The sequence below is a fragment of the Ligilactobacillus sp. ESL1201 genome, assembly GCF_058503265.1.
In genome coordinates this window covers 115,343-171,794 of record NZ_CP196362.1, presented here as the reverse complement: position 1 = coordinate 171,794, position 56,452 = coordinate 115,343, and the positions used below count along the sequence as shown (strand labels likewise).

Annotated in this window: 65 protein-coding genes (2 of these 65 cut by a window edge); 24 read left to right on the top strand and 41 right to left on the bottom strand. The window is 45.6% G+C overall.

Going from position 1 to position 56,452, the window contains the following annotated elements:
- Positions 1-1,197, top strand: the 3' portion of a protein-coding gene (locus ACSYSK_RS00925) for a mucin-binding protein (protein WP_491715094.1). The gene continues 780 nt to the left of window position 1, outside the view; 1,197 of the gene's 1,977 nt are visible here — the last part of the coding sequence; its start codon lies off the left edge, out of view; its stop codon occupies positions 1,195-1,197.
- Positions 1,198-1,622: 425 nt separating this feature from the next.
- Here the strand turns inward: ACSYSK_RS00925 and ACSYSK_RS00920 are convergent, their stop codons facing one another.
- The 9 genes from ACSYSK_RS00920 to ahpC form a co-directional block, all read right to left on the bottom strand.
- Entirely contained in the window at positions 1,623-1,892 is a 270-nt protein-coding gene (locus ACSYSK_RS00920) for a hypothetical protein (protein ID WP_491715093.1), read from the bottom strand.
- On the bottom strand, positions 1,868-2,053 hold the full coding sequence (locus ACSYSK_RS00915; RefSeq protein ID WP_491715092.1) for a type II toxin-antitoxin system HicB family antitoxin: 186 nt from the start codon (positions 2,051-2,053) through the stop codon (positions 1,868-1,870). The genes ACSYSK_RS00920 and ACSYSK_RS00915 overlap by 25 nt, the downstream gene beginning before the upstream one ends.
- A 126-nt stretch (positions 2,054-2,179) precedes the next feature.
- Positions 2,180-2,605 (bottom strand): DUF2335 domain-containing protein, encoded by a 426-nt coding sequence (locus ACSYSK_RS00910; protein WP_491715091.1) that lies wholly within the window; start codon positions 2,603-2,605, stop codon positions 2,180-2,182.
- Positions 2,598-2,810, bottom strand: coding sequence for a hypothetical protein (locus ACSYSK_RS00905; RefSeq protein WP_491715090.1), 213 nt, complete (start codon positions 2,808-2,810; stop codon positions 2,598-2,600). Before ACSYSK_RS00905 ends, ACSYSK_RS00910 begins: the two co-directional genes overlap by 8 nt.
- Positions 2,811-2,956: 146 nt before the next feature.
- Positions 2,957-3,226 (bottom strand): type II toxin-antitoxin system RelE family toxin, encoded by a 270-nt coding sequence (locus tag ACSYSK_RS00900; RefSeq protein ID WP_491715089.1) that lies wholly within the window; start codon positions 3,224-3,226, stop codon positions 2,957-2,959.
- The gene (locus ACSYSK_RS00895; RefSeq protein ID WP_491715088.1) at positions 3,226-3,438 is read right to left on the bottom strand and encodes a DUF6290 family protein; all 213 of its coding nucleotides are present in this window, start codon (positions 3,436-3,438) and stop codon (positions 3,226-3,228) included. Before ACSYSK_RS00895 ends, ACSYSK_RS00900 begins: the two co-directional genes overlap by 1 nt.
- Positions 3,439-3,552: 114 nt before the next feature.
- Positions 3,553-4,758 carry a recombinase RecA gene (gene recA / locus ACSYSK_RS00890; protein WP_491715087.1) on the bottom strand — a complete coding sequence of 402 codons (1,206 nt, stop codon included), beginning with the start codon at positions 4,756-4,758 and terminating at the stop codon, positions 3,553-3,555.
- Positions 4,759-5,062: 304 nt separating this feature from the next.
- The gene (gene ahpF / locus ACSYSK_RS00885; RefSeq protein WP_491715086.1) at positions 5,063-6,607 is read right to left on the bottom strand and encodes an alkyl hydroperoxide reductase subunit F; all 1,545 of its coding nucleotides are present in this window, start codon (positions 6,605-6,607) and stop codon (positions 5,063-5,065) included.
- A complete protein-coding gene (gene ahpC / locus ACSYSK_RS00880) occupies positions 6,607-7,170 on the bottom strand; it encodes an alkyl hydroperoxide reductase subunit C (protein ID WP_491715085.1) in 564 nt (187 codons plus the stop codon). The genes ahpF and ahpC overlap by 1 nt, the downstream gene beginning before the upstream one ends.
- Before the next feature lie 343 nt (positions 7,171-7,513).
- Here ahpC and ACSYSK_RS00875 point away from each other — a divergent pair, with 343 nt between their 5' ends.
- Entirely contained in the window at positions 7,514-8,491 is a 978-nt protein-coding gene (locus tag ACSYSK_RS00875) for a GMP reductase (RefSeq protein ID WP_491715084.1), read from the top strand.
- A 499-nt stretch (positions 8,492-8,990) separates the two neighbouring features.
- Here ACSYSK_RS00875 and ACSYSK_RS00870 read toward each other — a convergent pair whose 3' ends face one another.
- From ACSYSK_RS00870 to ACSYSK_RS00860, 3 genes are all read right to left on the bottom strand, one after another.
- Entirely contained in the window at positions 8,991-9,131 is a 141-nt protein-coding gene (locus tag ACSYSK_RS00870) for a hypothetical protein (RefSeq protein ID WP_491715083.1), read from the bottom strand.
- The gene (locus ACSYSK_RS00865; protein ID WP_491715082.1) at positions 9,128-9,430 is read right to left on the bottom strand and encodes a hypothetical protein; all 303 of its coding nucleotides are present in this window, start codon (positions 9,428-9,430) and stop codon (positions 9,128-9,130) included. The genes ACSYSK_RS00870 and ACSYSK_RS00865 overlap by 4 nt, the downstream gene beginning before the upstream one ends.
- A gap of 180 nt (positions 9,431-9,610) precedes the next feature.
- Positions 9,611-10,360 carry a pyrroline-5-carboxylate reductase family protein gene (locus ACSYSK_RS00860; RefSeq protein WP_491715081.1) on the bottom strand — a complete coding sequence of 250 codons (750 nt, stop codon included), beginning with the start codon at positions 10,358-10,360 and terminating at the stop codon, positions 9,611-9,613.
- Positions 10,361-10,670: 310 nt separating this feature from the next.
- Between ACSYSK_RS00860 and ACSYSK_RS00855 the strand changes: the two genes are divergently transcribed.
- Positions 10,671-11,549, top strand: a complete 879-nt coding sequence (locus ACSYSK_RS00855; RefSeq protein ID WP_491715080.1) for an RluA family pseudouridine synthase — start codon at positions 10,671-10,673, stop codon at positions 11,547-11,549.
- Positions 11,550-11,621: 72 nt separating this feature from the next.
- Complete coding sequence (locus tag ACSYSK_RS00850; RefSeq protein WP_491715079.1) at positions 11,622-12,800, top strand: MFS transporter; 1,179 nt, start codon at positions 11,622-11,624, stop codon at positions 12,798-12,800.
- Positions 12,801-12,964: 164 nt separating this feature from the next.
- On the opposite strand, the gene ACSYSK_RS00845 is transcribed toward ACSYSK_RS00850, so the two are convergent.
- The 12 genes from ACSYSK_RS00845 to ACSYSK_RS00790 form a co-directional block, all read right to left on the bottom strand.
- The gene (locus tag ACSYSK_RS00845; RefSeq protein WP_491715078.1) at positions 12,965-13,663 is read right to left on the bottom strand and encodes a hypothetical protein; all 699 of its coding nucleotides are present in this window, start codon (positions 13,661-13,663) and stop codon (positions 12,965-12,967) included.
- Positions 13,664-13,678: 15 nt separating this feature from the next.
- Complete coding sequence (locus ACSYSK_RS00840) at positions 13,679-14,194, bottom strand: hypothetical protein (RefSeq protein WP_491715077.1); 516 nt, start codon at positions 14,192-14,194, stop codon at positions 13,679-13,681.
- 128 nt (positions 14,195-14,322) lie between these two features.
- Complete coding sequence (locus tag ACSYSK_RS00835; RefSeq protein ID WP_491715076.1) at positions 14,323-15,030, bottom strand: hypothetical protein; 708 nt, start codon at positions 15,028-15,030, stop codon at positions 14,323-14,325.
- A gap of 12 nt (positions 15,031-15,042) precedes the next feature.
- Entirely contained in the window at positions 15,043-15,558 is a 516-nt protein-coding gene (locus tag ACSYSK_RS00830) for a hypothetical protein (RefSeq protein WP_491715075.1), read from the bottom strand.
- 135 nt (positions 15,559-15,693) lie between these two features.
- Positions 15,694-16,380 (bottom strand): 2,3-diphosphoglycerate-dependent phosphoglycerate mutase, encoded by a 687-nt coding sequence (locus ACSYSK_RS00825; protein WP_491715074.1) that lies wholly within the window; start codon positions 16,378-16,380, stop codon positions 15,694-15,696.
- A gap of 300 nt (positions 16,381-16,680) precedes the next feature.
- Positions 16,681-17,349 carry a PAS domain-containing protein gene (locus ACSYSK_RS00820; protein WP_491715073.1) on the bottom strand — a complete coding sequence of 223 codons (669 nt, stop codon included), beginning with the start codon at positions 17,347-17,349 and terminating at the stop codon, positions 16,681-16,683.
- Between the two features lie 96 nt (positions 17,350-17,445).
- Positions 17,446-17,862, bottom strand: coding sequence for a hypothetical protein (locus ACSYSK_RS00815; protein ID WP_491715072.1), 417 nt, complete (start codon positions 17,860-17,862; stop codon positions 17,446-17,448).
- Positions 17,863-17,868: 6 nt separating this feature from the next.
- Positions 17,869-18,801, bottom strand: a complete 933-nt coding sequence (locus tag ACSYSK_RS00810) for a hypothetical protein (protein WP_491715071.1) — start codon at positions 18,799-18,801, stop codon at positions 17,869-17,871.
- Positions 18,802-18,809: 8 nt separating this feature from the next.
- Positions 18,810-19,493 carry a respiratory nitrate reductase subunit gamma gene (gene narI, locus ACSYSK_RS00805; protein WP_491715070.1) on the bottom strand — a complete coding sequence of 228 codons (684 nt, stop codon included), beginning with the start codon at positions 19,491-19,493 and terminating at the stop codon, positions 18,810-18,812.
- Complete coding sequence (gene narJ / locus ACSYSK_RS00800; protein ID WP_491715069.1) at positions 19,486-20,055, bottom strand: nitrate reductase molybdenum cofactor assembly chaperone; 570 nt, start codon at positions 20,053-20,055, stop codon at positions 19,486-19,488. The genes narI and narJ overlap by 8 nt, the downstream gene beginning before the upstream one ends.
- Positions 20,048-21,607: a nitrate reductase subunit beta gene (gene narH, locus ACSYSK_RS00795; protein ID WP_491715068.1), complete on the bottom strand. Its 1,560-nt coding sequence runs from the start codon at positions 21,605-21,607 to the stop codon at positions 20,048-20,050. Before narH ends, narJ begins: the two co-directional genes overlap by 8 nt.
- Positions 21,597-25,271 (bottom strand): nitrate reductase subunit alpha, encoded by a 3,675-nt coding sequence (locus ACSYSK_RS00790; RefSeq protein WP_491715067.1) that lies wholly within the window; start codon positions 25,269-25,271, stop codon positions 21,597-21,599. Before ACSYSK_RS00790 ends, narH begins: the two co-directional genes overlap by 11 nt.
- 120 nt (positions 25,272-25,391) lie before the next feature.
- Between ACSYSK_RS00790 and ACSYSK_RS00785 the strand changes: the two genes are divergently transcribed.
- The 13 genes from ACSYSK_RS00785 (at position 25,392) to ACSYSK_RS00725 (ending at position 33,806) form a co-directional block, all read left to right on the top strand.
- Positions 25,392-26,381, top strand: a complete 990-nt coding sequence (locus tag ACSYSK_RS00785) for a HesA/MoeB/ThiF family protein (RefSeq protein WP_491715066.1) — start codon at positions 25,392-25,394, stop codon at positions 26,379-26,381.
- 10 nt (positions 26,382-26,391) lie between these two features.
- Positions 26,392-26,877 carry a MogA/MoaB family molybdenum cofactor biosynthesis protein gene (locus ACSYSK_RS00780; RefSeq protein ID WP_491715065.1) on the top strand — a complete coding sequence of 162 codons (486 nt, stop codon included), beginning with the start codon at positions 26,392-26,394 and terminating at the stop codon, positions 26,875-26,877.
- A complete protein-coding gene (locus tag ACSYSK_RS00775) occupies positions 26,867-28,081 on the top strand; it encodes a molybdopterin molybdotransferase MoeA (RefSeq protein WP_491715064.1) in 1,215 nt (404 codons plus the stop codon). The genes ACSYSK_RS00780 and ACSYSK_RS00775 overlap by 11 nt, the downstream gene beginning before the upstream one ends.
- Positions 28,060-28,542, top strand: a complete 483-nt coding sequence (mobB, locus tag ACSYSK_RS00770; protein WP_491715063.1) for a molybdopterin-guanine dinucleotide biosynthesis protein B — start codon at positions 28,060-28,062, stop codon at positions 28,540-28,542. Before ACSYSK_RS00775 ends, mobB begins: the two co-directional genes overlap by 22 nt.
- Positions 28,539-29,039, top strand: a complete 501-nt coding sequence (moaC, locus tag ACSYSK_RS00765; RefSeq protein WP_491715062.1) for a cyclic pyranopterin monophosphate synthase MoaC — start codon at positions 28,539-28,541, stop codon at positions 29,037-29,039. The genes mobB and moaC overlap by 4 nt, the downstream gene beginning before the upstream one ends.
- Positions 29,040-29,041: 2 nt before the next feature.
- Entirely contained in the window at positions 29,042-29,608 is a 567-nt protein-coding gene (locus ACSYSK_RS00760; RefSeq protein ID WP_491715061.1) for a molybdenum cofactor guanylyltransferase, read from the top strand.
- A 190-nt stretch (positions 29,609-29,798) separates the two neighbouring features.
- Complete coding sequence (locus ACSYSK_RS00755) at positions 29,799-30,038, top strand: hypothetical protein (protein WP_491715060.1); 240 nt, start codon at positions 29,799-29,801, stop codon at positions 30,036-30,038.
- Positions 30,039-30,209: 171 nt separating this feature from the next.
- On the top strand, positions 30,210-31,238 hold the full coding sequence (locus ACSYSK_RS00750; RefSeq protein WP_491715059.1) for a sensor histidine kinase: 1,029 nt from the start codon (positions 30,210-30,212) through the stop codon (positions 31,236-31,238).
- Between the two features lie 4 nt (positions 31,239-31,242).
- Positions 31,243-31,887 carry a response regulator gene (locus tag ACSYSK_RS00745; protein ID WP_491715058.1) on the top strand — a complete coding sequence of 215 codons (645 nt, stop codon included), beginning with the start codon at positions 31,243-31,245 and terminating at the stop codon, positions 31,885-31,887.
- 20 nt (positions 31,888-31,907) lie between these two features.
- Positions 31,908-32,174, top strand: coding sequence for a hypothetical protein (locus ACSYSK_RS00740; RefSeq protein ID WP_491715057.1), 267 nt, complete (start codon positions 31,908-31,910; stop codon positions 32,172-32,174).
- Positions 32,175-32,178: 4 nt separating this feature from the next.
- Positions 32,179-33,117, top strand: a complete 939-nt coding sequence (locus ACSYSK_RS00735) for a hypothetical protein (RefSeq protein WP_491715056.1) — start codon at positions 32,179-32,181, stop codon at positions 33,115-33,117.
- An 89-nt stretch (positions 33,118-33,206) separates the two neighbouring features.
- Complete coding sequence (locus ACSYSK_RS00730; protein ID WP_491715055.1) at positions 33,207-33,470, top strand: AbrB/MazE/SpoVT family DNA-binding domain-containing protein; 264 nt, start codon at positions 33,207-33,209, stop codon at positions 33,468-33,470.
- Positions 33,471-33,806, top strand: coding sequence for a type II toxin-antitoxin system PemK/MazF family toxin (locus ACSYSK_RS00725; protein ID WP_491715054.1), 336 nt, complete (start codon positions 33,471-33,473; stop codon positions 33,804-33,806).
- Between the two features lie 142 nt (positions 33,807-33,948).
- Here ACSYSK_RS00725 and ACSYSK_RS00720 read toward each other — a convergent pair whose 3' ends face one another.
- The 5 genes from ACSYSK_RS00720 to ACSYSK_RS00700 form a co-directional block, all read right to left on the bottom strand.
- The gene (locus ACSYSK_RS00720) at positions 33,949-34,230 is read right to left on the bottom strand and encodes a metal-sulfur cluster assembly factor (RefSeq protein WP_491715828.1); all 282 of its coding nucleotides are present in this window, start codon (positions 34,228-34,230) and stop codon (positions 33,949-33,951) included.
- Between the two features lie 69 nt (positions 34,231-34,299).
- Positions 34,300-35,475 carry a nitrate/nitrite transporter gene (locus ACSYSK_RS00715; RefSeq protein ID WP_491715053.1) on the bottom strand — a complete coding sequence of 392 codons (1,176 nt, stop codon included), beginning with the start codon at positions 35,473-35,475 and terminating at the stop codon, positions 34,300-34,302.
- Positions 35,476-35,479: 4 nt separating this feature from the next.
- Complete coding sequence (gene moaA / locus ACSYSK_RS00710; protein ID WP_491715052.1) at positions 35,480-36,478, bottom strand: GTP 3',8-cyclase MoaA; 999 nt, start codon at positions 36,476-36,478, stop codon at positions 35,480-35,482.
- A 2-nt stretch (positions 36,479-36,480) separates the two neighbouring features.
- The gene (locus ACSYSK_RS00705; RefSeq protein WP_491715051.1) at positions 36,481-36,726 is read right to left on the bottom strand and encodes a MoaD/ThiS family protein; all 246 of its coding nucleotides are present in this window, start codon (positions 36,724-36,726) and stop codon (positions 36,481-36,483) included.
- A complete protein-coding gene (locus tag ACSYSK_RS00700; RefSeq protein ID WP_491715050.1) occupies positions 36,710-37,123 on the bottom strand; it encodes a molybdenum cofactor biosynthesis protein MoaE in 414 nt (137 codons plus the stop codon). The genes ACSYSK_RS00705 and ACSYSK_RS00700 overlap by 17 nt, the downstream gene beginning before the upstream one ends.
- Positions 37,124-37,250: 127 nt before the next feature.
- Between ACSYSK_RS00700 and ACSYSK_RS00695 the strand changes: the two genes are divergently transcribed.
- Positions 37,251-38,249, top strand: coding sequence for a FecCD family ABC transporter permease (locus ACSYSK_RS00695; protein WP_491715049.1), 999 nt, complete (start codon positions 37,251-37,253; stop codon positions 38,247-38,249).
- Positions 38,242-39,018 carry an ABC transporter ATP-binding protein gene (locus ACSYSK_RS00690; RefSeq protein ID WP_491715048.1) on the top strand — a complete coding sequence of 259 codons (777 nt, stop codon included), beginning with the start codon at positions 38,242-38,244 and terminating at the stop codon, positions 39,016-39,018. The genes ACSYSK_RS00695 and ACSYSK_RS00690 overlap by 8 nt, the downstream gene beginning before the upstream one ends.
- On the opposite strand, the gene ACSYSK_RS00685 is transcribed toward ACSYSK_RS00690, so the two are convergent.
- Both ACSYSK_RS00685 and ACSYSK_RS00680 read right to left on the bottom strand, forming a co-directional pair.
- Complete coding sequence (locus ACSYSK_RS00685; protein WP_491715047.1) at positions 39,015-40,043, bottom strand: ABC transporter substrate-binding protein; 1,029 nt, start codon at positions 40,041-40,043, stop codon at positions 39,015-39,017. The two genes, ACSYSK_RS00690 and ACSYSK_RS00685, sit on opposite strands and share 4 nt — an antisense overlap.
- Complete coding sequence (locus ACSYSK_RS00680; RefSeq protein ID WP_491715046.1) at positions 40,040-41,062, bottom strand: SufD family Fe-S cluster assembly protein; 1,023 nt, start codon at positions 41,060-41,062, stop codon at positions 40,040-40,042. Before ACSYSK_RS00680 ends, ACSYSK_RS00685 begins: the two co-directional genes overlap by 4 nt.
- Before the next feature lie 149 nt (positions 41,063-41,211).
- Between ACSYSK_RS00680 and ACSYSK_RS00675 the strand changes: the two genes are divergently transcribed.
- The 4 genes from ACSYSK_RS00675 (at position 41,212) to ACSYSK_RS00660 (ending at position 46,277) form a co-directional block, all read left to right on the top strand.
- Positions 41,212-42,126: a helix-turn-helix domain-containing protein gene (locus ACSYSK_RS00675; RefSeq protein WP_491715827.1), complete on the top strand. Its 915-nt coding sequence runs from the start codon at positions 41,212-41,214 to the stop codon at positions 42,124-42,126.
- Between the two features lie 85 nt (positions 42,127-42,211).
- Positions 42,212-43,831: an APC family permease gene (locus ACSYSK_RS00670; protein WP_491715045.1), complete on the top strand. Its 1,620-nt coding sequence runs from the start codon at positions 42,212-42,214 to the stop codon at positions 43,829-43,831.
- 90 nt (positions 43,832-43,921) lie between these two features.
- Positions 43,922-45,403, top strand: a complete 1,482-nt coding sequence (locus tag ACSYSK_RS00665; protein ID WP_491715044.1) for an MDR family MFS transporter — start codon at positions 43,922-43,924, stop codon at positions 45,401-45,403.
- Between the two features lie 10 nt (positions 45,404-45,413).
- Positions 45,414-46,277, top strand: a complete 864-nt coding sequence (locus tag ACSYSK_RS00660; RefSeq protein ID WP_491715043.1) for a DNA/RNA non-specific endonuclease — start codon at positions 45,414-45,416, stop codon at positions 46,275-46,277.
- 529 nt (positions 46,278-46,806) lie between these two features.
- Here the strand turns inward: ACSYSK_RS00660 and ACSYSK_RS00655 are convergent.
- From ACSYSK_RS00655 to ACSYSK_RS00635, 5 genes are all read right to left on the bottom strand, one after another.
- On the bottom strand, positions 46,807-47,709 hold the full coding sequence (locus tag ACSYSK_RS00655; protein ID WP_491715042.1) for a glycine betaine ABC transporter substrate-binding protein: 903 nt from the start codon (positions 47,707-47,709) through the stop codon (positions 46,807-46,809).
- Between the two features lie 13 nt (positions 47,710-47,722).
- The gene (locus tag ACSYSK_RS00650; RefSeq protein ID WP_491715041.1) at positions 47,723-48,559 is read right to left on the bottom strand and encodes an ABC transporter permease; all 837 of its coding nucleotides are present in this window, start codon (positions 48,557-48,559) and stop codon (positions 47,723-47,725) included.
- Positions 48,559-49,758, bottom strand: coding sequence for a quaternary amine ABC transporter ATP-binding protein (locus ACSYSK_RS00645; RefSeq protein WP_491715040.1), 1,200 nt, complete (start codon positions 49,756-49,758; stop codon positions 48,559-48,561). The genes ACSYSK_RS00650 and ACSYSK_RS00645 overlap by 1 nt, the downstream gene beginning before the upstream one ends.
- Before the next feature lie 134 nt (positions 49,759-49,892).
- Positions 49,893-50,834, bottom strand: a complete 942-nt coding sequence (locus ACSYSK_RS00640) for an alpha/beta hydrolase (RefSeq protein WP_491715039.1) — start codon at positions 50,832-50,834, stop codon at positions 49,893-49,895.
- Complete coding sequence (locus ACSYSK_RS00635; RefSeq protein WP_491715038.1) at positions 50,834-51,478, bottom strand: HAD hydrolase-like protein; 645 nt, start codon at positions 51,476-51,478, stop codon at positions 50,834-50,836. The genes ACSYSK_RS00640 and ACSYSK_RS00635 overlap by 1 nt, the downstream gene beginning before the upstream one ends.
- Positions 51,479-51,792: 314 nt before the next feature.
- Between ACSYSK_RS00635 and ACSYSK_RS00630 the strand changes: the two genes are divergently transcribed.
- A complete protein-coding gene (locus tag ACSYSK_RS00630) occupies positions 51,793-53,220 on the top strand; it encodes an MFS transporter (protein ID WP_491715037.1) in 1,428 nt (475 codons plus the stop codon).
- A 71-nt stretch (positions 53,221-53,291) separates the two neighbouring features.
- Here ACSYSK_RS00630 and ACSYSK_RS00625 read toward each other — a convergent pair whose 3' ends face one another.
- The 5 genes from ACSYSK_RS00625 to cobS all read right to left on the bottom strand — a co-directional run.
- Positions 53,292-53,831 carry an ECF transporter S component gene (locus ACSYSK_RS00625; protein ID WP_491715036.1) on the bottom strand — a complete coding sequence of 180 codons (540 nt, stop codon included), beginning with the start codon at positions 53,829-53,831 and terminating at the stop codon, positions 53,292-53,294.
- A 22-nt stretch (positions 53,832-53,853) separates the two neighbouring features.
- A complete protein-coding gene (locus ACSYSK_RS00620) occupies positions 53,854-54,339 on the bottom strand; it encodes a hypothetical protein (protein WP_491715035.1) in 486 nt (161 codons plus the stop codon).
- Between the two features lie 261 nt (positions 54,340-54,600).
- Complete coding sequence (locus ACSYSK_RS00615; RefSeq protein ID WP_491715034.1) at positions 54,601-55,092, bottom strand: ECF transporter S component; 492 nt, start codon at positions 55,090-55,092, stop codon at positions 54,601-54,603.
- A 33-nt stretch (positions 55,093-55,125) separates the two neighbouring features.
- Positions 55,126-55,695, bottom strand: a complete 570-nt coding sequence (locus ACSYSK_RS00610; RefSeq protein WP_491715033.1) for a histidine phosphatase family protein — start codon at positions 55,693-55,695, stop codon at positions 55,126-55,128.
- A protein-coding gene (gene cobS / locus ACSYSK_RS00605) for an adenosylcobinamide-GDP ribazoletransferase (RefSeq protein ID WP_491715032.1) crosses the window boundary here: on the bottom strand, positions 55,695-56,452 show its 3' portion. Its footprint extends 7 nt past the window's final position; 758 of the gene's 765 nt are visible here — the last part of the coding sequence; the start codon falls outside the window, past its right edge; the stop codon is at positions 55,695-55,697. Before cobS ends, ACSYSK_RS00610 begins: the two co-directional genes overlap by 1 nt.

Below are 56,452 nucleotides of genomic sequence, written 5' to 3'. Positions count from 1 at the left end.
TTCGCTTCATCTCAAAATTTAAAAGAATTGGATTTAAGTAGCTTTGATTTCTCTAATATTAATACTGGCAGCAATGTCGGAGGAATGTCACTGATGTTTGCGGAATGTTTTTCTTTGACCACCGTAAATTTAAGTAGCTTTGACACCACTCATATTAATTATATAGATACTGATATGTTCCATTATACCGGAAATATCCGTAAGATTATTCTAGGATCTCATACCCTATTTAATTCAATTCCATCCGGCTATGTGGATGGCTTCTTTTATATACCATCTACCGGCACTAAAATTCCTGGTACCGATCGAATGGTAGCCTCAGAACATTGGGTTGCAATGGACGGTGTCAATAAGGGTAAAAAGTATACTCCTGAAGAATTAATGGCTATGACTAGTCGTCCCGAAACTACCACCTACGAGTGGGACAGCACGCCGATCGTCACCAACACGGTTCAGCGTAAATCCGTGACCCGTTCCATCAACGTTTATCTGCCGGACGGCCAGGTCAAAACCGAATTACAGACCGCCACGATCCAACGTGATGTTACCAATAATGACAATGGCACCGTGACTTACGGCGAATGGTCACCAGCCAACTGGGATGCTTATGACGTTCCGGAATTTGCCGGCTATCAAGCTAGCCAAAGTTCCGTCCCTGCTCAAGCAATCACGGCGGACACGCAGGATCAAACAGTTGACATTTTCTATACGCCCGTTGAACAAATGGTCACGATCCAATACATGGATGGCGATCAGGTTGTCGGCACGCAACAAGTGAACGGCTACGTCGGCGACGTTTTACACCTTAATTACCACGCACCTGCCGGCTACGAAGCCATCGATCAGCCCGATCCGACGGTGACCATTGACGGCTCCGGTAACCAAGTTGTACAAGTCGCAGTCGGTCATCAAGTCCGTACCAGTTTTGAGACTAAGTCGATCACCCGGACGATCAACTTTCATTATCCGAGCGGCAAGATCAAGAGCCAAGACCAAGTCGCACTCCTGCAACGCACGGTTTATTGGGACTTAGCCACCGGTGCTAAGGTTTTCGGCACGTGGCACACCGATACTTGGGACGCAGTCATGGTACCGCAGCTAAGCGGGTACACCGCCAGCCAAGACATGGTCGCAGAACAAACTGTCACTATTAACGACGACGATCAGGTTGTCGATGTCTTTTACCAACAAAATTAACCCTAGCAATATCAGATATAACTTTATACACAAAACCCTGAAGCTCGAATTCTAAGCTTCAGGGGTTTTTATTACCGTCATTTCTTAAGATAAAACTTCAACTTCTTCTATTTAGTTCGTTATGATCTACCACTTCAACAAATATGATCGTGGTATTCTGGAGGCAAAACACCATCATAAGCTAAGATCATAATAGATTCCCTGATCTCAGTAATAATTTCACCATACTCATCATTCGTATATTTATCTTTTAGCAGCTGCGGACTTTTCCAAAACTTGGTTGAAAATGAAATTTTATACTTCATGCATTAACCTAGTTTTTCATCCAGTGCTTGTCGTAACTTGTTTTCATCCGTATAAATTGTCGCATCATCAGGTAAAATTCCCAAAAATTTAAGTTCCTCTTCCTGTAAATCCACTTTAAGCTATCGATTAGTTTCATTTAAAATAGCTCTCGTCAGCAGCGCGGAAAAATTTAATTTCTGTTTCTTAGCTTTTTCATCTGCCCACTGTGGAATGAACAAAGTCTTTTTTACTAGAAGATCATTTTTTAAATACTTGGCTACATCAGTCTTTACCAAGGTCACAAACGCTCCATCCGTACATTTCACTTTATTCAACGGAGTCGGAGCTGAAAACTGATCGTTATTTTCAATGTAATCAGCCAAAACTACCCCCAATACTTCTTCAGCCATCTCAATTCCGTAGGCAACATCATCGTTATTAATACCAGTATAAGCCCTTGAATATCCAGTATAAGCCCTTGAATATCTGGAAAATCAATTAAATAGCCGCCATTTCCTTCTGGAGTAAAAACTGCGGGGTATGCTAGTAATATTTTTTGTTGCGTTGCCATTAACTATTCCTCCTTTAAATAAAAAAGGCCAATTCCCGCTATATCTTGATTTTTATCCAAAAAACAAGCGTCAATTTATCATCAACACTTGTTCGTATAGAAGCATTTTTCATTATTTATATCAACTTATTTTTTCCTAGACGAGCCCAAAAATAATCCTACTAAACTAACAATAGGACCACCAGCAAAAATACTACCAGCCAGATAATGATTTTTATATATTAACCAAAATCCCCCTATGATAGCAATGATCCCAATAATAAACGCCATCCAATCCCGCCGTTTATTCTGAGCAATGGCACCATCTAAATTTTTATGATTAAATTTTCGTCTGCTATTAGACTCTTCCAAACCGCTATCAATTATTTTTTCAGCCGATCCTGGGACCACTTTGTCATACTCCTTTAACTCACTAGAGCTAGGAAGTGGGCCACTAAATATTTCCGTTCTTTTAATTTCCATTAAAATTTTTTCCTTTTCGGTTTCGGAAACATTTAGGTTAGTCAATTGTTTGTTGATTTCTGCTAAATCATCATCAGAATTTTTATCCATCAATAAAATCCCGCGCGGAAGCCTGAATATCCTTGCCAATTAACCGAAAATCATTGTTAATATTACGGTAATCTGTGGAATAATCTTGGTAATCAACGTAACTATTAAAATCTGCAACCGATGTAATTTTACCGTGTAAAATATTATTCCAACTGTAAACAATGTTGATCAATGGTCGAATTAAAGCCGTAAAAATAATATTCATATAGCACCTCCATCCCTTCCAATTTATTTTATCAATAAAAATCATTATTAACAATCTTTTGTATCCGAATTCATATTCAAAAACAAGCGTCAATTTATCATCAACACTTGTTCGTATAGAATTTTAAAATCAGGAAAAAACTTTCTTTACTTTTGCTGATAAACATCGTTACGTTTGGCGGCTTTAATGATTAAAACGACGAATTCGTTATCAATAATATCGACGATTAGGCGAAAGGCCCCAACGCGATAACGCCACAAAGTTTTCTTGTCTCCTACCAATGCTTTACCCCATTTACGGGGATTTTGTGTTCCTTCGATGTGTTCATCTAACCATTTAACTAGCCTTTTTTGAACAGTTTTGTCAAGCTTTTTAAATCTTTTAAATGCCTTATCATCGAACTTCCAAGTATACACTAGTCAAAGACCTCTCGTAAAACGTCCTCCCTAGAAATGCGCTTGTTGTGTTCCCGCAATACCTGGATGCCTTCATGGTAGTCTTTAGCATCTGCAACTCGTTCCAGAATTGTTTTACTCATAAAATCAGAAACACTGAGCCCTTCGAGGGCCGCCAAAGACTGAACTTCTTGATACTGTTCTTCTGGTATATGAATTGTGGTAGTTGTCACACTATCGTCCCCTTTTAATTGTTATCAATACTGCAACATCAACGGAAATGGGCTACTAAATATTTCCGTCTGTCTATTTTTATCAACACTTGTTATTACCACAACTGAATCATTTTACAGTAGTCGCTGAGTCCCGTACTCTTCTTTAGGTTCCTCATCTTGCGGCTTAGTATCTAAGTCCAGCTGCTCTTCTTTGGTTTCTTTTTTACCCTTTTTCTTACTCGAATCTGCCTTTTGGTCTTTATCTTGCTTAGCATCCTTGTCTTCTTTTTGCGGCTCTTCCGTACGCGGTGGCATGCCGGCCTCTTCGCGCACCTGATTTTCGATCTTCAACGACAAGTCCGGGTGTTCATCCAGGTATTTTTCGGCGTTGCTGACACCTTGCCCCAGCCTTTCACCCTGGTAAGAATACCACGAGCCACTCTTTTTGATCACATCGTCAAAAATCGCGTCCTTCTCGGTCGTCATCGCGATCAAATCGGCATTTTTACGAATTCCATGGCCAAAACTCATCACCGTGTGCGCGAATTTAAATGGCGGCGCCACCTTATTTTTAGTGACCTTGATATTGACTTCACTGCCGATGATCTCCGAGCCATCCTTGACTTTTCCTTTACGCCGCACGTCTAAACGCACCGACGCGTAAAATTTCAAGGCACGCCCGCCCGGCGTCGTTTCGGGACTGCCGAACATCACGCCGACTTTTTCACGCAGCTGATTAATAAAGATCAGTAGCGTGTTATTTTTATGCGCAGCTCCGGCCAATTTACGCAGCGCCTGCGACATCAACCGTGCCTGCAAGCCAACGGTACTATCGCCGATCTCGCCGTCAATTTCTTTTTGCGGAACCAAAGCGGCCACCGAGTCGATCACGATCACTTCGACCGCACTACTATTGACCAGCGTGTCCACGATCTGTAACCCTTGTTCACCGGTGTCAGGCTGCGATAAAAATAATTCGTTAGTATCCACGCCTAAAGCCTGAGCGTAAACGGGATCCATCGCGTTTTCGGCATCGATATAAGCGGCGGTGCCCCCGCGTTTTTGCACCTGAGCGACCACTTGCATCGCGATCGTTGACTTACCGGAACTTTCAGGGCCATAGATCTCAACGATCCGGCCACGTGGTAGTCCACCGATACCTAAAGCGACGTCGAGTGAGATGATCCCGGTAGAATAGGAATCGATGTCAAGGTTGGGCTTGTCACCCATTTTCATGATCGCACCGGAACCGAAATCTTTATTAATTTTTTTCAAGGCTTTTTCTAAGGACTCTTCGCGACTTAGATTTTCATTTTTTTTGGTTACTTTTTTAGCCATTTTAAATCCCCCTACATGAGCCATTATTTACTATTATTAGCAGTCTATAACATTATACACTATCAAAAGACAAGCTGTGAAACAAGAAAGCTGCGGAAAGCGGCGCTTAACAGTCGAGGACTAGCCTAGGTCAGCAATAAGTCGGTTTGAGACTTGTTGTTGACCGTAGCTAGACACAGACTGTTGCCGCTTGGAGCGCAATTAAACAAGCTGCCCAGCCGCAATTATGAACCCTTCTTTAATACATACGAAAAACACCAGCCCTTTTATCGCCGGACTGGTGTTTTAAAACGAATTTACTAAATTAAACTCGGCGCGCCAACTCACCAAAGGCACTCAACGCCGCCGTAGCACCCGTGCCACTGGCGATCATGATCTGCTTATACGGGCTAGCGGTACAATCGCCAGCTGCATAAACGTGAGGCAGATTGGTTTTTTGCATTTCATCTGTTACTATTTCTTGGCGCTTGTTCAACTCAACACTGTCTTTTAGCCACTGCGTGTTAGGCAACAGACCGATCTGGACAAACACACCGTCCAAATCGAGTTGATGTTCTTCCTGAGTCTTTCTGTCTAAGTACTTGAGTCCCGTCACGTGTTCCGTGCCTAAGATCTCTTGAGTCTGGGCGTTGGTAAACAACTCAACGTTATTCAAACTGCGGGCCTTTTCTTGTAAGACCGCGTCGGCATTGATCGTATCGCCAAATTCTAAAACAGTTACGTGACTAGCGATCCCTGCGAGGTCGATCGCAGCTTCGATCCCGGAGTTGCCCCCGCCAACGACTGCTACTCGTTTGCCTTGATACAGCGGGCCGTCGCAGTGTGGACAATAAGCAACACCCTTATTTTGCAACTGATCTTCACCCGGAGCACCGATCTTACGCCAGTGAGCGCCGGTCGCAATGATTGCCGTTTTAGCACGCAACGTGCCGCCCGCTTCCAAAGTAACAGTCACTTCAGCGGCAGAACTGATTTGACTGGCAACTTGACTTTCAATCACCTGTACCCGATATTTAGTCAGTTGAGCCTGCGCATTTTGCATGAACTGTTCGCCTTGGATCTGATCAGTTCCCAAAATATTCTCGACTCCGGCAGTTTCTAGCGGCTGGCCGCCAAAATGGTCGCACACGACCGCCGTTGCCAAACCTTTACGTGCGGCGTACAACGCAGCGGAACTCGCAGCCGGGCCACCGCCGATCACTAAAACGTCGAACAGTTTATTTTGGATATCATCACTGACTTGTTGTGCCTTTTGGTCGGTAGCTTTAGCGAGTAATTCCGCTAAGGTTGCCCGGCCCGTGTGCCATTCTTTCCCGTTCAAAAAGACCGTCGGTACGGCCAACACGTTTTTCGCGGTGGCTTCATCTTGGTACATCCCGCCTTCGACCATCGTGTGGCTGACGTGCGGATTTAGCACACTCATGATGTTGAGCGCCTGTACGACGTCGGGGCAGTTATGACAACTCAAACTGGCAAACGTCTCGAAGTGGAGGTCTTGGTCGATACTTTCAATCTGCACTTTTTGTTCCGTCGTGATCTTAGGTGCGTGACCCGAAACCTGCAAGATCGCTAAGACAAAGGAAGCAAATTCGTGTCCTAACGGTACCCCTGCAAACTGGATCCCACTTGCGGGTTGGTTGAGCGCGTCGATCGCAAAACTCGGCGTCCGGTCCAACTGACCTTTTTGTAACGATAACTTAGCCGATAACGCGGTGACTTCCGTTAAAAAGTCCGTCACTTGTTGACCGTGGTCGTCATTGGTCGCACACAAAGTGAAAACGACCGGCTCGTCTAGGAGTTTGAAATACGCTTTTAATTGTTGTTTTAATTCTGCTGTCAGTGCTGCCATTAGATCTTACCTACCAAATCTAAACCCGGAGTTAACGTTTCTTCTCCTTCTTTCCATTTAGCAGGACAAACTTCGCCCGGGTGCGCAGCCACATACTGACCCGCTTTGATCCGGTCGATATATTCGCTAGCGTTGCGGCCGATCCCATCGGCATTGATTTCTAAGGATTGCACTACGCCTTCTTTGTCCAAGATGAAAGTTCCACGTTGAGCCAAGCCGGCTTCTTCGTCAAAAACATCAAACATCCGGGCTAACTGGTGCGACGGGTCGCCGATCATCGGGTATTCGATCGTCCCTACGGCGTCTGAATCATCGTGCCAAGCCTTGTGTACGTAATGAGTATCTTCTGAAACGGAGTAGACCTCCACGCCCAATTTCTTTAAAGCGGCGTACTGGTCTTGTAAGTCCTGCAATTCCGTCGGACACACAAATGAAAAGTCAGCTGGGTAAAACATTACTACGCTCCAGTGACCTAATAAATCAGCCTGAGTAACTGTGATAAATTTTCCTTGATGATATGCTTGAGCAGAGAAATCCTCGATCTTTTTTCCAACTAATGACATCTAACATCATCCTTTCACTTTAATTTAATTATACATTAGAATTTTTATAAAATAAACCCAAAAACAGCTAAATAATAGTTACACAGAAGTTAGTTTAAATTAATTATCGTTCACGAAAGCCGACGTCATCTGCGTTTTTAGCAAAATAGGTTGTGTGAAACATTTTTTTAGTAAGTCGACTTCGCCGTGCCGCAGATCATCAAGCATACATTACCTCCGGCTATTTATTAATTTATTTGACTTTTTCCGGTTAAACGAGTAAAATTTCGGTGTTTGTGTGTTGCTAGTTGCAAGAAAAACGAACATTAATAGTCAATGAGTAATCAGAATGTGAGGAATTAATATGCCAGTATTTGATTATGAAGATATTCAGCTTGTTCCTAATAAATGTATTGTCAAGAGTCGTTCCGAAATAGACACCAGAGTTGAGTTTGGGCCAATGACCTTTAAGATCCCGGTCGTGCCCGCTAACATGCAAACGATCATCGACGAAAAACTAGCAATTTGGTTGGCGCAAAACGGTTACTTCTATATTATGCACCGTTTCGAACCGCAAAATCGCCTCCCATTTGTCAAAAAAATGCATTCGATGGGACTATTTTCTTCGATTTCCGTCGGAGTTAAAAAAGAAGAATACGAACTGATCGACCAGTTAGCTTTACTGGACTTTTACCCAGAATATATCACGATCGACATCGCGCACGGTCATGCCGATACGGTTATTAGCATGATCCGTTATATCAAGAAAAACCTCCCCGGAACTTTCGTAATTGCCGGAAACGTCGGCACCCCCGAAGGTGTCAGGGAACTCGAAAACGCCGGTGCGGATGCCACTAAAGTTGGGATCGGACCGGGAAAAGCCTGCATCACCAAACTAAAGACCGGCTTCGGGACCGGCGGCTGGCAGTTAGCCGCCGTTCGCGGATGTGCTAAGGCTGCTAGCAAGCCAATCATCGCAGACGGGGGGATCAGAAACAACGGTGACATCGCTAAGTCGGTCCGTTTCGGAGCTTCGATGGTCATGATCGGTTCGTTATTTGCCGGACACGATGAAACGCCAGGAGAGATCATCACCAAGGATGGCGAGAAGTACAAGACTTACTTCGGCTCGGCTTCGCAATACCAAAAGGGCGAATACAAAAACGTTGAAGGTAAAAAACTGTTGGTGCCATATCGCGGCAGTATTCAAAGTACTTTAAAAGAAATGCACGAAGACTTGCAGTCGGCGATATCGTATGCGGGTGGCAAACGACTGAACGCTTTACGCAAGGTTGATTATGTAGTAGTTAAAAATTCGATCTATAACGGAGATATGATGTAACAAGCTGCGAGGCAAGCCGGTTAGCAGTCGTGGACTAAGGACACGGCGGAATAAAGCCTGCACTTGGATTTGTTTTGCCGGGTGCTTAGGACCCTAGACTGCTGGCTTGCTGAGCGCAATTAAAACAAGCTGCGAAGCAAAGCGCATAACAGTTGCGAGCTAGCCTAGGCCAACGAAAAAGTCTGAACTTGACTTTTCGTTGGACGTAGCTAGATCAAAACTGTTGCTTTGCGGAGCGCAATTAGACAAGCTGCGGAAACTGGCGCTTAGTCGCCGAGGATTAACCTAGCTGGAAAATAAAGCCTGGACTTGGCTTTGCTTTTTAGCGTAGTTAAACGTAAGCGGCTGCCAGCTGGAGCGCAATTAAAACAAGCTGCGCAACCAAGCGATTAGCAGGTGAGCACTAACCTAGCTGGGAAGTAAAGCCGAACTTGGGCTTTGCTTAGCAGCGTAATTAAGACAAGCTATTTAGACCACAATAGGGTTTGAGACAAAATTTTTATTTTGTCTCAAACCCTATTTGCGCTCCATATAATGGAATGCCCAAGTGCATTACAAAAAGCAACAATATTTCAACTTCTTTTAGGATATTATTCATCCGTTTAATAAATGTTTTTTCTAAATTTACCTGATATTTCACTCATGCCACCTTTTGCGCAGGCTTTCAGTATCAGTCACCCTTTCGCTAGTATCTTCGATCAAACCATACTCCTCTGCTTTAGCTATAATTAAAGCTTTTTCAACTTGCTCTGGTAATTTTTGAAAATCATCTAGTGAATCTTTACGGTTAATGGGATAACTAAACCCCTTATCGTGATTAAACTTAGTAATCATCACTTTAATTGCGGCTGACGGACTAAGCCCAATAGCTCTAGCATTTTGTTCAAATTCTTTTTTTTCTTGATCTTCCAACCTAATTCCAATTTGTGTTGTAGCCATTATTATCGCCTTCATTATATTAGCATTTATTAACTATCTGCTGTCATTTTACAGTTAAATAATAGTAAATAGCAGGCTATAATAGCAAAAATCACCATTAAAATGACCGGAAGAAAACCATAACTACCCCCGTCATTTTTTCTATTCTTAAATAATAACTTGTCTGTAGTTAACCACTTATTAAGCCGACGCGTTGATGGCTTTTAGTAACGCTGCCCGAAAACCATTTTCTTCCAACGCAGCCACCCCTCTGATAGTCGAGCCCCCCGGCGTTGCCACGTAGTCTTTGACCGCCGGAAAACTCATTTCGTCTTGCCGTGCTAATTTAGCCGTGCCAACTACCATCTGTTTAATGATTTCATTAGCGTCTTCGCGAGGCATCCCATGAAGGACCGCCGCGTCACTAAGCGCGTCCATCATCACAGCTAAATAGGCCGGGGTACAACCACCAACCGTGCCGTAGATCCCCTGTTTGTCCTCACTCACGACGTAAACTTTACCCACACGTTCAAACAATTCTACTACCGTCTTTTGGACGTCCGGGTCGTTTTGCATAAATGATAGCGGGATCACGCCTTCGTTGATCTCAACTGCAATGTTAGGAGTCGCTTTAGCAAAACTGATCTCTGCAGTAGTTTCATGGGGCAGGTCTCCGCCAGCAAATGACACCACGATTCCTTCATAGGTACCGTTGAGTTGTGCTAAAACTTCTTGCACGGCCGCACCCGGCACCGCCAAGATCACAACTGCACACGCACTGAGCGCCTGATAATCCGGAGCCAAAGTTAACTGATACTGTTGTGCCAAGCGTTGCGCACTTCGATGTTTCGTTTGCTCAACAACAATGTCACTGGAAGCAACTCCCGCGTGCAATAGTCCTTTGATCGTTGCTGTACTGATCCGTCCCGCACCGATAAATCCGATTTTCATTTGCTCACCTCATTAATTTTCTTATCGCCTATCATACCACAAAAAAATATCCGTCGGTCTAGGGGGAGTTCGACCGACGGATATTAACCAGACTAAGAAACACAACTGAATGACAATTCATTTCCTGATCTTCATTAAGATTTTAACAAAATTTTGGCATTTTTTCGTGTCAATTATGTACGAAAAGCACCATTTTTGTAATTTATCGGCATTTATTTTCGGCTTTTAAGCCGCTAAACTAGCAGTCGCGACTTAAATTACTGTTTTTTCTGCAATTTTACGGTATGCTGATTACAAAGGAGGAGCCCTTATGTTGCTGACCCGTCATTTTCAGATCAAACACTTACACCAACCGCTAAGCGTGCGCGCCGTCCTGCAAGAATGGCGCATTCCCCGCAAGTGGCAGCATGAATTACGCAGCAAACGCCAGATTTTAGTCAACGGACGTTACTTGTCATTTAACCAGCTGGTCACAAACGGAGACCTGATCGACCTCAAACTGGAAATTCCGGAACCGACCCAGCATTATTTACCCGCCGACCGCCAGACTTTTAGCGTGCAATACGAAGACGACGACTTGCTCGTAGTCGCCAAGCCCGCGGGTATCAAAACTCACCCTAACCAACCAACGGAAAACGACACCCTCTTTAATCAGCTAGCCGCCTACCTGCCAACGACTCCATTGATGTTGCACCGTTTGGACATGCTGACTAGCGGCCTGTTAATGGTAGGAAAAAATCCGCTGGTGATCCCGCCACTAGAACGACAGTTAGCGCAAAAAGTGCTGCAACGCTCCTACGTCGCCGTTACCCGGTTCAATCCCCAAATGCCACTAACAGGCACTATCTCCGGGGCTATCGGATACGACCCGACGGACCAGCGTAAACGAATGATCACGCCGAGCGGCAGACCAGCCACTACTTATTATTCAGTAGTAGCCCATAACTCCACATACGCGCTAGTTTCCTTAAAATTAGCGACCGGCCGGACTCATCAGTTGCGCGTTCATCTTGCTAGTTTGAAAATGCCGATCGTCGGTGACCCGCTATATGGCGGACGACCAGCCGCTCGTTTGTACTTACACGCCGCTAAGTTAGAATACCAAATACCGTTTGACTGGCAGTACCGCAGCGTTTATTCCCCGGTTCCGCACGAGTTTTACACCATTACCGACTGGCCCCACACATAAAAATTTCCCCTGAACAGTAGATTTCGCTATAATTAAAATACGTAGTAATTTTACTTCTAGGAGAAATTTAACATGGCGCGTAAAAATTCAAGTAAACTCATGCTAGCTATCATTTCACTGGCACTCGTAGCCGATTTAACGGCAACTCTCTCACCAGCGATCGCAGCAGTCGGCAAGGCTTTCCCGCACGCTGACCCGACCGCGGTCGAATCATTGGCCACGATTTCCGACTTAGCGGCGGCATTTTCGGGCATCGTTTTTGGCAAATTACTGGACCATTTTACCTTAAAACAAATCGCACTCACTAGCCTGACCATCTTGACTTGTGGCGGCTTACTACCATTTGCCTGGCACAATTCCGTCACCGTTTTACTATTACTAGGCTTTTTAGCAGGCTTAGGCAAAGGCGGCGTCACCACCACCCTGCCCAGCCTGGAATCATACACCTATAGCGGGGAAAAATTAGCGATCATCTTGGGCTTTGTCGTCGCGCTTGAAAATGGTTCTTCGATGGTGATGAATTTTTTGAGCGGGCTGCTTGCCAGTCACAACTGGCTATTTACTTACTTGATCTTCTTGCTGGCGCCACTGTGTTTAGTCATTGCTTTGTTCACGATCCCTAATAAAAGGCCCGCACAACCAGCCGACGAAACTCCCGTGCAAGTTCGGGAACACTGTGACGTCCGCGCGATCGTCGGCTATTTACTGACAGCGTGTGTGATGGTCGCATTAGAAGCCGTCTTATACAACAAAAATGCCATTTACATCCAGCACTTTCACCTCGGCTCCCCGGCCGTAACCGGCAGAGTCATGATGCTCGATGGCTTCGCTGCGATCGTGATCGGTATTAGTATTAAATGGATCCGGCGCGTATTTCGAAATTACATCTTAGTCTTTAGCTACGGCTTAGTCGTACTCGGCGGCTTTTTGTTACTGACGTGGCACAACTTATACAGCATTTCGTGCGCCACTTTTTTGATTGGGGCCGCCAGCGCCACCACCCTGATGACCGTGCCATACCTACTGTCAACGTTAGCGACGCCGCAACGCTATCCGTTAGTCATGGGCTTTTTTTCGGGATTGACCAGCCTCGGATTTTCCAGCTCGGCGCTAGTTTTCAACTGGATCGTACCCCACTTTTCCAGTGACCTATTGCACGGCACGTACTTAATGCAACTCAGCATCGCGCTGGTGATGGCCTGCATTTTAACAGCAGTACAACTAAAAAGGACCGTCAGTCAAACTAAGTAGGGGGAATTATCATCAAAAAATCAGTATTTGTATTGATCAGCTTAGCGACAGCCATGCTAACTGTTGGACTGACCAACGTGAAAGTAACAGGGAAAGATCGGACCAAAAAAGGAGCCATGACAAAATAATTTTGTCATGGCTCCTTTTTGCGACAGCTAAATAATTTACTTTTCAGTTTGTTTGTAGGCTTCCGTCGCCTTCAGCAATTTTTCGTTTTCATTTTCCTGATAATTGCCTAAGTAGTTGTTGCGCACTTCATCATATAGCCCGCTAAAATCAAACTTAGCCCGTGGCGCTCCTTTAGCAGCTACCCGGTGACTCGAATCTCCTTCTGGGTGATGCTTGTGATACATTGCTTCTAAGCCATCTAATTGCTTTTGAAAATCACTGGCGATCTTCGTGTAGAAAAACCCAGAATTATTATACATGTCGATATCTTGTTGGTAATAATCGACAAAATTAACTTTGTCGTAAACACTATTACCATCACCTAACGAATCAACTATCTCATCCCCCCGAGTGGAATCTTCCACCTCGCCTGTCGTGGCATAATAATCAATCATCGCATCCATCTCCACCGGAGTGGCATTGCTGGGGTCGACGTCATTGATGTGAATAGAAAATTTATCTGTAACTTTTAAGTTATCATCTATAATATAGGCTTGAACTACCGGATCATCCTTCGTGGAATTTTTCGCAATTGTCAATTGATAGGCATTACCATACTTATCTCCTGATGCTCCAATCAATTCATGATTATCTCTAGCGTCAGTAAATCTTTCTAAAGGGGTCTTGTCTATCCATTTTTTCGGTTGTCTAGGCACCGGCGTGAGTGTAGTACTACTAACACTATTGACTGCCATTAAATTTTCCTCCTCCTAATCATTTACTTTCGAAATTAAGGACGCTGTTTCTGGAACCTCAGGTAGATTATATTTTTCTCCATAAAAACTTGTAGCACCGTCCCAAAGCTTATGAGGCCATGGACCCATTTCATAAAAATAATATTGTAATGTATGTTGCCCATCAGATAATTTTGTTGGGTCGCCTAAATCAACATTGTAAATATTGCCTATTACTTCACCAATCCCACCTACACCTGAAGGAGTAATTCCAATATTTCCTTCATCCGCAGGATCAGCAGGATATCCCATAAAATACTTAACTTCCTTTCCATCTAACTTATAACTTCCACTTGAATTTCCCATCACTGTAATTTTAATTCCTAAATGTCGATTTCCCCATTTATCAGCAAATATGCGTGGAGTTCCGACATTTACCCTAGTAATTGGCTCAGGTCTTCTAGCAAAAACATCAACTTTAGTAGTAGTAATCGTAAATAAAATAGTTGCTAAGCTTAACAAAACAAGTGACAAAATATGTTTCTTTTTCATTGTGAGCGCCTCCTTTGAAAATTCAATTAATATTAATTACACTAATTCAATCAACTTTTTATTTATTTCTATTACCTATCAAAAAACACTACCCCATAGAAACGTTAAATTCCAAATAATTTTATTGATTAGTTATTATCAGACCCATCAGTTTTTTTGTAGGCTTCTGTCGCCTTCATTAATTTTTCGTTTTCATTTTCTTGGTAATTGCCTAAGTAATTGTTACGCACTTCATCGTATAGCCCGCTAAAATCAAACTTAACACGGAGTGCTCCTTTAGTAGCCACCCGATGACTCGGATCGCCTTCTGGGTGATATTTGTGATACATCGCTTCTAAGTCATCCAGCTGCTTTTGAAAATCGTTAGTAATCTTCGTATAGAAAAACCCCGAATTGTTATACATACCAATATCTTGTTGGTAATAATCAACAAAATTTACTTTATCATAAACACTACTACCGAAATGCAAAGCATTACAAACTTCTGCCCCTTGAGTACGGTCCTGTATTTCACCTGTCGTAGCGTAATAATTGACCATTGCGTCCATCTCCACCGGTGTCGCATTACTAGGATCAACGTCGTTGATGTGAATGGAGAATTTGCTTTTTAACTGACCATTATTATATATATAGGCTTGAATTATCGGATCATCTTTGGTTGATTTTTTATCAATACCTAACTTGTAATTATTACCGTAATGATCTTCCGATGCCCCAATTAGTTCATTATTATCTCTGGCATCAGTAAATCTTTCTAACGGGGTTTTATCAACCCACGCCTTAGGCTTAGTTGGCTGTACAACTGAATTACTGCCGCTAACATTATTAATTGCCATTAAAATCTCCCCTTAATTGCCTACATCTGGGACAGGTAATGTATTATACTTTTCACCATAAAAGCTAGTCGCACCATCCCATTTTTGCATAGGCCACCCGCCTCCTACATTAACTAAATAATACTGAAAGGTATGTTGTCCGTCAGATATTTTAGTTGGATTACCCAAATCAACATTATAAATATTGCCAACTAACTGTCCAGTACCATCAATTCCAGTACCTCCAATACCTCCTGTAGCAGCAATAGCTATATTTCCCCTGTCCATAGGATCAGCAGGTTCTCTCTGAAATATATCTACCTTTTTCCCATCTAATTTATAACTTCCACCTGAACTTCCCTTTACCCAAATTTTAATTCCCAAATGATGATTACCATAGATATCATCAAATAGATGTGGGTCTTCAACATATACCTTAGTAATAGGATCAGCTCTACTAGCCAACACATCAATTTTAGTAGCTACAACTGTAAACATAATTGTTGCTAAGCTCAACAAAACAAGTGATAAAATATGTTTCTTTTTCATTGTAATCGCCTCCTATATAAATTAAATTACCATTAATGTTTCTGAAATTCAATCAATCATTGACTGCGCTTTCATTAGTGGATAGAAAAAAGCACCACCAACGCGTGTTCACGTCAGCGGTGCTTTCACTTGAGTTTAAAGCTTTTCTTTTTTCACAACGTTTAACTTATCGTCCAAATCGTAAACGACCGGCTGGCCTGTTGCCATTTCCAAGTTGATGATGTCATCGTCGGAAATACCTTCCAGGTACTTAGTCAAAGCGCGCAATGAGTTACCATGAGCGGCGATGATCACGTTCTTGCCGGCTAACAAGTCGGGTGCGATATGATCTTCCCAAAACGGCATTACCCGTTCCAAAGTAACTTTCAAGTTTTCACCACCAGGAACTACGTGCGGATCCAAGTTAGCGTAACGACGGTCGTTGATTGCAGAGCCTTCGTCGTCGGCTTTCAACAACGGCGGCAATACGTCATACGAACGGCGCCAGATGTGCACTTGTTCGTCGCCGAATTTTTCAGCAGCTTCAGCCTTGTTTTGGCCTTGTAATGCGCCGTAATGACGTTCGTTCAAACGCCAAGTTTTCGTTTCTGGGATCCATAATTGGTCACATTGTTCCAAAGCCAAGTGCAAAGTCTTGATAGCACGAGTCAACACGGAAGTATAAGCTTGGTCGAACTGAATACCAGCTTCCTTTAACTTCTTGCCCGCTGTTGTAGCTTCTTGAACTCCTTGGTCGCTTAAGTCAACATCGACCCAGCCGGTAAACAAGTTCTTTAAGTTCCACTGACTTTGACCATGACGAATAAATACTAATTTAGACATGATAGGCTAAACCTCTTTCTTTTATAGTTTACACCATTTATTTTACAATGAATCTAGCTAAATTGAAAGCAACGGCGAACTAAATTGTGAAAAAAAGGAATTGCGTCAAAAAGTAGTTAAGTCTAGCATTAGCCTAGTTTCAAAGTAAATTACCACTCGCTTATCTCTATAGTTTTTCTTAATCGCGTTCCAGCTAGCAGCAGTCTAGGTCCTAAGGACATTGAACAACAAATCCAGGTTCTTGATTTGCCGTTCAATGCCACTTAGTCCACGACTGCTAAACGCTAGCTTTCGCAGCTTTTAGTACGATGCTCCCGTCGTCGTGTCTTGCTTCGGCTCTTCTTTTGGTTCTTCTTTTGCCGGCGCCGTCGATGCGCTGCTCAGTGCGTCCACCTTCGCGTTTGGATCTTTTACCAATTTTTGCCCCGTTTTAGCCAAGTACCACTTAATTAGCGGCATCATATCAAAAATCTGTTCGTTAACGCCGCGGTAAGTTCCCTGCTCATCGCGCATGCCGTAATAAAAATGCACGACATATTGCTCGTCATTGTTACCCGGAATCGGTGTTTTAACGGAAGCTTGCGGATCGGCACGTAGTTTTTTAACCACGGCAGCCGCACCTTTACGCGCACGCGGCGGGTGGCAGTCGGCCATCGGATTTCCGATCTGCTCCGGCTTTCTTCCCGCCAACATGTCCTTAGCCGGCGTGTTGTGATTGAAATACAAAAACTGGTCGTTTTCATCCACGAAAGTCAACTCAACGGGCAAAGCCTTCAAAAATTGATTCAGTTGGTTGACCGTCATCAAGCCGTGGTCGAGTTCCACGTAAGTATCACCCTTAACGGCGTTTACTTTTTCGGACGCTTTTTCTACCCAGTGTTCATCGTCCATGTCAACGCCACGAACCGTCGTTGGCGTCGGGTTTTGGCCGTACAATTCTGCGATTTGCGGATCTATTTTTTCAGTCATTTTAACAGCTCCTTAAAATTAAAATATTATGTGCTAATAGTAACAAAAATAATGCTGATATTCACTTATTTTTATCATTAAATTAGTTGAAATTTCTCATTTTACATACTGACGCCACAGCTGGTCATCAAAATGACCCAGCGAATTGACGATCAGTGTCTGTAAGTAACCTAAAACTTGTAGTGCTTGACTAGGGCTGATCGTCCCCAGCGTGTTGAGCCCCATGCCGAGCGGCACTGCGTGTGACATCGCCGTGATCTCGTGTTGCCTTTCGACTTTAGCCTGCACGCAATTCGCGAGCCAAACTCCCTTTTCGTTAGGACTAAACAGCAAAAATAAGTTTAAGTCGTCCGCCAGATAACACGGCAACAGCCAGGTGTCCGGGGCAATCTGTTCAGGATAGACGTCACCTTGAAACGCAAAATCAGTCACATTGTCAACGGTCAGTGCGTGGTCTAACACGAAAAAAGTGCGTTCAAATTCTGGGGTCCCCATTTTCTGTCCTAAATCCAACTCTGATCATTCCCTTGCAAAATTTTCCCGGTAAAACTGGTACTTGCGGGCAATCTCTTCTAGGCGCTGATCCATGACGTGATCTTTTCCCTGCGAATCAACCTTAAATTCTTGGTGAACTAGCTGCTTCAGTCGCACCACCAATTTCGGGTGTGTCTTTAATACCGGGCGCAAGTCCGTTTGTAACAGAGAAAGTGTGTCCAAGTACGTGGGCACCAACCAAGCTGTCAGCTCGCGGTAAATGTCACCTAAGACCTCATAATAACTTTGTTGCGCATAATTTTCTTCGATTCGTTGTAATTTAGTCAGGTACTGTTCATCCGTCAAGGAGCGCTCGTTTTTCACGTTGTTTTGTTCGTCGTATTCGTGAGTCAGATACGCGTCCCAATCCCGACCGGCGTAACTTTGTAATTGCGTGAAAACTTTTTTGCGTCCCTCAACGTCACCAGCAGGTAAAAAGTCGCCCAAAAGCGTAGCGATCACGGCGTAAAAGCTGCCGGAAATTAATTTGGGTGCAGGTGCCGGTGCGTACAACAGCCCATCACCCGTACTGTGTGCGAGACTTTGTAGGCTAGTCGCCGTTTGTTTGAGCGCAGTTACCATATCCTGCTCACCCGCACGCATGCCACCAACTATTAGCTGATGGTAGAGTGCTAACAAATCCTGTAACTCCGCTTGCTGATTATCGTAGACTGTGTTTTGGCGCTGGTACTTACGCGTTTCAATTTCCAATTGCTTTTCTAAATTCATGCTTTCCTTAGCTCGCTCAGTTTGCGTAGTAACACGTTTAGCCGCTATATCCTGAATCGTTTTTCTTAACACCGAGCGAAATTCTGCGAAATTAACGGAGTCAAACAAGTTTTGAAACGGCACCTGCGAGTTAGTCACTAGGTGTTTAGCTACTTTGACCTTAGTCGGTCGCATATGAAAATAGGCCATCGTCTCTCTCACCCCTTTTTGCGGTAAACGATGTAGCGCCGCTTAAAGTACTGCAACGGGATCGCCAGCGCATGGATCAAACGAGTGTACGGCAAGAAGCCAAAAATCGCCAGACCACAGATCACGTGTATTTGATAAACTAACGGCACCGCGGTCATTAAATGCCAGTCGGGGTGCAGGATAAATAACTGCCGCGCCCACACCGACAACGTCGTCCGGTAATCAAAATTGGGGTGCAACGGGCTCGAAAGCGTGGCGGACAGTCCCAAAATGATCGTCACTAGCAACGCCAAGTCAACGATCAGATCACTCCACGAACTGGTAAAAAAGACACGTGGGCTACTAAAACGCCGGTAGGTCAACACCAAGATCCCAGCTAAGGCCAACACCCCCGCGCCGGTCCCCATGATCAGCGAACCAAATAAATGGTACAAGTGATCTGAGATCCCCAAAAAGTCCGTCACTGCTTTAGGAATTAAGATCCCTAACACGTGGCCAAAAAAGACCAGGATGATCCCGACGTGAAAGACGATACTACCGACTACTAATTTCTTTTTTTCCAGCATCTCACTCGATTTAGCGGTCACGCCGCCCCGAAACCAAGTCAGTCGCACCACCGTACCGATGATAAAAGACAAGATCATCACGTACGGGTAGACGACCCATAACAAAAACGGTCCGATTTCATTCATCAACTTTCAACTCCATTTTGACACAACTTCTAACTTCTTTACGGATCACAGCAATCAGTCGCAAGTACGGGTCGTCGGGCTGCTCGATGATATTTTGCAACAAATTGTAAGTCCCATCTTCGAGGACTTCGAACAGCAATTTGATATCCGAGTTAGCCACCGTAAAATCGCCCACACTTAAAAAATCCAACATTGCAGGCAAATAATCGGCCAGCTCCCCGCTTTTAAAGGAGACCCCAAACATTTCGTATAGCATCGCTAGTTTCGCCAAGACCGTCCCGCGTTTACGCGAATCTTTAAACTGGTAAAAAGTCAGGTACAACGTAAAACGAAGGTTCATTTCAAATAAGTTGCTATAATGCAACTGCACCGCGACTAACGATTCTCGTCGCAGCTCAGCAAAAATCGCCTGGACTTTCTGTTTGTTAGCCGTATTGGGATACTGCTCTTGTAAAAACTTTTCGTTTTGCCGAGAAAAAGTCGTCGCCGTCGGGTAATCTATCAGCACCGACAGCAGTTGGTACGCATTTTTCAACGCGCGGATCTGTGCAAAATCAATCACGCCAAATTCCCCCATAAAAACTCTCGGCATAAATTTCATCCGGAGAAGCCCCACTTTGTGCCTGTGCGAAAATTCCTTCATGACTCGGTGCTAACGCGCAGCCATCACATTCGTCATAGCCCAACATTCCTTGCTTAGCTGCTGCTGAATCCATTTTATTTTGCTGATTTTGTGGGATCACGAAACGGTCTTCGTACTTGGCGATCGCCAGTAACCGGTACAAAGAAACCGCACTTTTTTCGGTCAATCCGACTTGCTCTAATTTATCTACTGCAAAATCCTTGCCAGCTACCTTAGCTCTCATGTACAAACGCATCATCGCTAACTTACACAAAGCCTGTTTGATAACTGCGGTGTTGCCACCCGTCAACAAACTGGCCAAATAATCCACGGGAATGCGCATTTCGTCGATGCCCGGAAAGATCATTTCCGGATGCTTGAGTGAGTCGCGGCCCTCAAAGTAACTCATGATCGGAGATAACGGCGGCACGTACCACACCATCGGCATCGTCCGGTATTCAGGATGCAACGGAAAAGCAATCTTTTCTTTAACTGCCATCTGGTAGATCGGCGATTTCTGTGCAGCCTCCAACATTTCTTCTGAAATGCCGTCGGCTAAAGCTTGCTCAATGATCCCGGGATCGTTAGGATCCAAAAATAACTTGAGTTGTTCTTCATAAAGTTGCTTTTCGTCCACCGTTTCAGCGGCTTGTTCCACCCGGTCTGCGTCATACAAGATCACGCCAATGTAGCGGATCCGGCCCACGCAAGTTTCCGCACAAACGGTCGGCTGACCTTCTTCGATCCGCGGGTAACAAAAAGTACACTTCTCGGCCTTATTAGTTTTCCAGTTAAAATAAACCTTCTTGTACGGGCAACCCGTCATGCATAAACGCCAGCCACGACAACGTTTCTGGTCTACCAACACGATGCCGTCCTCGTCTCTTTTGTACATTGCACCCGAAGGACACGAAGCGACACACGCCGGGTTCAAGCAGTGCTCGCATAGCCGTGGTAGGTACATCATGAAGGCCTGTTCGAAGTTGTCCTTAATATCGGTTTCTATCTTTTCGATGTTAGGGTCCTGTTTTAAGTACTCGGCAGAGCCGGCCAAGTCATCGTCCCAATTAGGTCCCCACTTTAGATCCATCGTGCGTCCTGTGATCTGGGATTTAGCTCTAGCCACTGGCTGGTGTTTTTTACTAGTGCCAAAAAGCGTTTGGTAATCGTAAGTCCACGGCTCGTAGTAATCGTCTAACTGGGGCATGTCGGGATTATTAAAAATTTTGCCCAAGCCTAGTTTTTCAACCTTGTTGCCTGCTTTTAAAGTTAGCTTGCCTTTTTTATTCAATTGCCAACCACCGTGATAGTGTTCTTGGTCTTCCCAGCGTTTAGGGTAACCGACCCCCGGCTTAGTTTCCACGTTGTTAAACCACATGTATTCGGTCCCCGGATGGTTAGTCCAAGTATTCTTGCACGTGACCGAGCAGGTATGACAACCAATACACTTATCTAAATTCAACACCATGCCGATCTGGGCTTTAATCTTCATTCCAGTTCACCTTCTTTAATTTATGCACGTTGACGTACAGATCCCGTTGGTTACCGATCGGTCCGTAATAGTTAAAGGCATAACTCAACTGTGCGTACCCGCCCACCATTTGCGTCGGCTTGATGTGGATCTGTGTCGGCGCGTTGTGCGAACCACCCCGGTTACCCGTGATGTTAGACAACGGTTCTTGAATTTCCATGTCTTGGGCGTGATACATGTACATCGTTCCTTCCGGGATCCGGTGAGAAACTACGGCTCTGGCTGTCACCACACCGTTTCTGTTGTACAATTCCAACCAATCATTATCTTTGACATTGATTTTCGCCGCGTCTACCGTGCTCAACCAAACGTTTGGTCCGCCTCTAAACAGTGTTAGCATCTCCAAGTTATCGTAATAAGTAGTGTGAATGTTCCACTTACCGTGCGGTGTCATGTAACGCAACGTTAATTCGGGTTGACCCGTTGTTACCTTACGATCCTTAGGCCCCATTACCTGCGGCGGTAGCGTTGGTTTGTAACTGGCCAGCATTTCCCCGTATTCACCAAAGATCTCGTGGTCGACGTAAAATTGCTGGCGGCCCGTCAATGTCCTGAATGGTACTAATCTTTCAACGTTAACCGTAAACGGCGAGTAGCGCTGGCCGTCGTGTTTAGCCGAGGTAAAGATTGGCGTCGGAATCGCCTCTGCCGGTTGTGCCGTGATCGAACGTAAGTCTAATTGCTTTTCTTTTTGGCCATTGCTGATATCGGTGAGTGCAACACCAGTTTTATCTTCGGCATCCTGCCATGCGCGGCTAGCGACGTGGCCGTTAGACGTACTTGAAAGGTGTAAGATCGCATTAACGACGTTGGCATCAGCCGCTAAACTCGGGCACCCGGCACCAATTCCATCTTCTACTACACCCAATTTGGTTTTAAGTTCATCGTATTCCTGACTGACGTCGTAAGAATAACCCAAGCCGCCGACTTTGCCTCGAGCTTTTGGCCCCAGTGCGATAAATTTCTGGTAGACTTGCGTGTAATCTCTTTTGATCAGTGACAAAGACGGCATCGTTTTACCTGGAATGCAATCAACTTCTCCATTTTTCCAGTCCTTGATCTGGCCTAACGGCTGCGCGATCTCGCCGGCAGTATCGTGTCCTAATGGCTGTGTCTTCAAGTCATATTGCGGCTCGGAGAAGTACTTTTGGGCCATTTGTGAAAAAGTCTGCGCAAGCAACTCGAATTGTTGCCAGTCACTTTTGGCTTCCCACATCGGACTGATTGCAGCGTTAAAAGGATGGATGAACGGGTGCATGTCGGTCGACGACAAATCGACTTTTTCATACCACGTAGCCGCTGGTAAGATCACGTCGGAATACATCGGCGTCGAGACCATCCGAAAATCTAAGTCGACTACTAAGTCCAGTTTGCCGGTAACATCTGCTTGGTTCCACACCATTTCTTGTGGACGGTTTTCGTCGTTGCGACTGGCCAGTAAGCCATTTTCCGTCCCAAGCAAATGTTTCATGAAATACTCCTGGCCCTTACCCGACGAGGTAAACAAGTTAGAACGCCAGACAAATAGCCCCTTAGGTTGATTGCAATTTTTATCTGGATCTTCCACCGCGAAATGTAACGTCCCTTGTTTGAGTTCCTTAACAACTTGCGGGGCGATCTCTTTAATTTGGTCGGTGCCATACTGACGGGCAAACGCTAACGAGTTCCGGTCAAATTGCGGGTAAGATGGCAACCAGCCCAAGCGCACGGCTAGTTGATTGTAATCAGCCGCGTGTTGGTAAGAATGTTTTTTATTTGCCTTGAAAACGGGCGACTTTAGTGCTTGGTTATCGATCTCATCATAGCGCCACTGGTCGGAAGCAAAATAGAAAAACGATGTCCCGTTTTGCTGGCGCGCACCACCTTTTTGCCAGTCATTAGCAAAGGCAATCGTGCTCCAACCCTCTTGGGGCCGCAGCTTTTCTTGACCAACGTAATGAGCCCAGCCGCCGCCAGTAACTCCCTCACAACCACATAAAACTAAATTATTGATAATTGCGCGGTAGATCATGTCGCTGTTGTACCAGTGATTAATGCCAGCACCCATGATCACCATCGTCTTGCCCCCGGTTTCTAACGCGTTTTGCGCAAACTCACGGGCGATCTGCAATGCTAAACTACTTTTGACGCCGGTGATTTTTTCTTGCCAAGCAGGAGTATACGGACTGGAGGCATCATCGTAACCGCTAGCTGCCAACTGGTCTCCCGCAAAACGAGCGATCCCGTACTGACTGAGCATTAGATCGTAAACCGTCGTCACTTTACGTTTAGTCCCGTCGGCAAGCGTGACTTCTATCACGGGCACGTTGCGGGTCAAAACGCCACTACCTTCTTGGTCAAAAAGAGGAAAATCAAGCTCAACGAACTGCTCACTATCAACAGACAATTGCGGGTCTAGTGGCTTACCGTTTTCATCGGTTAACTTTAAGTTCCATTTTTGCTGGGGATCGTGGCGCTGTCCCATCGTGCCGTTGGGAACTACGAATTGATGCGTCTGTGCGTCTTGGAACACGGGTTTCCATTGCGCGTTAGTAATCTCAGCCGTGCTCAAATCGGCGATCCGCAAAAAACGGCCCGACGTGTAGTGCTCGACGTTAGCAGCACTTTGATCCAGTAATACCAAAAACGGCAGATCCGTGTATTGCTTAGCGTACTTAATAAATTGTTCTTCGTGTCTGTCAACGTAAAATTCATTTAAGATCACGTGGGTCATCGCCTGTGCCAACGCTGCATCTGTCCCCGGGTGAGGAGCCAGCCAGTTATCGGCAAATTTGACGTTTTCGGCGTAATCCGGGCTGACCGCCACTATTTTAGCGCCATGATAGCGGGCTTCCGTCATAAAATGGGCGTCCGGAGTACGCGTCAGCGGAATATTAGAACCCCACATCATGATGTAGCGGCTGTTGTACCAATCGGCAGACTCCGGCACGTCGGTTTGTTCTCCCCAAACTTGCGGAGATGCCGGCGGCAAGTCGGCGTACCAGTCGTAAAAACTCAACATTTCGCCACCTAACAGGGACAAAAAACGCGCTCCCGAGGCGTAACTGACCATCGACATCGCGGGGATCGGCGTGAATCCCGCCAACCGATCCGGCCCATAGGTTTTGATCGTATACAACAACATGGCCGAAATCAGTTCAAAAGCCTCTTGCCTGTGAACCCTGATCATCCCGCCATGTCCTCTAGCAGATTTATATTCCTGCGCTTTTTGCGGGTCCTCAACGATACTCCTCCACGCTTCTAGCGGGTTATCAAACCGCTTTTTAGCCGCTTGCCACAGCTGCCATAATTTCCCGCGCACGTACGGGTACTTGATACGCACCGGACTGTATTCGTACCACGAAAAACTAGCGCCCCGCGGACAACCCCGCGGTTCGTAATCGGGCATATCTGGTGCACACTGTGGGTAATCTGTCGCTTGGTGTTCCCAAGTGATAATTCCTTGTTTAACGTAAACGTTCCAACTGCAAGAACCAGTACAATTAACGCCGTGTGTGGTGCGCACTACTTTGTCATGAGCCCAGCGTTGCCGGTATAAACTTTCCCAGCGGCGCTGATTATCTTCTAGTTGCGAAAAGCTACCATTAAATTTAGTAACTTTTTTGAAAAAACGTGACTTTACCACTTCTATTCACCCCACATGATTCCTCTAAAGTAGGTCTTTTCCCTAATGTTAGGTTAGCATTTCATTTGCTATACTGCGACTAGGGAAATGCCTATGTTTTAAGTTGATGAGGTGAAAATAATGGGACGTTACGACCGGCAAGAACGAGTCCTCGGTAAAAAGGGCCAACAAAAAATTCAACAAGCAACCGTTTTGATCGCAGGTGTTGGCGCCCTAGGAAGTAGCGCGGCCGAACAACTCGTCCGCAGCGGTGTCGGTCATTTGATCTTAGTCGATCCCGACATCGTTGAACTGACCAACTTGCAGCGCCAAAACCTTTTTACCGAAGAAGATGCACACCAAAAACAACTGAAAGTCCAAGCGGCTAAAAAGCGGCTGCACCAAATCAATTCAGCCGTCACCATCACCATTTACCCGACGACGTTAAGCGCGCAGTTACTGGCAAACGAGCACTTCGACCTCGCCTTAGACTGCCTGGATAATTTCGCCGCCCGCAACTTGCTAAACGAAGCCGCCGTGCGCCATCATTTTACTTATATCTTCGCCAGCTGTGCGGCCAACACCGGTTACGTCATGGCACTTGATCCTGCGCGTTACGCCTGTTTACGCTGTGTTTTTCCCCAGCTTACCACGCATCAAGAAAATGGCTGTGACATCACGGGCGTCAATACCCCGCTAGTCTCGCTAGTTGCCAGCCTGCAAGTCTCACTGGCGCTCCATTATTTAGTAGCTCCCACGGAAATCGATTTTTCGCAGCTACTGACCGTCAACAACTGGCAGTTACAACAGAATACCTTTAGCGTCACTAAAAATCCCAACTGTCCGTTTTGTCACCGACTACAGCCACCTAAGCAACCAGCAGTCGGCTTGCAGAAATTATGTGGTAGCGGTGTTTATACGGTTTCTTTAGGCAAAAAAGTCTGCTTGCGCCCGCTGATCCAAAAGTTAACTGCCCAAAAAATTGCCTATCAGGGCAACTCACAGTTTATTCATTTTCAGTTCAACGAACGTGCAGTCAGTATTTTTAGCAACGGCAAATTACTGTTTTACAACTTCGCCGACATGCAAAGTACGCAAGCATTTTTACAACAACTACAAACCACTTTATGAGGTGAACAAAATGACAACAGCGGCGATCTTGACCATTAGCGATACCCGTCATTTAGATAACGACGAGTCCGGTAACTACCTAACAAAAGCCTTAGCAGACAAACTCGTCACCGTCTGTGCCCGTAAGCTCGTTAAAGACGATGTCGTCGATATTCAAAGCGCCTTTTTGGTGTTAGAACAACAAGCCCCGGACCTGATCATCACCAACGGTGGGACCGGGATCTCGTTACGCGACGTGACGATTGCCGCACTGACTCCACTACTGCCGGAAATTCTGCCGGGATTCGGCGAAGCTTTTCGCAGTTTATCGTTGGCACAGGTTGGGACCCACGCGCTAGCGTCGAAGGCCGTGGCTGGGTTCAATTACCGCAACCAGTTGTGCTACTGTTTGCCCGGAGCGACTGCCGCGTGTCAGTTAGCTTTTAGCGAGCTGATCGTCCCCGAATACGAGCACTTACTTTACGAAAGGAATAAACAAACATCACATGCTAACTAAAAGAAATGAAATCACGATTGCTAGTGCACAGGATAAACTAGCTCAACTCAGTATCACTACTAAACAGGAAACGCTGCCGCTAAGTCAGGCCCACGGGCGCGTCTTAGCAGCCGATATCACCGTTCCCTTCGACTACCCACATTTTCGCAGGTCAGGCTATGACGGGTACGCGATCAAAGAAAGTCACGACCAATCTTACCCCGCAACTTTTACGGTGATCGGCAACATTCCCGCCGGCTCTACTTTCAGCGATGAAGTTGCTTTAGGTCAGGCCGTGCGGATCATGACAGGAGCATTTGTTCCCCGCGGCGCCACCAAAGTTATCAAACTCGAACAAACTAAACAGCTGACAGCAGACACGATCACGATCTTAGCCGGCAATAAAAATACTAATATCTCAGAGATTGGCTCAGAAATGCGTCAAGGTGAGGTTTTATTACCGGCTAAAACTCAGTTAAATGCTGGCGGGATCGCCATGTTGACCAATTTTGGGATCCAAAAAGTTACCGTCTTTTGCCAACCAAAAGTCGCCTTGATCACGACCGGCTCCGAACTGCTCGCGCCCCAAGAAAAACTCGTTGCCGGTAAAATTTTTAACAGTAACGCGGTTTTGTTGCACCACCTCGTATTAGAAAATGGCGGTCAGATTGTCTACGAAAAGCAGCTCCAAGATAATGACCAGCTGCTCAAAACTACCTTGCAAGAAGCCTTGACCTTAAGTGACATCGTGATCACCGATGGCGGCGTGTCTGTCGGCGATTATGATTTTGTCGGTGACCTAGCGCGCGACTCGCAGCAATTACTATTTAACAAGATCAAAATGCGGCCTGGTAGTGTAACGACGGCGTTTATCTACCAAGACACCATTATCATGGCACTCTCGGGGAATCCCGGCGCTTGTTTTACCGGTTTTTACCTCTATGTCGAGCCCTTATTACGCCGTTTTTGCGGTCAAAATTCCCACCTGCGCAAACTAAATGCCATCCTCGGAGCACCGTATCGCAAGATCAATAATTTCGATCGCATTTTGCGCGGAACCTGCTCTTACAAACAAGGGCGCTATTACGTTTATCCCAACGGACCGGATCAGTCTGGGGCGTTGAAAAATTTACAGTCTACCACCTGTTTATTTAAGATCCCTCACAGTACAGAACCGCTCACGGAAAATTCCGAGGTAATGACATGGCTGTTACCTTACAAGTAGTCGGTTTTAAAAAAAGCGGTAAGACGACAGTCATCAACGCTTGGCTTCAACTGTTAGTGCAACACCAGCAAACGGTCAGCGTCATCAAACACGACGTTCACCAAGCGACCATGGACTTGGTCGGAAGCGACACCGCTAGTTTTAGTCAAGAAGGCGCACAAAAAGTAGTTCTAATGTCGCCACACGGACTTTTTTACCACCAATTACCACCCGTCAGTTCTTCATTAACTCAAACTATTGCACAACTAAACACACAATTCGTTTTAGTGGAAGGCTGTAAGCAAAAAAATTATCCCAAAATCGTTTTGTTAAGACCAAACGACCGCCTGACAGATCTCGCACACGTCAACAACGTACTTACGACGGCTAGTTTGACCGCACATCCCGCTGCTAAACTGATCGGACTGTCGGCGATCACCAGCTGGTTTGAATCTAATTATTTAAAGGAAGGACACCAATGAGCACAGAATTTACCCATTTTAACCACCAGCAACGACCACGAATGGTCGACGTTTCGGCCAAAGCAGTTACTGTGCGCACCGCCAGCGCATGTGGTGCGATCACCATGTTGCCAGCAACGCTCCAACAGATCCACGCAGGTAAAATGAAAAAAGGCGATGTCTTACAAACCGCGCAGATTGCCGGGATCATGGGTGCTAAACAAACTAGCAGTTTGATCCCGATGTGTCACATCATTCCCTTGACTGGCGTCGACCTGAATTTTACGGACAACGGCCACAATACCATCAACGTTACGGCCACGGTAAAAGCTAAACACGTGACTGGCGTGGAGATCGAAGCGCTCAACGCCGTGCAGATCGCACTGCTAACTATTTACGACATGTGTAAGGCGATCGATCGGGCGATGGAGATCAACCACGTTCACCTCGTCCACAAAAGTGGGGGTAAAAGTGGCGACTTTAACTACCAAAAAAATTCCAGCACTAAAGGAGAGTAACGATGATCGGAATCGTACTAGCCGGCGGCAACTCGACCCGTTTTCACCAAGACAAAGCCTTGTATCATAAAAACAGTTCAACGCCCAATAACGTCGCGTTAGCAGTCAACAAATTGCTTTGTTTGTGTCAGCAAGTAGTCGTTAGTGCCAATCCGCAAAATTTCCAATCACTGCAACAACAATTTGCCGCGAAAAAACACGTCTTATTAGTCCTTGACCAACCACCTTTCGTGGCTTTAGGACCATTAGCGGGGATCAACGCCGTTGTCCAGCAATTTAGCCAGCAACAAGACTACTTGATGCTCGCCGTCGACTACCCCAACGTGACATTTAGTTCATTGCAACGGCTGGCCGAACACGTGAATAGTTTTGCGGTGACGCCGCGACACGAACACCCGGCAGTTTGTCATTTCAGAGTTGAGGCGCGCACTGTGACAGAATACTTAAGGTTAGGAAACTTACGCCTGCAAGATTTTATCAAGGACAAATTAGGGTGCGCACCATTTTACTTCGCGAGCGAAAAGGAATTTGAAAATACTAATTATCAAGCTGCGGAGCAAAGCGATTAACAGTCGAGTACTAGCCTAGGCTGGCGATAAGGCGATTGGGACTTGTTGTCAGACGTAGCTAGACACAGACTGTTGCTTTGCGCAGCACAATTAAGATCAAGCTGCGTAAGCTGACGATTAGTCGCCGAGGATCGACCTAGTTAGGCAGCGCCCTTACAAAACTACCAACCAACAGAAAGGAACTCCCTGCATGCTCACAAAAGAAACGATGGCCCCCAAAGATTTTCAACGGTTGCTGGCACTCGCCTTAGAAAGCCTGACTATCAAACAAACGCTACTAGAAAATGAATTTAGCCAGGTCAGTAGCGAGATGCGTTCGTTAGAAAAAGACCATCACCTAGAAAAAATCGATGCCCAACTCCAAGGTACTAAAGAACTACGCCTGCACTACCAAAAATTTGTGGACCTTTCCCTAGATATTCCATTATAGAATATTTTTTTATTTATAATATTTACTTTTGTAATTTAAAGATTTAAAATATTAGAATTAATGTTATTATTAATGGCGAACATATCGATATGCTAAATATTTTTTAACACAATACTCACTTTTTGCTTAGTCTTGTGATAATATTTCAATCTAATTATGGGGGTAAACCCAATGGAGGTAGCAATTAGTTGGCTACGTCAATATCTAAAACTTGCCGCAGACGCCATTTTTATTTTTAATGATGCCGATTTGTTATACTGTAATGACCGGGCTGCTGATCTTTTGACCCAATTAAAACTCGATCCCGACTACCTAGTCCAACTAGTAGACACCAATATTCAAGAACGTTTCTCTCAAAGTGACAGTTGCTTTAATTGTGCCATCAAAGAACAGATGCACGAGATCTCAGTTCCCATTACATTAGGTACTGAATTTGCTCATCCGTTGAAGTTTTTTTTGGTGTTCAACCTCTTGGATCCCACGGAAAAAATTTTCTCACTAACCCTGAAAAGTCGGGATACCATCGAGCGCATGAATGAACTCTCACGCCAAAAGCAGCTGAATCAATACGTTAACCGCGCCCACGAAGAGGAGCGCAAAAAAATTTCACAAAACTTACACGACAGTATTGCCCAAAAACTGTACTCCGCGCTAATGGGATTACGTCGGATCCAAAAAATGGTAACCCCCACCGTCAAACAGACACTCGTTGACATTGAAAACGAGATCAACGCCACTTTAGCAGAAACCAAGGAATTGGCCTTAGATATTAGGCCTTCTGTCCTAGACAACATTGGTTTACCTGCCGCGTTAAACGTGCTGGCTCGAAGGTTACAGTCAACTTCGGGGATTCCGATCACGGTCACCAACCGGGCTGATACTACACACCTGACCCCCGACGTCAAGATCGTTTTGTATCGTATCGCTCAAGAAGCTATCAATAACGCACTGAAACACGCTAATGCCAGTGAGATCAACTTGCTATTAGTCGAACACTGCCATTACGTTACCTTAGAAGTGATCGACGACGGCCAGGGCTTCGACCCACAAAAACAGCATTTTAACGGTAAGTCATTGGGATTAATGAACATGAACGAACGCGTCAAAATGCTGAACGGTTACTTTGAAATCAACTCTCATCAAGACAGTGGTACTACCGTGATCACTAAGTTTCCGGAACAACAAGCACTGGGGGAATAACAATATGTACCGAGTTTTAATTGCCGATGACCACGCGATCGTGCGGTCCGGTTTAGCTTACATCATTGAAAATCTTCCTAACTTTACCGTAGCCGGACAGGCGACTAACGGGACCGAAACTTATTTGCGCGTCGAGCAGGGTGACATTCATATTTTGATCTTAGACCTTAACATGCCGCCGGGAGAAAACGGCCTGATCACAACCAAAAGGATCCACGAAAATTTCCCGCAAGTCCGCATTTTGATCCTGTCCATGCACGAACAACAAGAATACATCAACCAGGCCCTACATAACGGCGCAATGGGCTACGTGTTGAAAAGTTCTCCTGACGAACAGCTAATAGCGGCGGTCAAATCGTTAGCTAACAATCAAGAATACGTCGACTGCAATATCCAATTGTCACAAAAAGACCTCAAAGACACTAAAATGGATGCTAATCTTTGTAGTTACAAAGATCTTTCCAAACGCGAAAAAGAAGTCATCCCGTTAGTGGCAATCGGATATTCCAACAAGGAAATTGCGGCTAAACTTTTCATTTCGACCAAAACCGTAGAAGCTCATAAGGCTAATATCATGCGTAAGTTACACCTCACTTCGCGCCCACAACTGGTGCGTTACGCTGTCCACCACCATTTGATCGATTTTTAATGACAGCGGGAGGAAATATAATGAATAAAAACGTGACACCAACAGAAGAACTACGGGGAATTTTAAGTGATGTTGCCGCCCACAAATTCACTACAGGCCGCCAAATCAATCCAAATTCGCTGTTGTTCATCACCGTTAAACAAGCGCTCGCCAACAACTACCTGCTCAACGCACAACTCACGGAAAAAGGTGCCACACACCTTGCCAGTTTTGACCTGAGTCAGGCCAGTTTAACACCAACAGGCCAGCAAAAACTACAAGAATTACAACAAACAAAGGATGAGTAATTGCATGCCAACTAACGAGCACCCGCAAATTTATACTTCCAGTTTCTACGCCGTGCCCCAAAACGACGAGCAAACTCTGCAAGAAGTGCAAGAAACACTGAGCGCACTGGTTATTAACCACCACAGCCCAGTGCCTTTTTCTTTGCAGGTCATGGCAACGGACAGCGAGATCACACTACTAAGCACTGACTTACTGCCTAAAAACGCCACGGCCGTACTGCAACGGCAACAAGGAAAACAACTAGCACAGCTCACAGAAACGGATACTGCTTTAGTGATTCAGTTTATTTCCCACCAGCAAAAAAATAGTGACCGCTACTTCGTCGTCGGCTCAACACAAGAATTTTTTGCCACTCATGATTTCAGCGCCATTACTCAAACTGTGAAACACTGCTTACAACAAAACGAGCAATTTTTAACTCAAGTAGAACAAGCACTCAGTCAAGAAGCACACCACCAAAAGCAGCAATTACTAACAATGCTGCAACAATTAACGCCGAAACAAGTGCAACAAAAAAGCGGGCGCGCGTTAACAACCGCACAACTCCCGCAATTTGCCACGTACCTGGCACACCTCACAACTTGTGAAAATCTGCTCCTCAGCAGCGCGGCTTTCGTGAAAAATGAAGTACTCCAACAACAAACGCTGGAACAGATCACCACCAATAAGATCAAGCAACGAACTTTCTTTTGGGTCTTAGACAATACTTTTTACCACCTCTTCTTTTATTTCATTACTATTTTACAGTCCGATACCAAAACCCGGCCCTTATTTGAACAGCAAAACGACTGGGTCGAACAAATGCGTCTGCGAGCATTTGAACAATTTAAAAATAGCCTCAGTCAAGATACTTTTGCTAGCGACGCTTATTTCAATACCGTCTTCACGCCCACGGTCGAACAACTACTGGCAAGTAGCAACATAACGATCACAAAGGATTAACAATAACTGGTGTATAGCAGCTTTTATTTGAATTTAACTTCATATTACAATACACTGAATGTAAACCGATTTACTTGGGAGGGGATCGAATGAAAACACTGACAGGATACGTATCACAAAAAGGACAAATCGTGATCCCGGAAACAATTAGGGAAGCTTTAGGCTTAAAGAAGGGAAGCGAAGTTTCTTTTGCAGTTCACAATAATCAAATAACGATCAAAAAAGTACCGACTGCACAGGACTGGTCTAACTTAATTACTAAATTACCAATGGAAGATGTTGAGCTTGACCAAAACGGACACTATGACCCACAAAAATCTCCTGATTTTCACGATTGGATGGTCAACGGATAAATGCAGCCTCTGGAAATTTATCTGGCTAATGTGCCATTCGATGAACAAAACAAGTATAAAAGACGCCCTGCGTTGGTGGTTCAAGTTACGGAAACACGAGTTATAGTTTTCAAAATCACCAGCCAGTACACAAAAAAATCTGCCCAAATAAAAAAATTGTATTACCCAATCAGTGAATGGCAAGCTGCTGGCTTATTAAAAAAATCATACGTTGATACTCACAAAGTATATCGTTTAGCAAAAAATCAAGTATTTGCGCGCCCACCATTAGGAAAATTAACTAAAAAAGATCAATTAGGATTATTCGAATTTATTAGTAGGTCTGGGAATTATTAGAATGAATTTTTTTAAGCTAAGTTTTCTTTCAATATATGCCAAAAACAAGTGCTGATTTTTCGTCATCAGCACTTGTTTTTTAATAACTACTTGTTTGGTGTTTCTTAGCCTGTTTAATTGCGCTCCAGCTGGCAGCCGCCTATCATCCGTGGATCCCCAACGCTACCTTAGCAAAGCGACTCATCTTACTCATGTCCCAGGCCGGTTCCCAAACTAAATCGATATCACAATCATTAACCCCTACTACCGACGTGACAGCCTGCAAAATTTGCCTAGCCAACAAGTCGCCTAACGGACAACCCATCGTCGTTAAGGTCATCGTTACTACGCAGTGACCTTGATCAACGTGCACGTCATAGATCAAGCCGAGATTAACCAAATCGATCCCCAATTCGGGGTCGATCACGTCTTCTAGGGCCGTCATCACTTCATTTTCGATGGGAGAAAATTCCTCCCCCGTATTATCTGTTAACACTTAACGTGCACTCCTTTATTATTTGACGATATGAACACCGCCGCGGACAAAATGCCGCCACAGTGCAAACCAGCAGATCAAGCCGAATAATGCTAAACAAAAAATACCACTGCGATAACTCCCTGTCAGATTATAGACCCAGCCGAGTACTAACGGTGGGAAAAAGCCGCCTAAGCCGCCGACCGCACCAACAAATCCCGTGACAGCGCCCGTGCTTTCACTGGAAACGTATGGCACCATTTTAAAGATGATCCCGTTGCCTAAACCCGCGAAGAGTCCTAATACAATGATCCCGAGGACAAATAACGGCATCGAACGGTAAACGACCATGATAAATAGGGCCAAAACAGTAATGGCAATAAAGATCCACTGGAGCATCGCCAGCGGTCGTTTGTGATCCGCTAATGCCCCACCGATTGGGCGCACAATAGTACATAACGCCGCAAATAGTGCGGAATATAACCCAGCCACTATTGGTGACTGGTCAAAAAGCGTTTCTAAGAAAGTCGGTAATAGGTTAGTGAACGAAACAAACAGTCCGAAAGTTAAGAAATAAAACAAAGACAGGTACCACGTACTGCTTTCTTTAGTAACTTTAAGTGCCGAAGCGATGGTTTTATTTTTATCCACGGGCATTTCCTGGGCAAAAATAGCAAATAACACCGCTAAAATAACCGTGATAGCCATCAACGTGTAATAAACTGCACTAAAACCGTACGACTGTGAGATAGACGGCAACGTCAAGGCCGCAACAGCATTTCCGATGTTACCCATACCGACGATTCCCAATGCTAGTCCCTGTTTTTCGGGCGGAAACCACGCAGATGCATACGAAACTCCGACTGCAAACGAAGTTCCGGCCATCCCGACGAACAATGCAGCGACTAACAACATACCAAAACTATGAACTTTCGTGATCGCAAACAACGGGATCAACGTAAAGGCCATTAAACATAGGTAAACTTTTTTGCCACCATACTTATCGCTTAAAATTCCCATTGGGATCCGTAAGATCGAACCGAACAACACGGGTGTTGCGATCAGTAACGTTCTTTGAACTACGGATAAATGAAACATCGTAGTCAACTGACTAGCTAGTGGTGCCAAGTTAGACCATGACATAAAACAAACGATCATCGCTACCGTAGCGAAAGTCAGTGCAATGTATGCACTTCTTTGCTGCTTTTTTTGCATAATTTTATCCCCCAATTTGACTCATATGACGCCACGTCGGCGCTTGCTCGATGATCCTTTCAGGTTGCGCTAATGCCATTTCATGATTTAACGGCTTATTGTTTAACGCCCGCTGAATCAATTTCCTAAACTGTTTTTGGTCGTCGAGTACGTCTCTAATATAAATTTCTTCGTTCCAATACAAACAAGCTTTAATGTAACCATCCGCCGTGATCCGCAGCCTGTTACACTGCGTGCAAAATCTCTTGCTGATCGGGTGGATCAACCCAAAACTACCCTCAAAACCCGCGATCTGATAATTATCCGCGGGGCCATTTCCCGGCAACACGTAAGGATGATAACTCAAACCATGTTGCTGACAAGTCGCTAATACCTCTTCTAAACTGACATAGCCGCGCTGCCACGTCCGTTTGGCGTTACCGATCGGCATGTATTCAATAAACCGAATGTTAACGTGATGGTCTTTAGTGTAACGTAGAAAATCCCAGATCTCATCGTCATTTTGTCCCTTCATCAACACCGTGTTGATCTTGATGTTGTCAAATCCAGCCTGAGCGGCAGCTTCGATTCCGGCCAACAGCTGCTCTAAATGCCCACCCCGGGTGATCTGGTGGTATTTTTCGGGAACAAAGGTATCTAAGCTAATATTTAACCGATTCAGTCCCGCTTGTTTGAGTGCGACTGCCTTTTTCTTTAAATATAAACCGTTGGTCGTCGCCGCAATGTCTGTGATCCCAGGGATCTGCGCGATGTCGGCGATGATTTCCACAATATCCGTGCGGGCTAACGGTTCGCCGCCCGTGATCCGCACCTTAGAAACTCCTAAGGCAGCAAAATTTCTGACCAACGTGGTAATTTCAGCACGCGTCAACACTTTTTCGGTGGGTAAAAACGGTAACCCTTCCTCGGGCATACAATAAACACAGCGTAAATTACAGCGGTCCGTCACCGAGATCCGCACATAATCGTGTAGCCGGTCGTACTGATCAAATAGTCTTTCCATCTTTAGCCCCCACTGACCGGCGGGATCAAGGCAACTTCGTCAGCAGCACTAACTATGATAGATTCATCGTTGACAAATTTACGGTTGACGGCGATGCTGACTTGCAGTAATTGGTCTGCTAGTGCGGGCCATTGTTTAATTAATAACTGCTTTAATTCTTTGATAGTCAGTGCCGCCGTGCTCTCTAGCGCAAGCTCACTGCCGAATTGTTCTTGTAAATTGGCAAAAAGTTTAACTTTGATCACCATTTCCCCACCTAACCTTGTCCGTATCAAATTCTTTTTTCCAAATCGGTACTTGTTGTTTTAAATTATCGATCAAATACTGACACCATTGAAAAGCTTCCTTGCGGTGCGGAGTAGCTACGCCGATAAACACGGCCTCATCGGTCAGCTGCAATAAACCAACGCGATGGGCAATCACAATGCGCGCACCCTTATCACTGATCGGTAACGCTAAACGCTTTAACTGTTCGAGTGCCATTGGTTGATAAGCACTGTATTCGATCGTTTTAGTTTCGATGGGGCCACTCCACTGTCGGACTGTCCCCACAAAAGTCACGATGCCGCCCACCTGCGGAGCCTTTAATTTAGCGTAAAGAGCGGCGATGTCCAACGGCTCCTTGGAGATCTTGATGTCTAACATGTCTGCCTCCCTTCGTTTTTATCCTAACAACGATAGAATTTGAATAAAATTAGTCATTTCCCTAATAATCCGGTCAGAACAAAAAAGATACACTTAATCTAATAAGCACGGAGGTACTTAGACACGTATGGCTAACAAAACACGACTAAAAATTACGCTAACTTTTAGCTTAATGACGATCTTATTATTACTACTACTGATAATTTCGCTATTGTCCGGACGCTACCACATCCCCGGGACCACGCTACTTACTTTCTTCATTACTCCCAACAGTCACCCGCTTGAACGCCACATTATTTTAGACCTGCGTTTGCCCCGCACCTGTGCGGCTGCCGTCACCGGGTGCGCATTAGGTGTCGCCGGGTTGACCTACCAGAGCATTTTTCAAAATCCGTTGGTTTCCCCTGACTTACTAGGCGTTTCAAACGGTGCGGCGATCGGTGCTTCTTTAGCGATCCTATTAGGACTAGCCACTTACTGGATCCAAATCGCCGCTTTTTTGTGCGGCTTAGCGGCCGTGGGTTTAACGCTAGCGATCCCGCAGCTGATGCACAAGTCCACCAATCTCAACCTCGTCTTGTCCGGCATCGTAGTCAGTGGCTTAATGCAGGCCATCTTGGGTTTGCTTAAATACGTCGCGGACCCTGAATCCCAACTCCAAAGTATCGTTTACTGGCAGTTAGGAAGCTTAGCCAAAGTCACACCTACTAACTTAACCGTCGTACTGCCGCTGATCGGCGTTTCTTTGCTGATGCTGTTATTATTACGCTGGCGTTTGACCTTATTATCGTTAAATCATGCTCAGTCCCAGGGAGTCAACGTTTACTGGGAACGCTTATTGCTTATCATCTGTGCGACCATCCTAACCAGTGCGACCGTTTGTTTGAGTGGCACGATCAGTTGGGTAGGACTGGTGATCCCCCACATCGCCCGCTTACTCGTAGGCGCAAACACCCGTTATTCACTGCCACTCAGCGGCCTGACCGGAGCAATTTTTTTAATCTTTGCGGACACCTTAGCGCGCAGTATCTCCAATGCAGAAATTCCGTTGACCATCATCACCGGTTTTGTCGGTGCCCCGATTTTTATCTACCTATTGATTCGAGGAGCGAAATCCAATGACTGAAATTTTAAGCGTCACAGACCTTAGTTTTCATTACCGCCACTGTCTGGATGTCTTTAGCGCACTTTCTTTTGACCTCCAGGCCGGAGAAATCTTGACCATCCTTGGGCCCAACGGCTGCGGTAAATCGACGTTGATCTCCTGTTTGTTAGGACTTTTACGCCCGCACAGCGGCAACATTTTCGTTTGCGGCCAGGACCTCGCGCACCTAAATTACCAACAACGTGCGCGTCTACTGGCCTACGTCCCACAAAATATCCACAGTGATTCTACGTTAAGCGTCCTAGATTACGTCGTCACCGGGCGCACACCCTACTTAACAAACCTGGCTGCTGTCCCGCATAAAAGCGACTACCAATTGGCCGAACAACAATTAGCCCGCTTAAATTTAACTTTTCTGCGCGAACGAGTACTCAACACCTTGAGTATCGGCCAACTGCAACTGGTCAATATCGCTAAGGCACTAGTCCAGCAGCCCGCTATTTTAGTGATGGATGAACCAACTTCCGCCCTCGACTTTGGCAGGCAGGCCCAAGTCATCAAACTGTTACAACAACTGGCACAAAAAAAGATTGGGATCATTTTCACTACTCATGACCCCAATCACGCCCTTATTATTAACCAAAAAACTGGTTTATTTGATACCGCTGGTCACTTGACCGTCGGACCTACCGCCAGCTTATTGACCGCACACAACCTGCAGGCAACTTACAACTGTCCGGTAAAACTGGTCTCACTAAACCAGCACTTATACTGCATCGCTGCTACTTAACGCTGATTCGTTAAGATCTGTTTAGCTTCTTTGGTACTTAAATGATAGTGATAGTAGCGTTGATAAAATCTCTGCACCTTAGTTGTCATATTTAAGTCCTTAAATTGTTGCGGATGTAGTAATTTAGCCGCCCATAGTACCTGCAAGGCCTCTTCTGTACTGTAACGATCCCACGGAAACGTTCCTTCGGGATTGCCGTAGACTTTACCCTGTTTGACCGCCCGTAAATTCTTCAGGCCCGGCGTCTTTTTTAACTGCGCTAGGGCTTTTTTGCTGGTCGTTTTGCCGACAATGATGACGTCGGGATCTGAATGCAAAATACTTTCAGTTGCAACGGTGATCATATTACCCTTTTGGCGAATCGCATTCTTACCGCCCGCGTTTTTGATCCATTCATCAATGATCGAATGTGTTCCATCTACCTTGTTTAAATTCGTCGAGTCTACGATGTGCAGTACCTTAGGCTTCTTTTTTTGAGCACCAACCCTTTTATGAACTAAGTTGATATTGCCGTTCAGTTCTTTCACGTACTGGCGGCTGATCGCAGGAGCCTTGCCGCCTAACACCTGAGCAGTCAGCTTCACCGAGCGCGTCAGGCCGGAAAAGTCTTGGTACATCGCGTTAACGACGGGCAGACCGGCATTTTTAACTTCGGCGACTTGACTGGGATCAGCAGAGATCACCACGTCCGGTTTTTGTTGCAACAACGTTTCTACTTGCAAGTCCTGTTCCCCACCGAAAGGAGCAGTTACGTTTTTGATCGCGGGGTCGACTTGGTTAAACCAAAAAGAATTTTTGATCATGTCGGTAGTTGCCACCAACTTTTTTTGGCCTCCCAACAACAAAACGACCTGATTATTGGCGTGCCAAAGGTCGGCTACCCGGTCAACGTGTTGGGGCAACTCCACTTTTTGCCCGCTCATATCGGTCACTACCCTAGCGTCAGCCCTAGTGGTACCGCCAACCAAAACGATAGTCACAAAAGCTACCACCGCTATCAATAACTGCCATCTGCTTTTTTTCATAAGTGATCCTCCTCGTATTTTTCCATGATTCTCGTTAATTTTCCTTTTGTATAAGCAAAATCCGTTCCTAAAATCTGTTGCACTGCCGCCCGATCATGTGGTAAATCCAACTGTTGCGCGCCACTGAGCTTGATCTGCGCGTGCTCAGCCGCAAGGACTCGTCGTAATACTTGGGGCTGCACATCTTTTTGCTTACCTGCCAATTGCACGGTAATTTCTTTTCGACGCTTCGTCAGCCCCAGCGCCAGTATTTTTAACTGTGCTTGGCTGTGGGCGCCCGCGACGTTTAAGTTCAACGTGGTATTTTCCGTTCCCTGATTTAACGAAGCTACCTGCCAATTTAAACTAGCATTTTGCTGCAACCCGACTTGTTCTATCATTTTGACTTGGCTGTTTTCAGCTAAAGTATTAATAGTAGTAAAATCGACTTGACTGTTCGACTTAGCCACTAATTCGACGACTTGGTCAAAACTCGTAGCTTTTTGCGTACCTGGATTTCCCACGATCTCTTGTTCAACGTTCAAACTGCTGCCGCGCTCCACCACTATTAACGTATGAAAATTGACGGGCAATTCCCCGCTACACTTGATATTGAGTCGCACCGACTGTGCAACTTGCACGTTACGCGGCACGTATAAAAATAGGCCCGCGTTAAAAAAGGCGCTATGAAAAGCCGATGCCGGCGCATTTTTCATCAGGTAACGCGTCACTAAGTTTGGGTGTTCGCGCAGCGCCGTAAAAATGTCGGCCAGAATCACGCCTTGATCGTACAACTCGTCGGGCAAGTTGACCGCTATTGTGAGGTCGTCGACTTGCAAGCTACCGACTGGCGCCGTTAGCGTAACGTCAATTCGGCTGGGGCGCTGCTTGGTAAAAACTAGCTGCGCGTTAGCCGGTAACTGGTCAGACGTAGTTAGTAGTTGAGTTAGTGCTTGTTGGCGCTGTTCTACTAGCCAGTGTGGTTCTGCGTGTCTATTTGCTCGTGTTATTAAATCTTGAATTAAGTCTGTTTTCTTCATTTAAAAACCCCTTTAACTTGATCATGTTCAGTATAAACGCTAGTTCGTAGTAAAAATATTAGGATTTTTACTAAACTGCACTCTAACTCCTAGTCAAAGTGTGGTAACCTTGGCAGTAGGAATTAAAATTTAGCACTGCTTACTTAAAAATTGAGTTAAAGAAGGTCGTTACCATCAATATCAACATTGATAAATTCATCCGTACTCGTAAAAAGCTCGGACTCTCGCAAGCCGAGCTATGTCGCGGGATTTGTACCCAAGCAACTATCAGTAAATTTGAACATTCCGGCAAGATCCCAGCGATCCGCGTCCTGACCAAACTTTGCACACGCCTAGACTTGAGTTTAGACGAAGTTTTTCCGACTAATGTTACCGCTAGGTCTGAAACCGACAAACTCTTAGATCAAGCCGAATTTAAAATCATCACTAGTGAGTACCAAGAAGCTCAAAAAGACCTCACGCAACTCGATTTTTCCCAACTAGAACGGAAACAAAAGATGCAATTTTGTTTTATTCAAGGCTACACCTTAACTTTAAGTCACGATGCCACCGAAGACCCGCTTTATTACTTTAATTTAATACTGAGTGAACTGGACAATAAACACCAAACGATCTTCTCTTTGCTCGCCTATACTGGCAACGGGATCGTTTATCATCAGCGTAGTGAACACGACAAGGCCGAGTATTTTTTCCAAAAAGTACTCTCCCAGTTACAACAAGTGACGCTCAGTGACAATAAAAGTATCTGGCGCGTCCTTAACATGGTCTTTCACACCGCCGATTACTTCGGCGAGATCGGCGATTATTCCGTCAGCAATTCGCTGTTAGATTACGGTTACGATGTCTGTGCCCAAAATCACCTAACCTATTACATCGCTAAAATTTTGTACCGGCGGGCACTAAATGAACTGCAGCTACACGGCAATCCACAAGATATTTTAATTTTGCTCAACGATTCGATGGCCTTTTCACGCCTCAACGGTAACCAGATCTTACTGGATCAGGCACAAGAATTAGCACAAAAACTGGTAGCACAACAAGTGGACACAACTACCGATGATTAACGGTTTCATTTAAAATTTAATTTCAGTGATGAACAACAAATGAATAAATTTACTTGACTTTTTAATTTTGCCAGTCAAAATTAGGATGGTAACTGATAAGGAGGGTTTCACTATTAAATCGCACAAAATTGGCCTGACCTCACTTACCTTACTGTCCCTAGGATCGATCGTCGGGTCCGGGTGGCTGTTTGGTGCCGGTCAAGGGGCGCATTTAGCCGGACCGGCCGCTATTTTTTCGTGGATCATCGGGGCTGTCATTATGGGGATCACCGCTATTATCTACACCGAAATGGGTACGATGTTTCCCCAAAGCGGTGGTATGAGCCGTTTTGCCCAGTACACTCACGGCTCGTTGCTCGGTTTTATTGCGGCATGGGCTAATTGGGTCTCATTAGAAACTATCATTCCGATCGAAGCCGTAGCTGCCGTCCAGTACCTCAGTTCGTGGCCCTGGAAGTGGGCCGCGCCATTGCACCACCTGATGGGCAACCAAAAGATCACGTGGCAGGGATTGTTAGTTGTTTATTTTTTTATCACTATTTTTACTCTGATCAACTATTTTTCGGTCAATTTCATGACTAAGTTTTCCAACACGATCACCTGGTTTAAAATCATCATTCCGACTTTGACCCTGATCTTGCTGCTGTGTTCTGGCTTTGATGCCCGCAACTTTACCTTGACTACCGCTAACTGGCTACCTCACGGGACCGCAGCGATTTTCACGGCAACTACCAGCGCGGGGATCATTTTTTCTTACGATGCCTTTCAAACCGTGATCAACATGGGCAGTGAGATCGAAAACCCGCAAAAAAACATGAGCCGTGCTATTATTTTGTCACTGACGATCAGTGCCATTCTATACACGGTATTACAATTTACCTTTATCGGTAGCATGCCGCACCATTTGGTAGCCGCCAGCGGTTGGCAAGGGATCAACTTCAATTCTCCTTTCGCCGACCTTGCTATCCTGTTAGGCTTGCAGTGGCTGTCTATCATCTTGTACATCGATGCTTTCGTTTCACCGTTTGGCACGGGTGTAGCCTTCGTCGCTACCACTAGCCGCACGCTGTCGTCGATGGCGTACAACCGTCACCTCCCAGCCTTTTTAACACAACTGGATGATAAATACCATACGCCCCATAAAGCGATGATAACCAGCACGATCGTCAGCATTATTCTAGTCACGATCTTTCCTAACTGGGGGCAGTTAGCCAGTGTGATCGCGACTTCGACTCTGATCGCCTACCTGACAGGACCAACATCAACGGTAGCGTTACGCAGGTTGGCGCCGCAAATGAAACGCCCGATCACGCTCAAACACCTTAACTGGTGGGCACCGCTAACCTTTGTTTTGTTGAGCCTTGCCATTTACTGGGGACAATTTCCAACTACCTGGCAGGTAATGCTGGTGATCCTAGCCGGAATGCCGCTTTACGCTTATTACGAATGGAAAAATCACAGTGGTCAGTTCAAAGCCGCACTCAAGGGAAGCTGCTGGCTGATTTGTTACCTATTAATAATGGCCGTGATGTCGGCGATCGGCTCTAAGCAATTTGGGGGAGCAAATTTGATCCGCTACCCGTTTGACTTTATCGTGATCGCAGTGATCGGGTTAGTCTTTTACTACTGGGGAGTCGCCAGCGCATATAACGGCGACGATCTGACCGCAGCGTGGCAGATCAACCGCCAAGTTACGGACAAGTAACTTGCAATAACTGTGCTAATCCAGGGTAAAATTGTTATAATAGATTGGTTAGACACTTTGATAGCAATTTTTTAGATAGGAGTTTTTACTTTGGGTTCACAAAAAACTAATACCGGACTCGTCACGTTAGCACTTTTCATCGCTACTTTCTTAAGTGCGGTGGAAGGGACGATCGTCTCGACCGCAATGCCTACAATTGTCGGTGAATTAAAAGGGATCGCGCTGATGAACTGGGTCTTTTCGATTTTTTTACTAACTAATACTCTGGCCACTCCGATCTACGGCAAACTAGTCGATCAAATCGGCCGTAAACCCGTCTTTATCGTGGGATTGCTGATCTTTTTAGGCGGATCGATGTTAAGCGGCTTGTCGGCTAACATGCCGATCCTGATTTTTTGGCGCGCCGTCCAAGGGATCGGTGCCGGCGCTATTTTACCGATCTCTAACACGATCATCGCCGACATTTATCCGCCGGACAAACGCGCACAGATCATGGGGATCAACAACTCTGCGTGGGGCATCGCCTCGGTGATCGCACCGTTGTTGGGCGGACTGATCGTCGACCACTTTAGTTGGCGCTGGGTCTTTTTCATCAACGTGCCGATCGGGATCATCTCAATTACGCTGATCTTTTTCTTTTTAAAAGAAGAAAAGCACGAACGCCACGGCAAGATCGACTTTCAGGGCATCATTTGGTTGTCACTGACTCTCGCCTGCATTTTATTTGCCGTCGAATTACTGAGCGCCACTAAAATTCAGCTCTTAGCGCTAGCAATCATTGTCATCGTCGCTGTGATCAGCTTGTCATTATTTATCCGGCGAGAAAAACACGCTCCCGACCCGTTGATGCTACTCGATCTATTTAAAAACCGGACTTTTGTCATTCAAAACCTTGGCACCGCCATGGTCGCCATCTTTTTAATGGCCTTTGACGTTTATATCCCGTCGTGGACTCAAGGATTACTAGGACTGCCGGCTTCAATCGCTGGTTTTGCGGTCACGCCCAGCTCCGTAATGTGGATCTTCGGTTCATTTGTAGCCGGAATTTTACTGAGCAAGATCCCGCCGCAATGGATCCTCGCTTTAAGTACTTCGATTTTGATCATCGCCGGTGGCGTTATCGCATTTTTGCCCACCAACACGCCATTTTACGTTTTCCTGATCGTCTCGGCCTTTTTGGGTACTGGCTTTGGGATCACCATGACTAGCGGAACGATCATCTCTCAAAGTACCGTTAAGCCGGAAAACGTCGGGATGGCAACGTCTTTTAACACGCTAGCCCGCTCGCTTCCACAAAGTATCGGGATCTCATTTTTCGGGACGGTGATGAACCGCTCACTGATGGCGGGGATCGCTGACCACCGCGAAGCTCACTTGACGATGGATATGTTCAACAAAATGATCAACCCGCAAACGATCGACCAGCTACCGACTAAACTGATCCCGTTGATGCGCCACATTTATCACAATGGCTTACACAACATCTTCTTGATCGCGGTCGGCTGTATTTTGTTTGCCTTTCTCGTTAATTTGACTAAGCAAAAACCTCTAACTAATACCAAGCAAAATTAAGGAGTCTGCAATGAAAAAACTATGGCAAAAGCTACTGTGTGTGCTGGTATTTGCCAGTGCACTGTTGGCGGGCGGCGGAGGCGGACAACAGGTCAATGCGTTAGCGATCGCACACCCGCACTACCATCACGTAGCTAAGCTCCACATGTTACACCAGTTACACAAGCACATTAACCAGCCGACTAAGCCACAAGCACCGCAACAAAGCAGTAATGTTGCGGCTAACGTTAACAGTTTGGCGGCTAAAAATTACCAACCGAGCAAATCCCCCGTCTTGGTATTAAATAACGATCAACCTAATAACCTGCCCGCCTTCGATCGCAATGCAGGCCATATCTCCTTTAGTTCCTTAGATAAATTGAACCGGGTAGGTAGCGCGACAGCTTACTTAACTAAGGACAATTTAGGCAAGTCGGCTGGCAGAGACGCCCAGACTTTCAAGCCCACGGGCTGGCATAATCAGCCTAAAAGAATCCGCGGCCAACGAATTTACCCGCAAAATCGGGGACACCTGATCGCCTACACGCTGAGTTTTAACATCAACAATAACGGTCAGGCACAAACTGGTGCGAGTGGTAGTGAAAATAACCCGCAAAACCTCTTCACCCAGTCCGCGTACAGCAATCAAAAATTGATGCAAGAAACCGAAGACATGGTGCGCACTTCACTGGAAAATGGTCACCGTGTCCTCTACCAGGTAACGCCGGTTTTTCGCAATAACGAACTGATGGCTCGCGGAGTGTGGGTACAAGCGAAAGCAGACGATAATTCGATGCACTTTAATCGTTACATCTATAACGTCCAACCCAACCTCGCATTCAATTACGCAACGGGCGCCAGCAAGATCGACAATAGCATGCGCGTGCCTAATTGAGAAAAGGCGTGAATCAAACTGGCTAGCAGTCAAGTGCTAGTCTAGTTTTGTAGTTTATGCAAACACGAAAAAAGGTACCTGAGACAAAACATTTTGTCCTAGGTACCTTTTTTTATATGGTTAAAATCTGAATCGCGCTACGCAGCTGGTAGCAGCTTACGTTTTAACCCATAGCTTGTCTAATTACGCTGTGTAGACCAGCAGTCTAGGCCCTCGAACAATAAATCCAAATTCAGGATTTGCGTTCGATGCCGCTTAGTCTGCGACTGCTAACCGACTTGTTTCGCAGCTTATTTTTTAATTGCGCTCAACAAATCAGCAACCTAGATCCTAAGGACAACGACTGCTAAGCGTCTTTACTTCCCAGCTAGGTTAATCCTCAGCGATTAACCGCCAGCTTCCGTAGCTTGATCTTAATTGCGCTCCAAGCGGCAACAGTCTGTGTCTAGCTACGGTCAACAACAAGTCCTAAACCGACTTATTGCTGACCTAGGCTAGTCCTCGACTGCTAAGCGTCGCTTTTCGCAGCTTATTTTAAATCCTCTATCGAATTAATATTCTTCATGTACTTCGGTACCGCCAAACCAACCCGTGCACCCTTCAGGTTCGTGCGCACTAGATCAAACTTACCCCGGTATTTTTTAGCAAACACCGCGTGTGTCGCCGGTAATTCCGCCGTCACCGAAGCATCCGCCTTATCGGACACGATCGCCTGCCACATGATCTCCACGTCTAGCTGTTGGATCGTCGGGTCATAACCCTTCTTTTCTAGCAACTGCTTAACGACGTTGTTGACCGCGATTTCGTAATCATACGGCATGTAAACCAACTTGATCTTTTTACCGTGTCCCGCCGGCACGTTTTGCAAGAGCTGTTGTACTTGTTGCGGGTGCGTTTTGATAAATTTACGAGCCGCCTGCTGTGGCGAAGTCCCGTTATGAATGCTCATCATCACCGGCTGAGCTTCCTTTAGCGTCCAGTGAAAATTCTGCAAGAACTGGTAGGCTCCCGGGTTATCTTTTTTCAGACCCGGACGCGCGATCGTTGCTTCGTGTTCATTTTTGCCAAAAACATTCTTCGGATCCTTGAGCCATTTTAACGAATACTCGGAAAACATCCAGTGAGGTTGGTAAGCAGTCACGACGATCGGCTCATGATACTTCAGCGCTTTTTTTAGCGTACTGGTCATCGCCGCCGTTGAACTAGGCATCAACTGCCACTTATCTTGCTTCAAACCGTAAACTGTCAAAACCTTATTAGCCTTATCCATTTCGCCGGACGAAGCGTCGATACCGGTGATCGTATAGTTGAGCTGCTTACCTAGCGGCTCGTGTGCGTTATACGCCTGAGGCTGTACCCCACACCCGCTTAAAAAGACACTCAAACCTAAAACTGCCATGCAACTCAAGATCAAGGTCAGTCTGCGTTTCACAAATACCGCCCCCTTAAGCATGATTTTCCTTGTTGAAGGCCTGTGTGATCCGGTCCAAAATAATAGCGACGATCACGACCGACAAACCGGCGGTAAAACCAGAGCCCGCATCATTACGACCAACGGCAAAGTAAACCTGAGTCCCCAGACCCAAAGCACCGATCATCGAAGCAATTACGACCATCGACAAGGCTAACATCATCGTTTGGTTGATCCCTGCCATGATCGTTGATTTAGCCAGTGGTAATTGCAGTTTGACCAATTTTTGCCAGCTGGTCGAACCAAACGAATCCGCCGCTTCGATCAAATCAACGGGTACTTGGCTGATCCCTAAATTAGTCATACGCACTGTCGGCGGCATCGCAAAGATCACCGAAGCTAACACCCCGGGGACCATGCCGATCCCAAACAATGCAACTGCGGGGATCAGGTAAACAAAGGCCGGCAACGTCTGCATAAAATCTAGCAGCGGTTTGATCACTAACGCCGCTTTCTTGCTCTTAGCCATTAAAATTCCCAACGGCACGCCAATAATAATTGCGATCAAACTCGAAGAGATCACTAACGTCAGCGTTTGCGTCATGTCACGCCAGTAACCCAAGTTCCAGATCAGCAATAACCCCAGCAATTCAAAGGACATAAAGCCCCATTTTTTATCATTACGTTTTAGCCAGTAGGTAAACGCTAAAATCAAAATAATAAAAAGCCACGCAGGTAACAGGTCAAACACCCACTGAAAAGCGTTGATGATCGCCTGGAAAAAAGCAGTGATACTATTAAAAAAGCCCGTAAACTGGCTTAACCAATCGACCCCGCGATTGACCCAGTCGGCTAATGGAATTTGTCCCATTATTCAGTCACCTCTTCTCCAGAAATAGCGGCCAGTACCGAACCACGTAAAATGATCCCTAATAAATGATTATCGTCATCTAACACACAAAACGGGATCGGTGTTTTAGAGATCTCGTTGATCAGATCGGTAATCGGCACGTCGGGCTTGGTAGTCGGCACGTCCGTTTTTAAAATCGACTTCAAGTTACGTTTCCCGTGAGCGATCAAACGGGCCACGTCGTGCGCATCGGCAAAACCAACGAAACGATTTTCGTTATCGACCACGTAAATCGAAGAAATATCATTGTCACGCATCCGGCGCAAGGCCACTCGCGGCCCGGCTTTCGTAATGTTGACCACGTGTGCCTTCGTCATTACGGTGCTAGTAGTTAAGACTTTCGTCCGGTCCACTCCTTCGATAAAGTGGGTCACGTAATCGTTAGCCGGGTGCGTTAGGATCTCCTCGGGTTCGCCAATCTGTTCGACATTACCATTTCTCATGATCAAGATCCGGTCACCTAATTTCAGCGCCTCATTTAAGTCATGGCCGATAAAGATGATCGTTTTATGCATTTTTTCTTGGATATCTAATAACAGATCCTGCATTCCCTTACGATAAAGCGGATCCAACGCAGAAAATGCCTCGTCCATCAGTAAAATTTCCGCATCGTTAGCCAGCGCCCGGGCCAAACCGACCCGCTGTTGCATCCCGCCGGAAAGCTGGCTAGGGTACTGGTTGTCGTAACCTTCTAATCCAACTAACTTGAGAGCTTCTTTGGCTTTTTGTTCTCGTTTTTCAACGGCCACTTTTTTCAACTCCAGCCCGTAAGCCGCGTTTTGTAACACCGTTTTGTGGGGAAACAGGGCAAAATTTTGAAACACCATCCCAATTTTTTGCTGCCGTAACTCCCGTAGTTGTTCTTTGTCCATGGTCGTCACGTTTTGCCCGTCGATCTCAACGGTCCCGCTAGTCGGGTCGATCAAGCGGTTGATCATGCGGATGATCGTCGACTTACCACTGCCGGAAAGCCCCATGATCACGAATAATTCACCGTCTTTAACGTCAAAATTAGCGCGATTCACCCCGACAGTACAGCCCGTCTGTGCTAAAATTTCTTCCTTGGATTTGCCTTCCTTTAGTAATTGTTTAGCTTGGGGAATTTGTTTGCCAAAAATCTTAGTTAAGTCTTTAACTTGCACTTTAATTTTTGCGTCCATTACTATATTCCCTCCATTTCTGTGAAATATATACACGACCATTATTTCAAAAAAATACGATATTAGTCAAGAAAAGCGAGTTAAAGCGCTATCATCAACCGTTCAATTTTAACTTTATCAGCCCCGTCATTACGCTATTGAGCGGCGAAATAACGCTGCGCCCACCGTAAAACGCGTTGCTGGTATTGGTGTGGCTTTTGGTGATATGACTCAGCGTGAGTCGCTTTCTTGACTAGCCAGATTTTTTTAGGCCCGTGAGTATTGTGATAGTTGATACGAGCATTTTTAGTAGGAACAAACCGGTCCTGTGTGCCGTGAATGATAAATAACGGCACCTTGTTATGCCGCAAAGTTTGCGCGGTATCTGCGGCGTACAGATCGTAGTGGGCAAAAAGCCGCACGTAAAGAGCCGCCGTCGGTAATAACGGAAAGCTCGGGAGGCCAAACAGCGACTGCATTTGGTGGGTCAATTCTCCTTTGATCGTCGCGTAGCCACAGTCAGCGACCGCAAATTTGACTTGGTGTGGCACTTGTAGGCCCAGATAATACATCACAGTCGAAGCACCCATGCTGACGCCAAATAAGCCCAGCTTAGTACGCGTACCATTTTTGCGTAAAATCTGGGTGACCCATCCCTGAATGTCAATTCGATCCGGCCAGCCAAAACCTAAATACTGTCCCTGACTGCGCCCAGCCGCGCGGTCGTCTGGCGCCAACACGTTGTAGCCAGCTTGGTGAAACATCTTAATATACGGTCCCATCGTTAAACTATTATCACCATAGCCATGAGCCACTAAAATCGTTTGCTTCGTTTTAGTTACCGCCGGATAATAACGAGCCGTAAGCCGTAAATGGTCCTTAGTGGTCTGGTGCCACTCTTGTTGAGGCGCATTTTTAGCCCAACGCTCGGCGGTCGTCAGTGTTGGTGCTTGATTACGAGCGCTAAAACCATTTTTACTAAAACCATACTTAAACAAGTAGTAAGCGCCACCAAAATCGGCTAGCAAAACAATGGCAACTATTACCACCACCAAAATTTTGATGACACTTTGCCACTTCTTTTTTGCTCGTTTCATCAACCAACCTCTGCCAGCAATTCTTGCGGGGTAGAGATCAACGCAATCACACCAGCTCGCTGTAGTTCTTCTCGACTACCATAGCCGTATAAAACACCGATCGTTGGGATCTGGTTAGCTTTTGCACCGAGCACGTCCGTATCGCGGTCCCCGACCATCACCGTTTCTTGTGCAGCCAACTGATCGTGAGCTAACGCCTGCGCGATCACGTCTTTTTTAGCCATTTTTTCACTAAAATCCGCGCCGTAGATCCCCTGAAACTGGCCCGTTAGCTTCAAGTAGTCAATAATTTTACGCGCGTGCTCTTCTGGCTTAGCCGTCGTGACGTACAATTTCTTGCCAGCCTGATTTAATTTAACCAACGTTTCTGTCAACTGCGGGTAAACATTCATCTCCTGCCAGCCGGTTTGTCCGTAATAATCCTGAAATGCCGTGATCATCTTGTGTGCCAAATCGCTAGTACCGTCGATCTGGCTGTACTTTTCCAGACTTTCTATCATCGGCGGCCCGATAAATTTTTGCAGCGTCGCCGTCGAGGGCACGGGTAACCCCGCTTGTTGGTACGCGTATTTCAACGAATGCATGATGCCCGGCCCGCTTTCAATGATTGTTCCGTCTAAATCAAAAAAGATATTTTGTACCATATTTTCCTCCATCGGGTGCGCTGTAATTGAGTCACTTTAATACCATATTAATACTAATCCAAGTGGCAAGCAATGTGAAAGAAAAGACAGATAGATAAAATGATCCTTACTTAACCGTCCATGAATACAAAAATATCCGCAGCGAAATTCAGTATTTGCAAGGAGAGAAAACATCCGGAGGTAAAATTTCGTTGAAACACTTTTTTGACGGCCTCGTCCAAGAAGCCACTAAAAACGACAACTAAAATTTCAACTTACCCTTGGCAACACCTAGTTAAAGCGTATAATTTAATCAAAAACTAAGGAGTTTAGCTATGACGCAAAATCTGACTTATATGAGCGACCCGCAGGTGCAAAAACGTCGCTGGTGGATCCTAGTCGCCGTTGGGCTATTTACTTTTATGACCACGCTGGATGGAACTATCGTTAACATTGCTTTACCCGTGATTAGTCACGACCTTCATATTCCGATGAACCAAGCCGAATGGGTGCCTTCACTTTACCTGATCGTGATTTGTACCTTGATCTTATTTTTTGGCAAACTCAGCGACATTTACGGTAAGATCAAAGTCTTTCGTTTCGGAGCACTCTTTTTTATCTGCGGTTCACTACTCTCAGGGATCAGGGTCAACCTGCTATTTTTACTGTGTGCCCGCGCACTACAAGCTTTTGGTGCTTCCATGACGATGTCGACTAACAACGGGATCATCACCGAAATTTTCCCCAGCAAACAACGCGGTCAGGCGTTGGGCATGATCGGCTCATTTGTCGCTCTTGGTTCGCTGGCGGGGCCCGGGATCGGTGGGGTCATTTTAACGCACCTTTCTTGGAGTTATATTTTTTGGCTAAACGTTCCAGTCGGAATCTTTGCTGTCATCGTCGGCGCGCTCGTCTTGCCTAAAGACATTACTTTCACCAAAGCCCCACTCGATAAAAAAGGAACTGCCAGTCTAGCTTGCGGCATGCTGGGCATTTTTGGCGAGATCTTTTTGGGACAGCAGTTAGGTTTTGACGCACCGCTAGTCCTCGGGCTATTGCTTGTCGGCATCTGCGGTTTTATCTGGTTTGGCTACACTGAACAACACCAAGTCGCACCATTGCTACAATTCACACTCTTTAAAAATCCGGACTTTTCGGTCAGTCTTTTGTGTGCGTTACTGATTTTCGTCACTAACTTTTTCTTTAATGTCGTTTCACCTTTTTACCTCGAAAATGCGTTACAGCTGGCGCCCAATAAAACCGGCTATATCCTGATGGTATTGCCAGTCATGCAGCTATTCGTCGCGCCACTTGCCGGCGGTCTTTCCGACAAGATTGGTGCTAAACTAATTACTTTTATCGGTTTGGTGCTACTACTGATCAGTCAGATCGGCTATTTCCTGTGCGACCTTCATTCTTCGCTGGCGCTTTTTATCGGCAGTATCGCCGTCATGGGCTTAGGCAGTGCCGTTTTCAGTTCTCCTAACAACTCCTTGATCATGGGCTCCGTTGCCCCAAAAGACCTGGGAATCGCTGGTAGCATCAATTCGCTGTCACGTAACTTGGGGATGGTGATCGGCATTTCGAGTGCGACTACGATTTTGTTTACGGCCATGAGTCACGCTAAGGGGGCGCACGTCACGACTTACTTACCCGCGCAACCAGAAATCTTCATTTATGGCATGCACGTAGTCTTTTTCATTTCGCTGTTGCTGTGTTTAGTTACCGCGGTGTTGAGCGGTTGGCGACTGGTGAAAAAATAGGAGTTACGAAAAAATGGAACCGCGGCAGAATTTTTGTCCCAGTTCCATTTTTATATATTTAACTATTATCGCTAACCTTTTTTTCTGCGCAAGCGCTGCAGTATCCGCCGCAAAATTGGCTCCAGTACTAGGTAAAAAATACCATTGCCTAGGGCATGCAATGCATCATAAGGAACTCCCGCCAGATAATACGGCCAGAAAGTTTTCATTCCAAAAATTAGGTACGAAAGAAACGAGATCACCCAACCGTAAAGAAAGCCGGCCACCGCGCTGTAACCCACCTGCAAGACCTTATGTCGCCGAAAGTAAGAAAAACGCGCCAGTATTCCTTCCAGTAAAATCACCACGCCAAAAGCCGCGATCTGTGTAATGGTCCATGACCCCATCCCCATGTACATATTAGTGACCAGCAGCGCTAACACGTTCACGAGTAGCCCGCGCACGACGCCCAGTTGCATGGTGATGATCAAAAAAATGGCCGTCATCGGTTGAAAATTAGGGATAAATTGAAATAATATTCTTCCTACTACGCACGCAGCGACCGTCATCGCTAGGTAAGCAATTTCGGCGGTGGAAAAGATTTGACTGTGAGTTTGCTTGTTTTTTGTCATTGTTTTATTTGCAGTATATTGACTACTTAAAAACGCCAATTCTCTTGAGTTGCGGGTAACGACTACCAAATTCAGCCGCCCCCTGCGCGGTCACCGCCACTAACACAACGGTTGCCGGGCCAGCAGATTTGTTGACGTCCGGCACATCCGTTAACTCAATTTTCAGCTGGTTTAACGCGGCCATCAAGTTAGCTTCATAGCCGATCCCCTTTGAGCCCACAGGAAGCATATCCAACACTTCTGGCTGCCGGCGCAGTTCCTTAACTACCGGGTAAGAAAAAATCGTCGCACTTTGTTGCACGACTTCATCGCCTACCAATGGTCTACCTAACTGAAATAACACCGCACCTTTTTGTACGGTGGGCAAAGTTAACTCTCCCGCAAGCATGCCGATCACCGTCACCCCGATATTAGTAACGTCGGTAGTCATATTTTCTTCGGTACTGCCGTTTAAAATTATGTCCGACAATTCGGCCGCCTGTAATTCTTCCTTGATCCCCGCCAGCATAATTTTACCCGTTGGCTCGTATTCATTGCCAATTAGATCTACCGCACTAAATGGCTGCGCCCCAAAGCAAAATAATTCAAGCAGAGGTACGCGTAAACAATATTTAGCAGTTAACTCGGGGCGATCAACTACCTGGTCATATTTTTTAGCACCGATCGCCGCACTCGAATCACACGCGACTACCAGCCACTGTTGTGGCGCTAATTCAATCAGCGATAAATCCCTAAAACTTTTACTAAAAATGACTGCTCACTTCTTTCATCACCGCAATATTTTCTTATACTTAGCCGGGATCGCCAACAAAACGACTTCGGCAAGCGCGATATTAGCAATCGTCGCTACCGTGAGCGGAATAAATAAAGCCCAAATCGCCTTGCCCAAAATCGGGTACAAACAAATCGATTCGATCGGCACGTTGATCAGATAACCAGCAATATCGGCTAACACTGCGCTTAAGACCTTATGATTTTCAAAAAGATTATGTAAATAGCCGTAAACAGCCATACAAACTGCCATGAATACCCCGATGATCAAATGGATCGGCAAGGTTTGGGGAAAACCCGCTAGCAACGCCGAGATCATGTGCCCAAAAAATCCTAAAACGGCACCGGCTAAGGGTCCTAACAGCGCTGCGCCCGCAAATGCAGGAAAAGAATCGAATGCAATCGAACCTAAAATTTTCACATTCGCACCGACTACACACAAAGCCATCAACAATGCCAGCATGATCAATTTTCTAGTTCTTTTCATCATAATCCCTCCATTGAGTTGCTTTTAACTATGTAATTACTGGTCCCAGGCGACCTTACTAAACGTATGGTCAACGTAAGAAAGGCACGTATAATTTCCCTGTTTGATATTAATATCCCAAAAATCACTTTGCGGATAAATATGGCGCAAAATAATCCGAATCACCCCCAAATGAGCTACGACCGCCACGTCGCTGGAACCGAGCACCGTCGTTTCAAAGTGCCGAATAACGTTGGCAGCAAACTGCTGAAATGGTTGAGCTCCCGGCGGCGTATAACCCAAAGGATCATCTAACCACCGCTGCCATTCAAGGGGAAAAGCGGCTTGAATTTCATCGGCATCTAACCCTTCCCACTTGCCAAAGCCCCACTCATTTAAAAAGCTGCACGCAATTAATTCATGGCCAGGAAAAATAATTTTAGCCGACTGGCACGTACGAATACAAGTGCTCGTGTAAACCCGGGCGACTGGCACTTGCTGCATTTTTTCCTTAACGAGTAAACATTGCTGTCTTCCCGTTTCATTGATCGGCACATCCGTGGTCCCGTAAAACTTTCTTTGTCTGTTATAATCAGTTTCACCGTGGCGGATAAAATAAATTTTCATCAAATCGACTCCAATGCACAGGTGGCTAGTAAAAAGACGACGTTACTCAGCATCGCACTAGCGCCAAAAGAATCACCACTAAAACCATTAACTTTATGATACACAAAGTAGCGGTATAAAATCATGAGTCCCACACCTAACACATAAACTATCATGCCCTTCCAACTATAAAAAATAGTCAACAGGATCAACGCAATGATTTGGGCGATGGCAATATCGGGCGTCGGCGTGTCTGACCACGCGTTTCCCAGGCCATTTTTATTAGCTCCCCGGTATTGTAAGTGGTAAAAAGTCAGCGTCATGTTGCTTTTTCCTACCATATTCATCAACATGATCAAGATAAAACCATTTAACTTGGTAAACATTCCCGGATAACTAAAGAAGATCCCCATCGTCAACAAATAATAAAAGAGCAAAGCGAGCACACCCATCGTACCTAACCGACTGTCCTTCATGATCTCTAGCATTCGTTCCGGTTTTCTCGACGAAAACAACCCATCGGAAGTGTCCGCCAGTCCGTCTTGATGCATCGCTCCCGTCAAAGTCACGTCGGCAAATAAGGCTAGAATAAAGCCTAACAGTTTAGTAAAAAGAAGGGAGCCTACTACAAAAACGACTCCCTCTAACGCACCAACCAACAAGCCAAAAAGGGGCAGTACTTTACTTCCGTGCTTTAGGTAGTAGATAAAATCATCAATTTCAACGGGGAGCGGGATCCGCGTAAAAAATTGAAAATTCACGATCATACATTTAATAA

Coding starts and splice junctions, on each gene's coding strand:
- ACSYSK_RS00855 (WP_491715080.1), top strand. CDS start 10,671: ATGTTGCTGACCCGTCATTTTCAGATCAAACACTTACACCAACCGCTA.
- ACSYSK_RS00680 (WP_491715046.1), bottom strand. CDS start 41,062: ATGAAGAAAACAGACTTAATTCAAGATTTAATAACACGAGCAAATAGA.
- ACSYSK_RS00610 (WP_491715033.1), bottom strand. CDS start 55,695: ATGAAAATTTATTTTATCCGCCACGGTGAAACTGATTATAACAGACAA.
- ACSYSK_RS00725 (WP_491715054.1), top strand. CDS start 33,471: ATGCAGCCTCTGGAAATTTATCTGGCTAATGTGCCATTCGATGAACAA.
- ACSYSK_RS00735 (WP_491715056.1), top strand. CDS start 32,179: ATGCCAACTAACGAGCACCCGCAAATTTATACTTCCAGTTTCTACGCC.
- ahpC (WP_491715085.1), bottom strand. CDS start 7,170: ATGTCATTAGTTGGAAAAAAGATCGAGGATTTCTCTGCTCAAGCATAT.
- ACSYSK_RS00745 (WP_491715058.1), top strand. CDS start 31,243: ATGTACCGAGTTTTAATTGCCGATGACCACGCGATCGTGCGGTCCGGT.
- ACSYSK_RS00750 (WP_491715059.1), top strand. CDS start 30,210: ATGGAGGTAGCAATTAGTTGGCTACGTCAATATCTAAAACTTGCCGCA.
- ahpF (WP_491715086.1), bottom strand. CDS start 6,607: ATGGCAGCACTGACAGCAGAATTAAAACAACAATTAAAAGCGTATTTC.
- ACSYSK_RS00775 (WP_491715064.1), top strand. CDS start 26,867: ATGCTAACTAAAAGAAATGAAATCACGATTGCTAGTGCACAGGATAAA.
- ACSYSK_RS00635 (WP_491715038.1), bottom strand. CDS start 51,478: ATGGTACAAAATATCTTTTTTGATTTAGACGGAACAATCATTGAAAGC.
- ACSYSK_RS00845 (WP_491715078.1), bottom strand. CDS start 13,663: ATGGCAGTCAATAGTGTTAGTAGTACTACACTCACGCCGGTGCCTAGA.
- ACSYSK_RS00850 (WP_491715079.1), top strand. CDS start 11,622: ATGGCGCGTAAAAATTCAAGTAAACTCATGCTAGCTATCATTTCACTG.
- ACSYSK_RS00685 (WP_491715047.1), bottom strand. CDS start 40,043: ATGAAAAAAAGCAGATGGCAGTTATTGATAGCGGTGGTAGCTTTTGTG.
- ACSYSK_RS00625 (WP_491715036.1), bottom strand. CDS start 53,831: ATGACAAAAAACAAGCAAACTCACAGTCAAATCTTTTCCACCGCCGAA.
- narH (WP_491715068.1), bottom strand. CDS start 21,607: ATGAAGATTAAAGCCCAGATCGGCATGGTGTTGAATTTAGATAAGTGT.
- ACSYSK_RS00785 (WP_491715066.1), top strand. CDS start 25,392: ATGGGACGTTACGACCGGCAAGAACGAGTCCTCGGTAAAAAGGGCCAA.
- narI (WP_491715070.1), bottom strand. CDS start 19,493: ATGAATGAAATCGGACCGTTTTTGTTATGGGTCGTCTACCCGTACGTG.
- ACSYSK_RS00645 (WP_491715040.1), bottom strand. CDS start 49,758: ATGGACGCAAAAATTAAAGTGCAAGTTAAAGACTTAACTAAGATTTTT.
- ACSYSK_RS00860 (WP_491715081.1), bottom strand. CDS start 10,360: ATGAAAATCGGATTTATCGGTGCGGGACGGATCAGTACAGCAACGATC.
- ACSYSK_RS00915 (WP_491715092.1), bottom strand. CDS start 2,053: ATGGCAACGCAACAAAAAATATTACTAGCATACCCCGCAGTTTTTACT.
- ACSYSK_RS00760 (WP_491715061.1), top strand. CDS start 29,042: ATGATCGGAATCGTACTAGCCGGCGGCAACTCGACCCGTTTTCACCAA.
- moaA (WP_491715052.1), bottom strand. CDS start 36,478: ATGGAAAGACTATTTGATCAGTACGACCGGCTACACGATTATGTGCGG.
- ACSYSK_RS00840 (WP_491715077.1), bottom strand. CDS start 14,194: ATGAAAAAGAAACATATTTTGTCACTTGTTTTGTTAAGCTTAGCAACT.
- ACSYSK_RS00830 (WP_491715075.1), bottom strand. CDS start 15,558: ATGAAAAAGAAACATATTTTATCACTTGTTTTGTTGAGCTTAGCAACA.
- ACSYSK_RS00780 (WP_491715065.1), top strand. CDS start 26,392: ATGACAACAGCGGCGATCTTGACCATTAGCGATACCCGTCATTTAGAT.
- ACSYSK_RS00660 (WP_491715043.1), top strand. CDS start 45,414: ATGAAAAAACTATGGCAAAAGCTACTGTGTGTGCTGGTATTTGCCAGT.
- ACSYSK_RS00865 (WP_491715082.1), bottom strand. CDS start 9,430: ATGGCTACAACACAAATTGGAATTAGGTTGGAAGATCAAGAAAAAAAA.
- ACSYSK_RS00920 (WP_491715093.1), bottom strand. CDS start 1,892: ATGGCTGAAGAAGTATTGGGGGTAGTTTTGGCTGATTACATTGAAAAT.
- ACSYSK_RS00700 (WP_491715050.1), bottom strand. CDS start 37,123: ATGTTAGACATCAAGATCTCCAAGGAGCCGTTGGACATCGCCGCTCTT.
- recA (WP_491715087.1), bottom strand. CDS start 4,758: ATGGCTAAAAAAGTAACCAAAAAAAATGAAAATCTAAGTCGCGAAGAG.
- ACSYSK_RS00720 (WP_491715828.1), bottom strand. CDS start 34,230: ATGACGGCCCTAGAAGACGTGATCGACCCCGAATTGGGGATCGATTTG.
- ACSYSK_RS00640 (WP_491715039.1), bottom strand. CDS start 50,834: ATGAAACGAGCAAAAAAGAAGTGGCAAAGTGTCATCAAAATTTTGGTG.
- ACSYSK_RS00910 (WP_491715091.1), bottom strand. CDS start 2,605: ATGGATAAAAATTCTGATGATGATTTAGCAGAAATCAACAAACAATTG.
- ACSYSK_RS00690 (WP_491715048.1), top strand. CDS start 38,242: ATGACTGAAATTTTAAGCGTCACAGACCTTAGTTTTCATTACCGCCAC.
- ACSYSK_RS00905 (WP_491715090.1), bottom strand. CDS start 2,810: ATGAATATTATTTTTACGGCTTTAATTCGACCATTGATCAACATTGTT.
- mobB (WP_491715063.1), top strand. CDS start 28,060: ATGGCTGTTACCTTACAAGTAGTCGGTTTTAAAAAAAGCGGTAAGACG.
- ACSYSK_RS00620 (WP_491715035.1), bottom strand. CDS start 54,339: ATGCTGGCGGGGATCAAGGAAGAATTACAGGCGGCCGAATTGTCGGAC.
- ACSYSK_RS00695 (WP_491715049.1), top strand. CDS start 37,251: ATGGCTAACAAAACACGACTAAAAATTACGCTAACTTTTAGCTTAATG.
- ACSYSK_RS00670 (WP_491715045.1), top strand. CDS start 42,212: ATGGTAACTGATAAGGAGGGTTTCACTATTAAATCGCACAAAATTGGC.
- ACSYSK_RS00875 (WP_491715084.1), top strand. CDS start 7,514: ATGCCAGTATTTGATTATGAAGATATTCAGCTTGTTCCTAATAAATGT.
- ACSYSK_RS00835 (WP_491715076.1), bottom strand. CDS start 15,030: ATGGCAATTAATAATGTTAGCGGCAGTAATTCAGTTGTACAGCCAACT.
- ACSYSK_RS00715 (WP_491715053.1), bottom strand. CDS start 35,475: ATGCAAAAAAAGCAGCAAAGAAGTGCATACATTGCACTGACTTTCGCT.
- ACSYSK_RS00730 (WP_491715055.1), top strand. CDS start 33,207: ATGAAAACACTGACAGGATACGTATCACAAAAAGGACAAATCGTGATC.
- ACSYSK_RS00740 (WP_491715057.1), top strand. CDS start 31,908: ATGAATAAAAACGTGACACCAACAGAAGAACTACGGGGAATTTTAAGT.
- ACSYSK_RS00705 (WP_491715051.1), bottom strand. CDS start 36,726: ATGGTGATCAAAGTTAAACTTTTTGCCAATTTACAAGAACAATTCGGC.
- ACSYSK_RS00810 (WP_491715071.1), bottom strand. CDS start 18,801: ATGGCCTATTTTCATATGCGACCGACTAAGGTCAAAGTAGCTAAACAC.
- ACSYSK_RS00650 (WP_491715041.1), bottom strand. CDS start 48,559: ATGGGACAAATTCCATTAGCCGACTGGGTCAATCGCGGGGTCGATTGG.
- ACSYSK_RS00820 (WP_491715073.1), bottom strand. CDS start 17,349: ATGACTGAAAAAATAGATCCGCAAATCGCAGAATTGTACGGCCAAAAC.
- ACSYSK_RS00825 (WP_491715074.1), bottom strand. CDS start 16,380: ATGTCTAAATTAGTATTTATTCGTCATGGTCAAAGTCAGTGGAACTTA.
- ACSYSK_RS00615 (WP_491715034.1), bottom strand. CDS start 55,092: ATGATGAAAAGAACTAGAAAATTGATCATGCTGGCATTGTTGATGGCT.
- moaC (WP_491715062.1), top strand. CDS start 28,539: ATGAGCACAGAATTTACCCATTTTAACCACCAGCAACGACCACGAATG.
- ACSYSK_RS00630 (WP_491715037.1), top strand. CDS start 51,793: ATGACGCAAAATCTGACTTATATGAGCGACCCGCAGGTGCAAAAACGT.
- ACSYSK_RS00755 (WP_491715060.1), top strand. CDS start 29,799: ATGCTCACAAAAGAAACGATGGCCCCCAAAGATTTTCAACGGTTGCTG.